Here is a 42,732-nt window from a genome sequence, read left to right as displayed (position 1 = left end):
ATGGCAGTGATATCGTCGCGAAAAAGGACCTGACCCTCACCGGTCAGAGCGTCAGTATCACCAGTGCGGAAAATCATCACACCACCCTGACGAAAACCGAACAAAAGCAAAGCGGCTTAACCGTGGCGCTGAGTGGCACGGCAGGCGGCGCCATTAACAGCGCGGTACAGACGGCCCGGACCGCACAGCAGACCGCCGACCCGCGCCTGAAAGCGTTGCAAAATACCCAGGCCGCGCTCAGCGGGGTTCAGGCTACCCAGGCGGTCCGACTGGCGGAAGCGCAGGGCAGTGACGAAAAAGGCAATAATAATCTGGCCGGGGTTCGCCTGTCCTACGGTCGCCAGTCTTCGCGTTCAGAACAGCAGCACCGCCAGACCACCCAACAGGGCAGCCACCTCACTGCCGGGGATAACCTCACCATAACCGCCAAAGGGGATGGCAAAGGCGCATCAGGACCGAACGGCGATATCCGCGTGCAGGGCAGCCAGTTACAGGCGGGTCAAGACCTGCAACTCAATGCCAGCCGAGACATCCAACTGAGTTCCAGCCAGAACACCGAACAGACTATCGGCAAAAACAGTAGCCACGGTAGCGCGTTGGGCGTGGGTGTCACCGCCGGCCCGGGCAGCACCGGCTTGACGGCGTCGGCCAATGTCAGTCGGGGCCGCGGCCATGAAAATGGCAACGGCATCAGTCACACGCACACCACATTAGAGGCGGGACAGACCGTTACCCTCAACAGTGGCCGGGATACCACGCTGCAGGGGGCGCAGGTCAGCGGCGAACAGCTGACCGCCGACGTGAAACGCCATCTGACATTAAGCAGTGAACAGGACCGCCAGCGCTATGACAGCCAGCAGCACAACGCCCGAGCCGGGGTCAATGCCACCGTGGGTCCGCAGCCGGACGGCACATTAAGCCTGAATGCCAGCCGCAGCAAACTGCACAGCAGTTATGACAGCGTGCAGGAGCAGACCGGGCTGTATGCCGGTCAAGGGGGCTATCAGGTGAATGTCGGCGACCACACCCAGCTGGACGGTGCGGTGATAGCCAGTGCCGCCGACAAAACCAAAAACACCCTCAACACCGGCACACTGGGCTTTAAAGATATTCAGAATCAGGCGGATTTTAAGGTTGAACAGCAGAGTGCGGGCATCAGCGTTGGCAAACCGACCACCAGTCAGCGGCTGAACAATCTGGCAGTCAATGCACTGAGCGGTTCCAATAACCAGGGCCATGACAGCACCACCACGCACGCCGCCGTCAGTGACGGCACCCTGATTATCCGGGATAAGGCGCATCAAACGCAGGATGTCGCGACCCTTAGCCGCGATACCGATAACGCTGCCAATGTCCTGAGTCCGATATTTGATAAGGAAAAGGAACAACAGCGGCTGAAACAGGCGCAACTGATGGGCGAGCTCAGCGCCCAGATGACCGAGATAGCCGGGACGGAAGGGAAAATTATCGCCACCCACGCGGCGAAAGCGAAGCTGGACCATCTCAGTGAACAGGATATTGAAGCTGCCAAAGCCACCCTGGCGAAAACGGGTCACGCCGACCCGAGCATGGAAGACATTAAAAGCCAAATCTACACCACCGCCTATCATCAGGCGCTGGCTGGCGGGGCTTCACCGTATCTGGCCGGGGTGATTAAGGAGATGACCACCGACCCGCAAACCCATCAGGTGGATATCGCCACCAACACGCTGGCCCACGCGATTTTAGGCGCGGTGGCGGCGGAAGTGAGCGGTAACAATGCCCTGTCGGGTGCCGCGGGGGCGGCTTCCGGTGAACTGGCGGCGCAGGTCCTGATAAAACAGCTTTACGGCGACGAGGCCAACGTCAGTGAATTAACGGAGGCGCAGAAACAGACTATCAGCACCCTTTCCACGCTGGCCGCGGGATTAGCCGGCGGCATTGCCGGTGACTCCACCGCCAGCGCCGTTACCGGGGCACAGGCGGGGAAGAATGCAGCGGATAATAATGCCCTAGCTGTACCAATGCCACCCCCACCGATAGCGGGTTCAAACACGGGTGAAGCCGTGAATGAAGCAAATCAGACAATAGCTTCAGCTTTGGACAAAAAATTGAAGGAAATGGGAGAGTCTATAGATAAAGCCACCCAATGTTCTTTTGGTCGGGTATGTTCGTCAGATTATATAGATGGTGAAAACCAACCAAATGTGGGAAAAAATCTGACAAATGAAGAAAAGGCTAAATATGGTGGAACCGGTTCTGGAACACCAGATGGTTGGGAACCGCAAGATGAGGAAAATGCACGTAACAATAGTGGGCTTCCATCTAGGGATAATCTTAATCAAGCTGCTTCAACCCCCAATCGTAATGGCTTGACGGACGCTGGGCGTGCATTACAAAAGCACGGGGGAAGGGAAGGTTCTGTGTATTCATATTCTAGCCAGAAAGCATCTGTTTTAAATAAGGAAGCTCAGACTATAGTTAGTGAAATACTAAGCAATCCAAATACCAAAATAGAATCTAGGTTTGTTTTTGAAAATAAACAGAGGATTGCTGTAGTTGAAGCAATTGCTCCTGATGGACGAGCGTTGCGATTTAATGCTGATGGTACAAAATTGATTGGATTCCGTGAGCCGCCCAGTAAATGACAGAGAGGAAGAGTATGTTGGAATATAGTGTAGGTAGTTCCGCTGGCCGAGATGATCTTTATGCTGAGCTATCTTTTAATAGGGTTCAGTGGGGGGAAATATCATTATCGGAGGACAAAAAATCAGTGAATATTATTATTTATCCTGACAATAATATTCTAGAGTTCAGGTGTGATGAATTTTTGCACATTATAGAAAAGGCAAAAGCTCACCTACTTAGTTTGGAACCATTATCTGAGTGACAAAAATCCCAGCCACTGGGCTGGGATTTTCTCCGCTGTTAGTTTGTTGTAGACAATAATCACCTAAGCGTTGACCAGAATCGTTCAAGAAGTGAGAAACTGGTTAATTGTCAGGGTGATAGCAGTTGCCGTGCGACTGTCAGGGATAAATATCGGCAGGAATATGACCAGGTTCAAGAGCGGATAGCAACGTGCTCAGGGGCTGACCAATGCGTTGCCGTAGCCAAAGAGCTGCGGGCATTGCAAGGTGACTACAGTGCTCGGATAAGTGAAATTCAGGAAAAAGCCAGAATGCAGGGGCTGGATTCCCTCACACCAGCGGAAGTACGGGAATGGGCTGATTTACGGGGTGCTATGTCGAATATTGACGCATCACGGAATTTAGTGCTCCATCGTGCCCAAGTCACTGGCGGCTCAGAAGAAACGACCCAGGAAATCGTGAAGATTATGGGGCAGACGGGAATTGCGGCGTCTGCGGGAGTGGCCGGAGGGATCAGTAAGGCTGGAGCAAAAGGAGTCAAGGGAAGTGCTGTACCAGTACCTAATCCAGTGACAGCGAATAATGGGTTAGTGTATAAATCAAATCCTAAACATACTCTTGGTGGTGATGGAAATCGCCGTAATGCGGGAATAGAACCAAAAGACTCATTGAAACTTTTTGAAAATTCAATTCCAAGCTCCAAAAATTATGGTAATAAAGAAGTTAGATTTGCTAAGGATGAAAAAGGTAATGTTCATCGGTTCGAAGGGACCAATGGGGAATATCACTGGAATGGAAGTACCGGTGATGTAAAAAATCCATTGAATAAAAATGACATTCCTAATGAAGTCAAAAAACAACTTGGTTTGTCCGGAAAATGGAGATAAAAATGATTTTTGGTGATCCATATCGTTTTGCAGTGTTAATACAACATCTTCCAGAATGGAGTGATGATACTTATAAAAATGGACTTTTCCATTTTTGTATTGATGGTTTTTTTTTCCCTGAAGAAATAAGGACATCTACCCTTTGGGTAGATATCTTTTCGTTGAAAGACAATACTAATGCTTTATTTTCTTTTCAGGAAAATAAAGCGTTGTTTGAAAAAGAAACTAAAGATGCTTTTAACTTTATGTTAGGAATGATTTCTCCAGAGTTGATAGGACAAGATGAGCCCGAGAATTTTGAGCAATCTTATCAATATCAAGCGTCAACAGAAAATATTAATGATGCTGGTTTTATTGTTTTTGCTGTTTCTTATGGTGATATGGTTAGGATACTTGGCGCTAAGTATAGTGAATTAAAACAAGACGAACATGGGAATAGTTTTTGGGAAACGATCACTAATCCTGATATCAGAGAGGCTATTCTTTATAAGAGTGAAGTTAATGAAATAATTTCAAAAGCATTCGAATATTATTCAACCATTTAACTCACAGCCTTTTAACAGCATCAAAGCAAAATGGCTTATTAGGCTCAAAAGTCGCGTCAGGGCGTTGTGGCACGGGCATCAAACCGTACTGGGAAAAATGGGTTGTAACTGACTGAACGCATGGGGAAAATCGGTGTTCGGCGGTCAACGTCGCAATGGAATGCGTTGTTACTGACAATAATGCCCTGAGTTTACCCAAAGGAATGATGGATTACGGTCGGTCAGCATCCAGTCTGGCTACCGCTATGCTAAATGAAGGTAAATCTCCTCAAGAGATTTCGGCAGCATTGTCAAAACATGCCAAAGGTGATCACCCGGAAGGACAAGATCCGGTAAGAGGATTGTGAGTCGCTTGGGGAGCAGGTGTTTCTGCTGTTGGAGGGACTATAGTTACCCCTATTCTTGGGGATGCATTCACTTGCTGCTGCGCTGCAACTTGAAATCTATTGGTTATAGTATTTAATGGATTTGTCAGCATGATTATTTAATGTCGGTATCAATGTTATGGTTGAATTTATTTGTAGAAAATTAAGCTACCTAATCAAATAATGGTTGAAATTAATATCGTATTTTTTAATTAATTGTATTGATATGATGATGTTGTTAAATGACTTCTAAAATTATTTATTCCAATTAATTGTTAATGATTTGCATGATTACCTTGTGTGATTTTATTTTAATGCTGTTAATGATTTATTCAGGGAAAATAAAATGGTAGAAATAATTTCATTTATAATCTGTTTGTTTCCTTCCTTTTTCTACCCTTGCCGGAAATCCATTAATTTAAATAGAATTAAATGTTTGTGTTAATCAAAGTTACTTACGATAATTTGAATTTAAACCTTTGGATTCTGGAAGGTAACTATCAGAAAAAGAATAGTTAGTGAGTAAATGATCTGAGTGGGTTAATAAGCAGAAACCGCAGTGTCTGAGGGGCTATCGGATCTTTTACAATGAAGTTGTTCACGAAGTCTTCAGGCATGAATGACATATAATAGCAAAATGTTATCTTAATCTTGTAGAAAAGTTATATCAGTACGATTTTTTATTAACAAAAATGAATATGATTATCAAGATAAGGCTGTTTAACTTACATGCAGTAGTTTTAAATCTATCTTTCCACATCCCCCATCCGACCAGTTAACTTATTTACTCTCTTATTAGCAACTCAGATCGGACAAACTCATGCCCGAGTTAATAAAAGAATTTCTTACTCCCAAATTATTAATTTTTTTATTTGATGTTATGGATCGCATTTTGGTGATGAAAAGCGGCGTTATTATGCGTTAGTAAGATCGCTTAACGATAGATGAAAATAAAGTCGTGGCCTATTTGGTCAGTATAATGATGAAACTTGTCATTTAATCTATCACTATGATTTATTTAGAGGTTTACTATGGGCAGTATTGGAAGTGTAAGTACATGGGATGAAGCGTTATTAATTGCGGCTATTCAATATCCTGTTCCTATACCCTTCATCCTTCAAGTTGCTGCTTTGTTGGCTGCACTCACTTACCCCAGTCACAGAGTTATCTATGATCCCGGGGATTCGCTCCCTTGCCGTCGTGATGCATCTTGAAATCTATTGAGTATATATACGATAATATTTTCAATTTTTAAACAACGATTCTGAAGCTGTGGTGAATCTTGGGAGGAAAGAACAACTTATACTTTAGTATTGATTGTAGTGGAGGGTAATTTTATTGTATATGCAGACGAGTATTAGCAAACTAAACGGTATAAAGCTTGAATCCTGTTTGCACCATCCGATAAATCATATCAAAGAATAACTCTCTTAGAATATGTTGCCTGATAATCAATACGGTATTGCATTAATGGTGATCTTAGCTATATTATACTAAATAATATATAATAAGGTTGATTTTAATTTGAAATTATTTCTTTACGAAGTTAAATGTAATTAACTTTCACATTAATCATAGGATTTTATTATTAAATAACATGTGGTGAAATTGATTCTAACCTAAACTTATATCTTTGAGTAATTAAATATACAAGATGTATTTGTAAATGTTTAATAAGTTGCTTTGGCAGGGGTTTTTTGTTCATTATTAGAATGATAATCTTTATTTTTGGAGCGTGATCGAAGTCAACTCATACCAATTAGTCGTCTATAAATCCTTTTTAAGTCATGGAATTAAACGCCAACTCATCATAGACATTGATATAAAAAACAGGGACGAAACAGAGTGCTTGTTTACGGTTCATAGAATGAATCATTTATTCCATTGTTAGGTGAATTATCACCACAGCATGGTTAATCAAGCGATTATTTACACTCAATGCCAGAGAGAAAGTATTGTCTGAGTATCTTGATTGATGCTTGGCAAGTCCGTCTTTATTCCTCCAAAGATAAAACGGGGAAAAGTAAAAGAAAGCACTTTGATGACTGTCGGGAAAGACAGTTTTCAAATATCTAACAGAATTGTTGAGGTTGTAAATGAAAGATAGCATTGCTAACGCGGGAAATGTCCTTAAAGTAGCACTCCCCTCTCAGACGTCAGAAAATATAATCAATAACGTAAATAATATTCCTACTTCATCACGTATCTGTGTCGTGGTGGGAGGAACAACTCTTGCAGTATTCTGTGCCGAGCAAATTCAATCGGCTGGGCATACAATACAAGCGGTGCTAACTGATGATGATGTTTTGCAAACCTGGGCTGTCCAGCAAGGAATCGTTTGTGTGGACTCTGTTGACGCATTACAACAGCAAATCATGCTACACCCTGTCGATTGGCTTTTCTCAATCGCTAGTCCGATCATTCTGCCTATGTCGTTGATTGAACAGATTCGCGGCGGCGCTTTTAACTATCACGATAGCCCCTTACCCCGCTATGCGGGTTGTCATGCCACTTCTTGGGCGTTGTTAGCGCAGGAGGCACATTATGCTATTTCCTGGCATTGCATTGAAGCGGGTGTGGATGCCTGCGATATTGCTGTGCAATGGCCGGTATCTATTGGGGAACACGATAGTGCATTTTCATTGAATCTAAAATGTTATCAGGCTGCTCAGGAAGGATTTATTAAATTGTTGCAGGATCTTGGTCAGGGCACGTTGGTGACCCATCCACAAGATCTCTCGCAACGGAGTTTTTATGCTCAGTCACATCGGCCTGATGGTGGGGGATATCTGTGTTGGGAGCAGCCGGGTGAAGTATTGTCAGCGTTGGTACGGGCTTTAGATTTTGGCGAGAATTATCTAAATCCACTGGGCTGTCCGAAAGTGTTGCTTAAGCAGGGCACCGTGCGAATTTCTTGGCTTGAACGGTTGAACTGTTGTTCTCAGGCGGCACCAGGTACGTTGATTGATGTAGAAGAGAACGCCTGGCAAGTCACGACGGGCAGTGGAGATGTGCGGATTGGTGGGTTTACCACTCTTGAAGGCAAATTATTATCTACTGGTGAACTGGCTGCTATATCAGAACTCAGTCCGGGTAAATCATTACCTTTGCTTTCTCCACAACAAGCACAGAATGTAAAAAATACTCTCCAGTCATTGGCACCCAGTGAATCATTCTGGTGTGAGCGTCTTGCCTCTTGGCAGCCATTCCAATTACCTTTCGAAATTGCCGGGGAGCAGGTAGAACCCAGATGGGCAATGAGTGTCTGGCAACCTCCGTTGCCGAAAAACAGTGAAACAGATCCATTGCCGATGTTGTTGCAGACATTCGCCATTTATCTGGCGCGTTTGACTCATCAGACCAAGTTCCAAATCGGTTGGTATGTGGATGAAGCAAAAGATGAACTGGGTTTATTGGCTGGTTTGTCACCAGTGGTTCCCATGGCGATTGAGGTAGCATTTGATAAGCCGTGGAGTGTAGTCGCTGACTGGATTAGTAACGAACTTACATGCTTAGCGCAACACCGTACATTTTGTTGTGACCTTCTTTCCCGTTCTCCTGCATTAAGTGTTATTCCAGCGTTAACAGCCTGCCAGCCATGGCGGATTGCTGTCTCGGTCATAAAGGATGACAGACAGTGGGAGAAGGATGTGTCAGGTGAACTTCTGACATTGCAGATTAATGCACAGGGTGGTTTTCGCTGGATCTACGATGCAACTCGTTTGCTCGTAGAAGATGTTCAGCGGATGAGTGAACATTTACAGGTGTTGGCATCAGCGGAAAAAGTAGGTGATGAAATACCAGTTTGGCAGCTTAATTTATTACCTGAGTCCGAACGCACACTACTGTTGGAAACCTGGAACGCCACTGAAACAATCTATCCTGACCAGCTGTGTATTCATCAGCTATTCGAACAACAGGTGGAGAAAACTCCGGCGGCCACCGCATTGATAGCAGGAGATAAGACCCTTAGCTATGCTGAACTCAATGCGGGTGTTAACCGACTGGCTCGTCAATTGATTGCTCTGGGGATTAGCCCGGGTGATCACATTGTAATCCTGTTAGAGCGTTCGATTGAACTGGTGGTAGCACAGTTGGCTATCCTCAAAGCGGGGGCCGTTTATGTTCCTATCGATCCTAGTGTGCCGGACGAGCGGAAAAACAGGTTGATAAACGATTGCTCAGCTCGGTTACTCATCACTGATGTACAGTCTGATATCCCGATTGGCCTGATTGTTCCGTTATTGTGTATTTCTGCGGAGGTAGATGCGTCCGGGGAAGATGAGACGGATTTCAATCTTGATTTACCTTGTCGCAGTTCAGACGCTGCTTATGTCATGTATACCTCTGGTTCGACGGGTACACCCAAAGGAGTCATCGTACCTCATCATGCGGTAATTCGGCTGGTTATTGATAATGGCTATGCAGAAATCGGGCAGGATGACCGGGTTGCTTTCACCGCTAACCCGGCTTTCGATGCCAGTACCTTTGAAATCTGGGCGCCTTTGCTTAATGGTGGAGCGTTGGTGGTGATTGATCATGCCACGTTGCTGACGCCGCAAGCGTTTATACAGGAGTTACAAGCTCATCACATCACGATTTTGTGGTTAACGATTGGGTTATTTAACCGATTGGTAGCTGAGTTGTCCTCGGTGCTTCCACAGATAAAAATGCTGATTTTCGGGGGGGATATTCCCGATCGGCATGTAATTGCTAAGGTTTTGGACAAAAATTCGCCTCAACAGTTATTGCAAGCCTATGGCCCGACGGAAGGAACGACGTTTACCACGATGTATCGTATCGCGTTGTTACCTCCGGGGATGGCGAAGGTTCCCATTGGCCGACCGATAGCCAATACGCGTGTTTACTTGCTGGATGATTATGGTCAGCCAGTGCCGTTGGGGGGTATCGGTGAGATTTATATTGGCGGTGATGGGGTGGCCAGCGGTTATCTCAATCGCCCGGAATTGACCGCTGAGCGCTTTCTGGTCGATCCATTTAGTCATAAGACGAATGCGCGTATGTATCGAACCGGGGATTTAGCGCGCTATTTGTCGGACGGTAATTTGGAATTCCTTGGCCGTAATGACCAGCAGGTTAAAATTCGGGGTTTCCGCATTGAACCGGGAGAAATCGAAGCTCGACTAACGGAATATTCTGCGATACGTGAGGCTGTTGTGCTGGTTCAGGATGATAGGCAGGATAAGCGGTTAGTTGCCTACGTGGTGGCAGACGCGGATGAGGAGTTGGTTAATAATCTGCATACCTACCTGAGTACAATTTTACCTGACTACATGGTGCCAGCGGCTTTTGTGCGTCTGGATGCCTTCCCGCTGACTCCTAATGGTAAGTTAGATCGCCGGGCGTTGCCTGCTCCGGGTGAGGAGGCTTTTGCTCGTCAGATTTATGCAGCACCGCAGGGGGAAATAGAAGCCACGTTGGCGACTATCTGGCGTGAATTGTTGGGTATTGAGCAGATTAGCCGACATGACAACTTTTTTGCGTTGGGTGGTCATTCTCTCTTTGCCTTACGGATGATTGAGCGTCTGCGTAACCTTGGGTTAACGTTGGTTGCCCGCGATTTATTCCGATATCCAGTATTGTCTGAGCTTGCTCATATGTTGGGGCAGCATCAGGCTATAGTAGTGGTACCGCCTAATGTGATTACATCGGCAACGACAGTATTGACGCCGGAGATGCTGCCACTGATTGATCTAACTCAGCTTGATATTGACCGTATCGTCGGACAGGTGCCGGGAGGGATCGCCAATATTCAGGATATCTATGCTCTGTCGCCGCTACAGGACGGTATTTTGTTCCACCATTTACTCACAAATGAAGGTGACCCGTATCTGTTGGCCTATATGATGGCCTTCAATGATCGGCCTTTGTTGGACCGTTATCTGGCAGTGGTTCAACAGGTGGTTGATCGTCACGATATTTTACGTACGGCTTTTCTCTGGGAAGGATTGTCAGTTCCGGCTCAGGTTGTTTGGCGTCAGGCACCTTTGTCAGTGACTGAGTTGATGCTGAATCCCGCTGATGGCCCAATTATTGACCAGTTAACCCAGCGTTTTGACTTACGTCAGCATCACCTCGATTTGGGCCAGGCACCGTTGTTGTGCTTTATAGTGACACAGGAAACGGATGGTCGCTGGATAGTATTGCAATTGCAGCATCATTTGACTGGCGACCATACCACGATGGAAATCATGAACCACGAAGTTCAGGCGTATTTTTCCGGGCAGGAGGGTAGTCTGCCTGCACCGGTACCTTTCCGCAATTTAGTGGCTCAAGCCCGATTGGGGGTAAGTCAGGAAGAGCATATCCGCTTCTTTACTGACATGCTGGCTGAGGTAGATGAACCGACGTTACCGTTTGGATTGGTGGAGGTCCATCGTGATGGTTCACAAGTCACCCAATTGCACCGAATGCTGACAGCCACGCTGAATGACCGCTTGCGCAATCAGGCGAGGCGTCTGGGCGTTAGTCTGGCTGCTTTGTGTCATTTGGCTTGGGCGCAGGTATTGTCGCGTACCAGCGGGCAGCAACAGGTGGTGTTTGGCACGGTATTGTTTGGGCGTATGCAGGCGGGTGATGGGGCTGATAGCGGGATGGGGCTGTTTATCAATACCTTGCCGTTGCGGTTGGATATTGATGACACTTCGGTACGGGACAGCGTACAGGCCGCACATACCCGATTAGCAGCATTGTTGGATCATGAACATGCATCGTTAGCGCTGGCTCAGCGTTGCAGTGGTGTACAGGGCGAAATGCCACTTTTTAGTTCCTTATTGAACTATCTGCATAACGATCAGCCGATGACGCCGGATAAGGTTGTGCCGGGTATTGAATTCCTTAGCGAAGAAGAACGTACTAACTATCCGTTTGTGCTGTCGGTAGAGGACGGTGGTTCCACTTTGGGGTTGATCGCCCAAGTGGTGCAGCCGTTTGATCCAGAACGGGTATGTGGTTATATGCAACAGGCATTAGAAAGCCTGGTGGAAGTGCTTGAACAGGCGCCAGAAACACCGGTACGCAGATTGAACATCTTGCCAGAAGCAGAGCAACAGCTGTTGCTGAAAATCTGGAACGCCACCGAGGCGCCGTATCCTGACCAGCTATGCATTCATCAGTTGTTTGAACAGCAGGTGGAGAAAACCCCAGAGGCCATAGCGCTGATAGCAGGAGATAAGACTTTCAGTTACGTGGAACTGAATGTTTGTGCGAATCGACTGGCTCGTCAACTGATTGAACAGGGCATCTTACCAGATGACCATGTGGCGATCTTATTAGAACGCTCTGTTGAGCTGGTGGTGGTACAACTGGCTATTCTCAAAGTTGGTGCCGTTTATGTTCCCGTCGATCCCAGAATGCCGGATAAGCGGAAAAATTGGCTGATAAACGATTGTTCAGCCAAATTGCTGCTCACTGATGAGCAGGCTGATATCCCAACTGGTCTTGCTGTGCCGTTATTTCATCTCTCCAGCGATCCCATTACGGACAGGGAAGAGGAGCGTTGCAATCTTGACTTACCCGGTTTCAGCGCCAAGTCAGCGTATATTATGTATACCTCCGGTTCGACCGGTACACCAAAAGGGGTGGTAGTGCCTCATCGTGCTGTGGTCCGACTGGTGATGAATAATGGCTATGCGGAAATCGGACAGGATGATCGGGTTGCCTTTACCGCGAATCCCGCTTTTGATGCCAGCACATTTGAAGTTTGGGCGCCGTTGCTCAACGGTGGAACATTGGTGGTTATCGACCATGCTACTTTACTGACGCCATCGGATTTTGTACGAGCTTTACAGGCTTATCGAATCACTATTCTGTGGATGAGTGTTGGCTTGCTTCACCGGTTGGTGGCGGAGTTGTCTCCGGTGCTTGCTCAGATCAAGATTTTGATTTTCGGCGGAGAGGTCCTCGATCCGCATGTGATCGCTCAGGTTTTGGACAAGAATCCGCCGCAACAATTATTACAAGCTTATGGCCCAAGTGAAGGCACCACCTTTACCACGATATATCCCATTACGGCGTTACCGCCGGGAGTAGCAAAGATCCCTATTGGCCGGCCAATTGCTAACACGCGCCTCTATCTGTTAGACGCGTATAGGCAACCGGTGCCACTAGGTGCGACCGGTGAGATTTATGTTGGCGGCAATGGGGTTGCCTGTGGTTACTTTAATCGCCCGGAATTGACCGCTGAACGCTTTCTGACAGATCCATTTAGTGATGTACCGAATGCACGCATGTATCGAACCGGGGATTTGGCCCGCTACCTGCCGGATGGCAATCTGGTGTTTGTTGGTCGTAATGACCAACAGGTTAAAATCCGGGGTTTTCGGATTGAACCGGGAGAAATCGAAGCGCGTTTGACCGAGCATCCGGCGGTGAGTGAAGCATTGGTATTAGCGGTAAGTGATGGACAAGATAAACGGCTGGTTGCTTATGTGGTGGCCGAGCCAGATGACGGGTTAGTGGTTGGTCTGCGTGAGCATTTAAGTACAATTTTACCTGACTATATGGTGCCAGCGGCTTTCGTGCGTCTGGATGCCTTTCCGCTCACACCTAACGACAAACGGGATCTCCGGGCGCTACCGGCTCCGGGGGAAGAGGATTTTGCCCGTCAGATCTATGAAGCGCCGCAAGGGGAAACTGAGATTGCTTTGGCGACTATCTGGCATGAATTGCTGGGAATTGGACAGATAAGTCGGCATGACAACTTTTTCGCACTGGGTGGTCATTCACTATTGGCTGTTCGGATGATGAACCGGATAGCCGCTTTAGGCATCAAACTGCCGTTGAGCACGTTATTTGAATTTCCTTCATTGTCAGCTTTTGCCGAGAAGATGAGTGTTCAGTTTGGTGAACCAGATAGCATATTACCCGCAATCATGCCGATATCCCGCGATAGCGAGTTACCTCTGTCATTTGCGCAACAGCGTTTGTGGTTCCTCGCCCAATTTGACGAGGTCAGTAATACCTATCATATCCCGGTAGCATTGAGTTTGCGTGGTCAGTTCGATATCGCTGCCTGGCAGCGCGCACTTAATCACCTATTTGCTCGTCATGAGGCTTTACGTTCCATATTTGTGACAGTTGATGGTCATCCCCAGATCGAACTGTTGCCGACGGAATTTGGCCTGCCGATGAAAAAATACGATCTGCGTAAAGTACCTGATGTGGAGAAACAACTTAAATATCTGCGCATGCAGGAGTCTGAAACACTGTTTAATCTCGCTCGTGGGCCGTTAATCCGCTCTGCTTTGATACAACTGGCTAACGATGATTACCTATTCCTGTTGACCCTGCATCATATTGTTTTCGATGGCTGGTCTGTCAGCATACTGATGCGTGAATTAAGTACTCTCTATACGGCTTTTCTGACCGGGCAACCTGATCCATTGCCTGCATTACCGATTCAGTACCCTGATTACGCCGCCTGGCAGCGTCAGTGGCTTTCGGCTGAGCGTATTCAGAACCAATCTGACTATTGGCGCACGATATTGGCTGATGTGCCGGTATTGTTGGATTTGCCAACTGACCGACCACGTCCTGTCCAGCAATCATTTGCGGGGAATTTATTGCCTGTCAATCTGGATGCCGAATTAACCCAATCCTTGAAGCGTTTGAGCGAGCAGCAGGGGGGCACATTGTTCATGACCTTGCTGTCAGCCTGGGCTACGGTCTTATCGCGTCTGTCAGGTCAGGAAGATCTGGTTATTGGTACACCAAGTGCGGGTCGCAGTCGCCAGGAAGTGGAATCGTTGATCGGCTTTTTTGTTAATACGTTGGCCTTACGTATCGATTTATCGGGTGCGCCAAATGTGGTTGAGTTGCTTGCTCGTGTGCGTCAGACAGCATTGGCAGCTCAGGAGCATCAGGATCTGCCATTTGAACAAGTGGTGGAAATAGTGCAACCGCCGCGCCGATTGGCGCATACACCCCTGTTTCAGGTGATGTTTGCCTGGCAGAACAATGAGAATCCAGATTGGAAACTGCCGGGGCTGGCAGTCTCACCTGCCGAGCAATGCCTTGATACCGCTAAGTTTGATCTTGAACTGAACTTGTCTGAGAAGGATGACAAGATTGTTGGTTATTTGAGTTATGCAACGGCCCTGTTTGATCAACAAACCATCGAGCGGCATTTGGGGTATCTGTACACGGTGCTGCAAGAGATGGTGACTAACCCTCAGCAATCAGTCGGGGAGATCGATATTCTGACGTCGGCGGAGCGCAGGTTGCTGTTGGAAATCTGGAATGCGACTAAAGCACCGTATCCTGACCAGTTGTGTATTCATCAGTTATTTGAACAACAGGCAGAGAAAACCCCGGTAGCGACAGCGCTGATAGCGGGAGATAAAATCCTCAGTTATGCGGAACTGAATGCTTATGCTAACCGATTGGCCCATCGACTGATTGAACTGCGGGTTTGCCCGGATGACCACGTGGCGATTATGTTAGAACGCTCGGTTGAATTGGTGGTGGCACAATTAGCCATTCTTAAAGCTGGTGCTGTTTATGTGCCGATAGATCCCAGCGTGCCGGACGAACGGAAAAACGGGTTGATAAACGATTGTTCAGCCAAATTGCTGCTCACTGATTTGCAGTTTGATATCCCGATTGACCTTGCGGTTCCGCTGTTTCGTCTCTCCAGTGAGATGGACACCATCAGGGAGAAAGCGTGTTTCAATCTCAATGTACCTTGTCTCAGTTCAGATTCAGCTTATGTCATGTATACCTCCGGTTCGACCGGCACACCGAAAGGCGTGGTGGTGCCTCATCGTGCGGTAATCAGGCTGGTTATTAATAACGGTTATGCCGCAATCGGGCTGGATGACAAGGTTGCTTTTACGGCGAACCCGGCTTTTGATGCCAGTACGTTTGAAGTCTGGGCGCCTTTGCTTAACGGTGGCACATTGGTGGTTATTGATCGCGCTACTTTGCTGACACCACAGGAATTTGTACAAGCGTTACAGGCTCATCAAATCACGATTCTGTGGCTGACTATTGGGTTGTTTAACCGGTTAGTGGCAAGGTTATCCCCCATTCTTCCGCAAATAAAAGTTCTGATTTTCGGGGGGGATATCCCCGATCCACATGTAATTGCTGGGGTTTTGGACAACAGCCCGCCACAGCAATTATTACAGGCTTACGGTCCGAGTGAAGGAACCACTTTTACGACGATGTACCGTATCGCAACATTACCATTGAGAACGGTGAGGGTCCCCATTGGCCGACCGATAGCGAATACTCGTGTTTATCTACTGAATGGTTATGGTCAACCGGTACCGTTGGGGGTGATCGGTGAGATTTATGTGGGGGGTGATGGGGTGGCTTGTGGTTACCTCAATCGGCCTGAACTGACGGCTGAACGCTTTCTGACAGATCCGTTTAGTGATCAACCAAATGCGCGGATGTATCGAACCGGGGATCTGGCCCGCTTCTTGCCTGACGGTAATCTGGAGTTCCTTGGCCGTAATGACCAACAGGTGAAAATTCGGGGTTTCCGCATTGAACCGGGGGAAATTGAAGCGCGGCTAATGGCATATCCTGTGGTACGGGAGGCCGCTGTACTGGCGTTGGGAGATGGGCAAGATAAGCGGTTGGTTGCCTATGTGGTGGCAGATGCGAATGACGAATTGGTTAATAATTTACGGACTTATTTAAGTGCAATTCTGCCTGAATATATGGTGCCAGCGGCTTTTGTGTGTCTGGATGCTTTTCCGTTGACCTCTAACGGTAAATTAGATCGTCAGGCATTACCGGCTCCGGGAGAGGACGCTTTTGCTCATCAGGTTTATGAAGCACCGCAAGGGGACACTGAGGTTGCTTTGGCCGCTATCTGGCGTGATTTGTTGGGAGTTGAGCAGATTAGCCGGCACGATAGTTTCTTCACGCTGGGAGGACATTCGTTGCTCGCTGTGCAGATGGTTGAGCGTTTGCGTAATCTGGGTTTAACGTTGGCAGTGCGTGATCTGTTTAAATCTCCAGTGCTGTCTGAACTTGCTCAAACGTTGGCACAATATCAGGCTGTGGTGGTGCCGCCTAATATCATTACATCGGTAACTGAGGCGTTGACGCCGGAGATGTTGCCGTTGATTGCGCTAACTCAGTCAGAGATTGATTACATCGTCGAGCAGGTGCCTGGCGGAATTAGCAATATTCAGGATATCTATGCTTTGTCGCCGTTGCAGGATGGTATTTTGTTCCATCATCTGCTGGCGAACGAAGGTGATCCGTATCTGTTAGCGAGTCAAATGGTTTTTGCTGACCGACCTTTGCTGGATCGTTATCTGGCGGCGGTTCAGCAGGTGGTTGATCGCCATGATATCTTGCGCACTGCCTTTATTTGGCAGGGATTATCTGTTCCGGCTCAGGTGGTTTGTCGTCAAGTTCAATTACCCGTGGCGGAACGGGTGCTGAACCTGGCTGACGGACCGATCTGCGAACAGTTAGCTCAATTGTTTGATCCACGCCAGCATCGTATCGATTTGAGTCAGGCTCCGCTGCTACGTTTTGTGATGGCGCAGGAGACTGATGGCCGTTGGGTGGTGTTGCAATTGTTGCATCACTTGATTGGCGATCATACTACGATGGAAGTCATGAACCGTGAGGTTCAGGCGTATCTTACCGGGCAGCAGAACAGGCTGCCGGTTCCGGTACCTTTCCGTCATTTGATTGCTCAGGTTCAATTGGGTGTCAATCAGGTTGAGCATACTTGTTTCTTTACCGACATGTTAGCGGAGGTGGAGGAACCGACGTTGCCGTTTGGGTTGATAGAGGTACACCATGGTGGTTCACAGGTAACACAATCGCATCGGATGCTGACGACTGACTTGAATGACCGTTTACGTGATCAGGCTCGGCGTCTGGGGGTAAGTTTAGCCACATTGTGCCATCTGGCTTGGGCGCAAGTGTTGTCTCGTACCAGCGGCCAGAAGAAAGTGGTGTTCGGCACGGTGCTATTTGGGCGTATGCAGGCGGGCGAAGGCGCTGACAGTGGCATGGGACTGTTTATTAATACCTTGCCGCTACGATTGGATATCGATGATACCCCGGTGCGGGACAGCATACAGGCGGTACATACCCGGTTGGCAGGGCTGTTAGAGCATGAACACGCCTCGCTGGCATTGGCTCAGCGTTGCAGTGGTGTGCAGGGTGGAACCCCGCTCTTTAGTACTCTGTTGAACTATCGGCATAATGCGCCGTTAGCAGCTTCGAATGAAATGATAAACGGTGTTGAGTTCCTTGGTGCGCAGGAGCGGACCAACTATCCATTTGTGCTGTCGGTGGAGGATTTTGGTGATGCGTTGGGACTGACAGCGCAAATCGTCCAGCCGTTTGATCCGGAACGCGTATGCGGCTATATGCAACAAGCACTGGAAAGTCTGGTACAGGCGCTTGAACAGACCCCGGAAAAACCCGTTCGGGCGCTGGAAATCTTGCCGGAAGCAGAGAGGAATTTACTGCTGAAAATCTGGAATACGACGGAAGTCGCTTATCCTGACCAGTTGTGTATCCATCAGTTATTTGAACAACAGGTGGATAAAACCCCGGATGCCGTCGCGTTGATAGCAGGAGATAAGGCGCTGTGTTATGCAGAGCTGAATGCCAGTGCTAACCGGCTGGCCCGTCAATTGGTAGCACAAGGGATTTGTCCGGGTGATCGCGTTGTAATCCTGTTAGAGCGTTCGATTGAACTGGTGGTGGCCCAGCTGGCTATTCTCAAGGTCGATGCTGTATACGTGCCGATAGATCCCAGCGTACCGGACGAGCGGAAAAACAGGTTGATAAACGATTGTTCAGCACGGTTACTGATCACTGATTTACCATTTGATATTCCGACTAATTTTGCAGTTCCTCTGTTCTGTCTTTCCAGTGAGATGGGAACAATCAGAGCGGAAGATCGCGCCAATCTTGATTTACCTTGTCATAGTTCAGATTCAGCTTATGTCATGTATACCTCCGGCTCGACCGGTACACCAAAAGGCGTGGTGGTGCCTCATCGTGCGGTGGTCAGATTGGTTATTAATAACGGCTATGTTGCAATCAGGCCGGATGACAAGGTTGCTTTCACCGCTAACCCGGCTTTTGATGCCAGTACCTTTGAAGTCTGGGCGCCTTTGCTTAATGGTGGGGCGCTGGTGGTAATTGACTATGCCACTTTGCTGACGCCGCAGGAGTTTGTACGGGTGTTACAGGTTCATCGAGTTACGATTCTGTGGCTGACTATCGGGTTATTTAACCGGCTGGTAGTAGAATTATCCTCGGTTCTCCCGCAGATAAAAGTCCTGATTTTCGGCGGAGATATCCCCGATCTGCATGTGATTGCTAAGGTTTTGGACAACAGCCCGCCGCAACAATTATTGCAGGCTTACGGTCCGAGTGAAGGAACCACTTTTACCACCATGTACCGTATTGCCGCGTTACCACAAGGAACGATGAGAGTGCCTATTGGCCGACCGATAGCCAATACGCGTGTTTACTTGCTGGATGATTATGGTCAGCCGGTGCCGTTGGGGGTGGTTGGTGAGATTTATGTTGGCGGAGATGGGGTGGCCTGCGGTTATCTCAATCGCCCGGAATTGACGGCTGAGCGTTTTCTAACAGATCCCTTTAGTGATGAACAGAATGGGCGGATGTATCGAACCGGGGATCTGGCTCGCTACCTGCCGGACGGTAATTTGGAATTCCTTGGCCGTAATGACCAACAGGTTAAAATTCGCGGTTTCCGCGTTGAACCGGGGGAAATCGAAGCCCGGTTAACGGAACATTTTGCGGTGCGTGAAGCCGCGGTGTTAGCTCTCGATGACGGACAGGAGAAGCGGCTGGTTGCCTATGTGGTGGCAGACGCGGATGACGGATTAGTTAATAGTTTGCGTACCCATCTGAGTATGATTTTGCCTGATTATATGATGCCGGTGGCTTTTGTGCGTTTGGATACATTTCCACTGACATCTGGCGGTAAACTGAACCGTCGGGCATTACCCGCGCCGGGAGAAGAAGCGTTTGCTCGTCAGGTTTATGCAGCGCCGCAAGGAGAGATGGAAACTACTTTGGCCGCTATTTGGCGCAAGTTATTGGGGGTTGAACAGATTAGCCGCCATGACAACTTTTTCGCACTGGGCGGTCATTCACTATTGGCTGTGCGGATGATCAATCGAATAGCCGCTTTAGGTATCGAATTGCCGCTGACCATGTTGTTTAAATCCCCTTCTTTAGCCGCCTTTGCTGAGGTGATGAGTAAGCGACTGACAGAACAAGGCAGTAAACTACCCGCCATTATGCCAATATCTCGTGAGGGTGAGTTGCCGCTGTCATTCGCGCAACAACGCTTGTGGTTCCTAGCTCAATTTAAGGGAGTCAGTGATACCTATCATATTCCCATAGCACTGCGTTTGCAGGGGCCGCTTGATATTGCTGTCTGGCAGCAGGTGCTTAATCGCCTGTTTGCTCGTCATGAAGCGTTACGTTCTGTATTCATCTCTGTTGATGGTCAGCCTCAAGTTAAACTGTTGTCAGTGGAATTTGGCTTGCCAATGAAAAAATACGATCTGCGTAAAGTGCCTGATGTGGATCAACAACTTGAACATTTGTGTATACAGGAAGCTGAGACGTCATTCGATTTGACCCGTGGCCCGTTGATCCGTGCCTGTCTGATACAACGGGCTGACAATGATTATGTATTCTTGTTGACCCAGCATCACATTATTTCAGACGGCTGGTCTGTTAGCGTGTTAATGCGTGAGCTGAATGCCCTCTATTCGGCTTTCTTGCTAGAGCAGCCCGATCCGTTGCCACCGTTGGCGATTCAATACCCTGATTATGCCGCGTGGCAACGTCAATGGCTTTCAGCTGAACGAGTCCAAATCCAATCTGATTATTGGCGTGCTGCGCTAGCTGACTCGCCGGTCCTATTAGATTTGCCAACTGATCGGCTACGTCCATCTCACCAGTCGTTTGTCGGACATGTATTGCCTGTTAATTTGGATGCAGAGTTAACGAAATCCCTTAAACATTTGAGTGAACGGCAGGGTGTCACTCTATTTATGACCCTGTTGTCAGCCTGGGCTATAGTCCTGTCGCGCTTGTCAGGTCAAGAAGATCTGGTTATCGGTACGCCGAGTGCGGGCCGTAGTCTCCAAGAGGTGGAATCGCTGATCGGTTTCTTTGTCAATACGTTAGCTTTACGTATTGATTTATCAGGTTCGCTGAACATTACCGAGTTACTTACGCGTGTGCGGCAAACCGCGCTGGCGGCACAGGAACACCAGGATTTGCCATTTGAACAGGTGGTAGAAATTGTGCAGCCACCGCGCCGATTGGCGCATACCCCGTTGTTTCAAGTGATGTTTGCCTGGCAGAACAATGAGAATATGGAATTGAGGCTACCGGGGTTGACCATCTCACCCGTTGATCACGCTTTTGATGTGGTTAAGTTTGATCTTGAGCTGAATCTGTCTGAGGTGGATGGCAGGATTGTGGGTTATCTGAATTATGCCACCGCATTGTTTGATCGGCAGACAATTGAACGACATACAGGTTATTTGTATACGATACTGCAAGAGATGGCCGCTAATCCTCAGCAGTTGGTTGGAAAAATCGATATTTTGGCGTCAGCGGAACGCAGGCTATTACTGGAAACTTGGAATGCCACAAATGCCTGGTATCCTGACCAATGGTGTATTCATCGGTTATTTGAACAACAAGTTGAAAAGCATCCTGATGCTATTGCGTTGGTGCATGAAGGTCAGCGTTTAAGTTATGCCGAATTAAATACCTGTGCTAACCGGCTGGCCCACCAGCTTATTACATTGGGTGTGGTACCGGATCAGCGAGTAGCGATTTGCGTAACACGCTCACCTGCAATGGTCATAGGGCTGTTGGCAATACTAAAAGCTGGCGGAGCCTATGTACCTCTGGACCCGGCTTATCCGGGTGAGCGTTTAATACATATTCTGACCGATGCCGCGCCAGCGATTTTGCTGGCGGATAGTGCTGGATGTGATGCGTTAGGCGAGAAAGCGTTAGCCGGATTAACTCTATTTGATCCGAATTCATTGCCTGACCAACCGGACAGCAATCCCTTGGTGTCTTCATTGACTTCCCGTCATCTGGCCTATGTGATTTATACCTCTGGCTCAACCGGCACACCGAAAGGGGTGATGATTGAACATCGTGGGTTAGTTAATCTTATTCAGGAAAAAATTGTTCAGTTTGATGTTCATTCAGGCAGCCGAATGTTGCAGTTCGCCTCGTTTGGTTTCGATGCCAGTGTTTGGGAAGTCATGATGGCGCTATGTGGTGGTGCCACTTTAGATATTCCTGCCGACATGGTTCGTCAGGAGCCACATCACCTTTGGCATTACCTAGAAGAGCAGGCGGTGACACATGCCTGTTTGACACCAGCTATGCTCCGGGAGGGGGCGGGTTTGCCGGTGATGACGATAAGACCGACATTAATATTGGGTGGTGAAGCACCCAGTGCAGCACTGCTTCAGGCTCTGAGTGGTCGGGTGAATCTGTTCAATGCTTATGGCCCGACGGAAATTACTGTTTGTGCGACTGTCTGGTCTTGCCCGCTAGACTATACCGATGAATGGGTGCCGATGGGTCGCCCGACGGCCAACACACGTGTTTATTTACTGGGTACCGACGGTCAGCCGGTGCCGCTGGGGGCGGTAGGTGAGCTGTATATTGGCGGTATTGGTGTAGCACGTGGCTATTTGAACCAACCAGAACTGACCACTGAACGTTTTCTCACGGACCCATTTAGCAATGACCCGAATGCGCGCATGTACCGAACCGGAGATTTGGCGCGTTACTTGCCGGATGGCAATCTGGTGTTTGTTGGCCGTAATGATCAGCAGGTTAAAATTAGGGGCTTCCGTATTGAGCCGGGGGAAATAGAAGCTCGGTTGATGGAGCACTCTGCGGTACGTGAAGCACTCGTGTTAGTTGCTGGTGACGGGCAAGACAAACGGTTGATTGCCTATGTGGTGGCGCAAGCGGATGACGGGTTAGTTAATAACTTGCGTCGCCACTTGAGCATAATTTTGCCTGACTATATGGTGCCGGCGGCTTTTGTGTGTCTGGATGCCTTTCCGCTGACGCCTAACGGCAAACTGGATCGCCGGGCGCTGCCGGTTCCGGCAGAGGAAGATTTTGCTCATCAGGTTTATGCCGCCCCGCAGGGGGAGACAGAAACTACACTGGCGGCTATCTGGCGCGAATTGCTGGGAATTGAACAGATCAGTCGGCATGATAGTTTCTTTGCGCTGGGGGGACATTCGTTGCTTGCTGTGCGGATGGTTGAGCGCTTGCGTACTCTTAGATTGACGCTGGCCGTGCGTGACTTGTTCCAATTTCCGGTGTTGTCTGAACTTGCCCAAACGCTGGGACAGTACCGGGTTGTGGTGGTACCGCCTAATGTTATGACACCGGCAGCGACTACATTGACACCAGAGATGTTGCCACTGATTGATCTGACTCAGGCGGAAATTGACCGTATCATCGGGCAAGTGCCGGGCGGGATGACCAATATTCAGGATATCTATGCTTTGTCACCGTTGCAGGATGGTATTTTGTTCCATCATCTACTGGCAAATAAAGGTGATCCGTATCTACTGGTCAGCCAAATGGCTTTTGCTGACCGGCCTTTATTGGATCGTTATCTGGCCGCGGTTCAACAGGTAGTTGATCGTCACGATATTTTGCGTACCGCTTTTATCTGGCAAGGGGTATCGGTTCCAGTTCAGGTGGTTTGGCGTCAAGCACCTTTATCCGTGACTGAATTGACCCTACACCCGGATGATGGTCCGGTTGGTGATCAATTGATGCGACGTTTTGATACACGCCAACATCGTATTGGCTTGGAACAGGCGCCATTGCTGCGCTTTGCGGTGGCACAGGAGCAGGATGGCCGCTGGATAGTGCTGCAATTACTGCACCATCTGATTGGTGACCATACAACATTGGGGGTGATGAACCGTGAAGTTCAGGCGTATCTTGCCGGACAAGGGGACAATTTGCCTGTTCCGGTTCCCTTCCGCAATCTGGTGGCTCAGGCACGATTGGGGGTAAGTCAGGAAGAGCATACCCGCTTCTTTACCGACATGTTGGCTGGAGTCAATGAGCCGACGTTACCATTCGGATTGACAGACGTGCATCATGATGGTTCGCAAGTCACAGAATCACACCAGATGCTGGCAGCTGAACTTAATGACCGCTTACGGGGTCAAGCCCGGCGTTTGAGTGTGAGTTTGGCTTCTTTGTGTCATCTTGCCTGGGCGCAGGTGTTGTCGCGTACCAGCGGACAACAGCAGGTGGTGTTCGGGACTGTCCTGTTTGGGCGTATGCAAGCGGGGGAAGGGGTTGATAATGGAATGGGATTGTTTATCAATACCCTGCCATTACGACTGGATGTAGATGATACTCCAGTACGAGATAGTGTACAGATAGTACATACCCGGCTGGCTGAGTTGCTGGAACATGAGCATGCATCTCTGGTGTTAGCTCAGCGTTGTAGTGGTGTGCCGGGTGGAACGCCACTCTTTAATACTCTGTTGAATTATCGACATAATGCCTCTTTGCAAACTTTGCATGAAACGATAAGTGGTATTGAACTCTTTGGTGGACAGGAGCGTACTAATTATCCGTTTGTCATGTCGGTGGAGGATTTTGGTGATGCACTGGGGCTGACGGCTCAAATTGTTCAGCCGTTTGATCCGAAACGTATATGCGGTTATATGCAACAAGCACTGGAAAGTTTGGTGCGAGCACTTGAACAGACCCCGGAAATATCGGTGCAGATGCCAGATATCCTGCCGGAGGCTGAACGCACGTTATTGCTGGGAACCTGGAATGCCACTGAAACAATCTATCCCGATCAGTTGTGTATTCATCAATTATTTGAACAACAGGTGGAGAAAACCCCGGAAGCCACGGCATTGATCGCAGGAGATAAAACCCTTAGCTATGCCGAACTGAATACTCAAGCTAACCGGCTAGCCCGTCAATTGATTGCACAGGGAATTTGCCCGAATGACCATGTTGCACTGCTGTTAGAGCGTTCGATTGAACTGGTGGTGGCACAGTTGGCGATTCTCAAAGTAGGTGCCGTTTATGTTCCTATTGATCCCGGAGCGCCGGATGAGCGGAAAAATTGGTTGATAAACGATTGTTCAGCCAAATTGTTGCTTACTGATGGGCGGGTTGATATTCCGATTAGCCTTACTGTTCCGTTATTTCGACTTACTGATCAGGCAGACACAAGCAGGGAAGAAGAAGGTTTCAATCTTGATTGGTCTGGTCACAGTTCAGACCCCGCTTATGTCATGTATACCTCCGGCTCGACCGGTATACCAAAAGGCGTGGTAGTGCCTCACCGCGCGGTGGTTCGGCTGGTCATTAACAATGGCTATGCGGAAATTAAGCAAGATGATCGGGTGTCCTTTACCGCTAACCCGGCTTTCGATGCCAGCACCTTTGAAGTCTGGGCGCCTTTGCTCAACGGTGGGGCGCTGGTGGTGATTGATCATGCCACTTTGTTAACGCCGCAGGCGTTGGTACGGGTGTTACAGGATCATCGAGTCACGATTCTGTGGCTAACTGTCGGATTATTTAATCGGCTGGTTGTAGAGTTGTCACCGGTTCTTCCGCAGATAAAAATTCTGATTTTCGGGGGAGATATCCCCGCTCTGCATGTGATTGCTGAGGTTTTGGACAACAGTCCGCCACAACGATTATTGCAGACTTATGGTCCGAGTGAAGGAACTACCTTTACTACCATGTACCGTATTGCCGCGTTACCACCGGGGGCGACAAGGGTCTCCATTGGCCGACCGATAGCCAATACGCGTGTTTACTTGCTGGATGATGATGGTCAGCCGGTGCCGTTAGGGGTGGCTGGTGAGATTTATGTTGGCGGTGATGGGGTTGCTTGTGGTTACCTCAATCGCCCGGAATTGACCGCTGAACGCTTTTTGACAGATCCGTTTAGTGATGTACCGAACGCGCGTATGTACCGAACCGGGGATCTGGCTCGCTACCTGCCAGATGGTAATTTGGAATTCCTTGGCCGGAATGACCAGCAGGTTAAAATTCGCGGTTTCCGCGTTGAACCGGGAGAAATTGAAGCCCGGTTAACGGAGCATTTTGCGGTGCGTGAGGCGGCTGTGCTGGCGTTGAGTGATGGACAGGATAAGCGGTTGGTTGCTTATGTGGTGGCAGACACAGAGGACGGGCTGGTTAATAGTCTGCGTACCTATCTGAGCACAATTTTACCTGACTACATGGTGCCGACAGCCTTTGTGCGTCTGGATGCCTTCCCGCTGACCACTAATGGTAAGTTAGATCGCCGGGCGTTACCTGCTCCGGGTAAAGAGGCTTTTGCCCGTCAGATTTATGAAGCTCCGCAGGGAGAAATAGAAACCACATTGGCGGTTATCTGGCGTGAGTTATTGGGTATTGAGCGGATTAGCCGACATGACAACTTCTTTACGTTGGGAGGACATTCATTACTTGCCATGCGGATGGTAAACCTTGCCGCAGGTTATGATTTGGTATGTACATTGAATGATTTGTTTCAATTTCCGGTTCTGATGGAACTGGCAGCAAAAATGACCTCAGATTGGCTGTCTCAGCCACGGAGTCATGCCATACCTGTGCGACCTGACGGAATCGGGTTACCGTTGTTCTTTGTTCCCAGTGGGATGGGTGATTATTCCTATGTTTTTGGGCTGGCCCAGCATATTCAATCAGGCTATCCAATTTACGCGCTGCCTTGGCCGTCTATCAGTGAAGGACCCATGTCAACGATAGAGCAGCAGGTGACAAGAATGATCATCTTTATGAAGGCCATTCAACCGGCAGGCCCGTACCGAATATGTGGTTACTCTTCTGGCGGTATATTGGCTTATGCCATTGCTCAGCAACTTTTGAATGCCGGTGAGACGATCAATTTTCTGGGGCTAATTGATACGCCTGCGCCTCACTATTCCAGGAAACAGATAATACCGCCTAAGCTTCAGTTCTTTATTGAATTGGTAAGGCACTTAGGGGAAGAACACATTGAAGAGATTGCCGCATTGTACCAAAGAATCGACGAACTGAGTTTGGTGCAATTTATTGCCGCGGCGCAGGAACTGGCGTTATACCCGTTAAATCTGAGTCCTAATTTGATCGCGAAGCGTTGGGAACAGATAGAAAATTATGCACAAATCGTCAGGGATTATGAACCGCAAGTATTAACGGTAACTCTTCATCAGTTCTATGCAATGGAACCTTCTCCACTCGTTCCTTTGGTTACGGATGACAACCCACGGCCTTTAAGTATGGAGCCGTCATTAGGTTGGGCGCAGATAGTACCGGCTCCTTTGCTGCGGCTAATTCCTATTTCGGGTAACCATTTTAGTTTGCTGGAAGATAGCGAGGATAAAGTCGTTTTAATTCGAGCTTTAAATATGGCACTGACAATCAGTTGTGACGGAGAGGTTCAGTGATGATTTAATTGAGGCTAATGATCCTGTGTTTGTTTCATAATCCGGTATATACCCGTTATCTTTCAAGTTGCCTCTTTGTTGGCTGCACTCACTCACCCCGGTCACAGAGTTCTCTATGACATAGTTATCTCTGCTCCCGGGGATTCGCTCCCTTGCCGTCGCGATCCATCTTGAAATCCATAGGGTATAAATGGCTTATGCCGGATTTTTTCTATGTATTCATTATCTTACCTAATTTCTTCAGGTAGATTACCATTATAAATTTCTTTATGTAATTATCTCAAAATAATATTGTTTCTTAAGTATTAATTGCCGTTAGTAATAAGTGTAATTAATATTTTCATAAAGAGATAATAAATAATTGGTCATAATTTGTAAAACGTTATATCTTAGTTTTAATTCGTTATATTCTTCGTTAAACATTGTTTTTGAATTTTTATTTTATTCGATTTATTTATTTAAACGTGTTTATAGATACATCAGATTAATATTTTTCTGAGTTTAATGTTGTCGTTGTTGTGCATTATTTATTAATAATTTGTTCTGTCGGCTCTTTTTCTCTGGAAGGCGCAGTGGGTTTGTATTGTGCGTGAAATAGGATATTCAACATTGTCCGTCGGATACAGTTTTAACTTTGATATCAAACTAAGGGATTGCTTATGGGTAAATCATCAAACAGGAGTGCAGAATATTTTTTTACCGGGAATTATTTCGCTGATGATGATGATAATGACATTGATGCTATTGGATTTGGTGGTTACATTTATGCCCGCGGAGGGAATGACTATATTACGTTGGGTTCGATAGCGGCTAAGGTATATACCGGTACAGGTAATGACACAGTGGTTAGTGGTGCCGCGTATTTAGAAATCGAGGATTCTACGGGTAATTTGACCGTAAAAGGAGGGGCAGGTTACGCTGATATTGATAAAAGAGGTGATGGTGATGTTTTATTTTCTGGCGTTGCAGGTGGCGCTTCCCTGAATCACACAGGTAACCACGGTGAGCTGGATTTTGCTGGTGCGGCTGTTTATAACGAAATGATCCGTAAAGGTCTGACTGGTGACGTAAGCTTTAAAGGTGCTGGTGGCTACAATAAATTATGGCATGAAATTAATCAGGGTAATTTGTACTTTGATGGCGCAGGAGCAGGTAACCAAATCGATCACACCTGGTATGACCGTTACAGTGGAAGCAATGGAGATGTAACGTTTAATGGTGCTGGTGCTGCAAATAGCATCAGCTCGCGGATTGAAAGCGGTAATATTAATTTCACTGGCGCAGGAGCAGATAATCACATTATACGCAAAGGTAAAGAAGGTGATATTACTTTGCGCGGTGCTGGAGCATCTAACCGGATTAAGCGTATTCGCCAAAAAGAAGATATCTACGTACGGACTCGCGGTGATATTACTTTTGAAGGTATTGGCGGTTATAACAAAATTTATTCTGATATTGGGCACGGCAATATTAGCTTCTCCGGTATCGGTGCTTACAACGAAATATTAAGAATAGGCGCAAATGACCGCCCTCGCGGTGAATCACTGGAATATGCTAAAGCTGGTGAGATCGTCTTAACGACAGCGACGATGGGAGGAAGTTGGATTCAGGAGTCCCAGCCAGTGACAGGCATTAAATCAACGATTGAGCCTGATACTTATCTCTTTGCGTTTGTTGACGAAATATATACCAAGATCAGCAAAGTGCATCTTTTTAACGATCCTGAAACCGGTAATCTCAATTATTACTCTACCTCTTGGTATAAAGAAGGCGATCACCTTAAAGATCTTGCTTCAACGGATATATCTTCAGCTAATGGATTTATCGATATAAACATTAATGGTGCCTACCGTCTTTCCAATTTAATTGTTGAGCACCGTCAGCCTATTACTATTTGTTGTTGTGTGGTTGGGGAGAGTTTATCTGAAAACGAGTGGGTTGTTTATGCTGGCGGAACGACGGTTAAAGTAGAAGATATCATGCTCCTTAATGCAAAAATGGGGGGACGATCGATCTTTTACAATAGTCAAAAAGTTGATGTTTCCGCAGTGAAATCGAATCGTCAGCCGAATACTTATGTGTATGCCAAATATCTGGAATCATACACCAAGGTAGTCGTCGTTGAGCTAGAAAACGATCCAATTACGCAGGAACTCAAATACTTTGCTAGCGCGTGGTTCAAAGCAGGCGATCATACCAGTAATCTGGCTGATGAAGATATTTCATTTGCAAACGGTTATCTCTCTATGAGTGCGGGTGGCTACATGTTGAGCCAGCTTCAATATAGCCATAATACAACGGTACGTCGTGCCTTTGATCGGTTAGCACATACCGAAGAATATAGCCAGCAAGAGCTTGTGAACTCATTAACCAACAATGGTGATAGTTCCGGTAACATCCAGTTTAACGGCGTGGGTGGTGGAAACGTTATTAACTCTAGTGTTACCCGTGGCAATGTCGATTTTGCAGGCGGCGGTGCTGCTAACGTTATTGTAAAAAGTGGTGAAGAGGGCGATTTAACATTCCGTGGTGCTGGTTTAGCAAACGTTATCGTTAACCAAAGTCAGCATGGAGAAATGGATGTTAACGCTGGCGGTGCAGCAAATGTTCTTGTACGAGTCGGTGATGGCCGCTATCTGGCCCATCTTCTGGCGGTTGGTAATATCTCGATTCATAAAGGCAATGGCAACAGCCAAGTGATGATGTTGGGTGGTTATAATACGCACACGCATATTGGTAATGGTAGAGCGAACTGGTCAGGTGCTGGCGGTTTTAATCTCATGGTCCAAAAGGGTAACGGTAATGTGTCCTCGGTGCTGGTGGGCGGTGCTAATGTGCTGACTAAGCTTGGTGCAGGTGATTTGGTTTCTGGCATGTTAGGGGGGGGCAACATTATTACTCATATTAGTAGTGATGTTGAAATGTCCAATACCAAGGCAATTGCGTTAGGTGGCGCTAATATTCTTACCAGGAAAGGGTGGGGAGATGTGTTAGCTGTGATGGGGGGTGGCGCAAACGTTCTAACCCATATCGGTAACGGCAATACGACGGGCGTTATGCTGGGTGGTGCCAATATTCTGACCAAAATAGGAAACGGCGATACGATTGGTACCATACTGGGTATCGGTAACGTGCTGACTCATGTTGGTGACGGTCAGACGCTGGGGGTGATGGGTGCGGCAGGCAATATCTTCACTAAAGTTGGGGAGGGTAGCGCGATTGCCGCTATGATCGGCGCGGGCAACCTCTTTACCCATGTTGGCAAGGGTGATGCGTGGGCGTTGATGGGCGGCGCAATAAACCTCTTTACCAAAGTGGGTGACGGTAATGCACTGGCGCTGATGCTAGCTGTCGGCAATGTGTTTACCCATATTGGTGACGGCACGAGCGTTGCTCTGATGTTAGCAAAAGGTAATATCGCGACCAAAGTGGGTAGCGGTATGACGCTATCGGCAATGATAGGTGAGGCTAATATCTTTACCCACGTGGGGGATGGCAATACTTTTGCTGCCATGATCGGAGGTGCCAATGTGCTGACCAAAGTCGGTAATGACCTGACCGCGGCCTTAATGATGGGTAAAGCTAATATCTATTCGCATATAGGTGATGGTACCAGTATTGGCTTGTTCGCCGGTGAACTGAACGTGATGACCAAAGTCGGTGACGGTACAACGCTGGCGGCAATGTTTGGCAAAGCCAACATTATGACCCATGCAGGCAATGGCTTAACCGGTGTTTTAGCACTGGGTGAAGCGAATATTGTTACTAAAGTGGGTAATGATTTTATGGGAGTTGTTGCCACAGCGAAAGCTAACATCATCACGCATGTGGGTGACTCGGTAACCGCTGGCGTACTGCTTGGCAAAGGCAATATTCTGACCAAAGTGGGAGACGGTACCACGGTTGGCCTGCTTATTTCCGATGTGGGTAACATCATGACTCATATTGGTGATGGTACTACGGTCGGTTTTGCCAAAGGTAAAGCCAATATTATTACCAAAGTTGGAGGCGGCACTGGGATTAATGCTGTCTGGGGAGAGGCTAATATCCTGACACAAGTGGGAAATGGCGACCGTTACAACTTCGCGAAAGGTAAAGCGAACATTATTACCAAAGTGGGGGATAAACAGGAAGTTACGGTTGTTCAGGGGGATATCAATATTATCACTCATGCGGGTAGCGGTGATGATTATACTGGGGTCTGGGGCGAGGCGAATGTTATCACTAAAGTGGGAGAAGGCCGCAATGTGGTGCTTGCTAAAGGTAAAGCCAACATCGTCACCCAAGTGGGGAAGGGAGACAGTTTTAATGCCTTATGGAGCGAAAGCAATACCATCACCAAAGTCGGTGATGGTGTACAGGTTATTGCAGCAAAAGGGAAAGCTAACATCACGACAACGGTAGGTAACGGCTTAAGTGTGACCGCAACGCAGGGTGATCTTAATGTGAATACCAAAGTGGGTAATGGTGTTTCAGTTAATGTGGCGTGGGGGAAATATAACGTCAATACCAAAGTTGGGGATGGTCTTAATGTTGCAGTTATGAAAGGCAAAGGTAATGCCAATATCCATATTGGTGATGGTTTGGGTATCAATGCTTCTTATGCACACAATAACGTGGCGATTAAGATTGGTAACGGCGATTTCTACAGCCTTGCAGTTGCAGAAAGTAGTACCGAAAGTAATAAACTCGTTGCCTTCTTTGAAAATATCAAACAGACGGCATTAGGTGTAGGTGGCAGCCAGGCGATCAACTATCTGATTCAGGGGAATGAGGCTAACACATCTGGCACCCATAAGGGGCGAGGTGCGATTAATGTAGCTGAAGTCTCTGCGATTGATGGTTTTAAAATAGGGGAAATTGCCCCGATAAGTTCGGATTTAAACCGTCGCTTGAGTGGTTCTGTGACAGAGATAGCAACGCCTGATCTTGATAAGATTCATCGTTCATTAGATATTAATGAAAATTTTGGTTCAGGCCAGGAATCCAATCTGATCATCAATGGTAATTTTGAACAAGGTAATCATGGCTGGTTAGTAACCAATGGTATGGAAGCAAATCACTCAGCGAGTGTTTACGGTCTGGATAATGTAGGTCATGGAGATCGAGTCAGTGAACTTGATGCGGATAAAAACACGGCTATTTATCAGGACCTGCGAAACTTGTTTGCAGGAGAAGTGATTGTACTGAGCTTTGATTTTGCCAATCGTTCCAAGGCTTTTCTCACCAGCAATGGTATGGAGGTTTTTTGGAACGGTAAATCTGTATTCTCAACGTCTGGAGATGTCACTCAATGGCAAAATAAAACACTGGAGTTGACAGCAAAAACGGGTAGTAACCGAATTGAGTTTAAAGGTACCGGTTTGAGTGATGGGATAGGCTATATTGTGGATAATATCGTTGCAAAATTTAAGAATTCCCGACAAGCCAATGCTGTTACCGAACAAGCGAAACAGGATAAAGCGGCGCAAGGTGCGTTAAACGATAAAGAAAAAGCCGAAAAAGATCACCGTCTTCTGGAGCAAGAAAAAGATAAACAACTGGCAGCGATTGCAGAAACACAATCTCAACTTGAATCAACAGATCAGACGGTGTTAAACACCAATGGGCAAATGCAGTGTGATGCAGTGAAAGAAGAATCACAGGCCGTCACTAACGAACTTATCTCAATGACTCAAGGTCTGGATGCGCTCAATGGCTATGCGAATTACCACGGCGAATCAGGTGACCAGTGGCGTGATCAATTTGCTAGCGAATTATTAGGCAGTGTGCAGGATAAATTGAATCACACTAAACATATTGCACAGGAAAAATTAGTTCATGCTCAACAGATTATTACGGATAACCAACAACAAGTAAAAGAAGCGGTTGCGAAATCAGAGGTCGGCGTAGCACAAAGTGAGCAACATCGTGTCAGCGTGAAGCAAGATATTGCAGAGGTTCAGGAAAAAGCAGCGTTAAGAAAAGCAGAGGCGTTGTTGCAGCAACAGCAGGCAGAAAAAGCGGCAAATGACGCCAATATCGTCTATCAAGATGCAGAAAATCGGGGCAAACGTGACATTACACTGGCTGAGAATACAGTGGCTCAGGTACAAACCGATGCAAAAGGGGCAAAGCAGAATGAGCATACAAAACCACAGCGTGTAGGTGCATCTGGTAGTAGTTTATCTGGCAAGGCTTATGAATCGACGGAGATAGTAGAAACTGGCAGCCATGTTAACGCTGAATCTGTCATACATGCCGATGGACGATTCAGTACAAGATTGACAGAAGAAGATCTGGACGAGCTGAAAGAGGCGAAAGGTGCCATCAACCGATTGCAAATTAATGCCAATTTCCGCTATTCGATGAACGATCAATTCTCAGTAGAGAAAAACCGTAAAAATTTATCGACGGATACACCAATCGACAAGAAAGAAAAAACATTACTTGCAATATCGGCATCTGATAAACAAATCGCTAATTCTCAAAATCGTGATGTTATCAAGGGAGATGTGTTACAAAAAATTGACAACAAAATCTTTGACTTTATGGCACGTGGGAAAGAGCTGAAGGCTTCTTCATTCCATTTCAGTCAGGGTGATAACCTGCTGGAGAAACTTGATAAGATTATTCCAGAAATTGGCAGTGTACTCTTGACGGACGGAGATAAAGTTAAGTCAAAATCATTGCGTAAGGGATTATGTTTTGCCCTATCTGCCCGTTATCTGATAGAAGAACGGGTACATGGCTCAGGGGGGGGTAAAGCTTATATGATGTGGTTGAAGGATGCTGTTAAAGCTTACAACGACACATCAGTTAATAAGAAAACCGATATTAACTCCATTGAATCTTCTTTGCTGGTTCAATATCGTCGCCAAAATATCGGCCCACTGATTGAAGATTTATTGTCGATGCAGTACAGCCAATCGATGGATAGCTCTACGGTTGCTGCGTATCACAAAGCCAACGCCGCTTATGGCGGAAAATTAAAAGCCAATGGGCTGACCGGGCCGAATATCCACGCTGCATTGAATTATGAAGCAGAAGGCTATGAATCTGTCATGGATAAGTTGCGCAATGTAAGAAAATCAACTTACATGACATTTATGTCTGAAGATCATGCCATGTCGGTTGTGGTGGATAAAAATAGCACTCAAATGGTTTGGTCATTCTACGATCCTAACTATGGTGCCAAATCGTTTGCTAATTATCATGATTTCTACCGTTTTATGGACTCTTTCCATAACGGGTACCTTAAAACGTACTTCACGGGTTACAAATTCCAGGCGAGTGAAAAACCAGACCAAAGTTTCTATGTTCAATTCAATAAATTTGAAAAGGGAACCATTGCGAGATATGACGGTGTTTGGAAACAGGCGCGTGAGGGCGAACAAGGTTACATACTGCGCGCTCTGAAAGAGCAGGGCAAGATCTTTACCTTGGGTTCAGATGCTACTGGACGCGTGGTTGATTACGGTGAGCGTGAGATAACGTTGGAAGTCACAACGAAGCAAGGTAAGAAAAGTAAGAAAATCCTAGTCGAAGTTGAGAACAATAATTTTAAACAAGCTGCTGGTTTCGTGCAGTCGAATATCAACAAAATACTGACTTATCCGGCAGCAAACAAACTGATACTAAAAGCGTCGGCTGACGGTGACATGATATTCCCCGGATTGGAAAAACTGGCATCAAATGACAGTGTTAAAAACAAAAATGTCGAAAATTGGGAACGTGTTGCTATCACATCCCAAACTGATAATCGTGAAACACGTTTCACTGGTCAGGTTATTATTCAGTTGGAGGATGACCCGGTAGTTGCTAAAGCTGCCGCTAATTTGGCGGGTAAACATCCTGATTCTAGCGTGGTTGTACAGCTCGATTCCAATGGTAAATACCAGGTGGTTTATGGAAACCCGTCCAAATTATCAGGCGTATTACGTTGGCAGATTGTGGGTCATGGTCGTGACGGATCAGCACACAATAACACTCGCCTGAGTGGTTACAGTGCCGATGAACTGGCAGTAAAACTAAAACAGTTCAGTCAGGATCTTAAGCGGGCCGGTAAACCTATCCATATCAGCATTGTGGGTTGTTCTTTGATCAGTGATGACAAACGGGACGGTTTTGCCCGTCGTTTTATCGTCGCTATGGATAAACAAGGTATTCGCAGTGATGTTTCCGCTCGCCGTAGCGAAGTGGCGGTTGATATCAGTGGTCGTAAATTTACCCGTGACCAAAATAACCAATGGGTCAATAACCTGCCTGATAACAAAATCGTATTCAAATGGAATAAACAGAGTGAACTGACAACCAACACAGAAAGGGTTATTCGCGGTGTTGATGAAAGTGATATCACTCTTTCTAAGGTAGGTTACACATCCGCTGATGCCATGGCTAAAGGGGCGGTTGCGGATCACCATCGTACTTTTACAGCACCTAAAAAACGTACAAAGAATATTGAGATTAACGCAAACGATAAACTGAATCGCTCGCTCAGTTACACTGGCAATATTCAGATAAACGTAGGGGAAGGTGAGTTTACTGCGCTCAATTGGGGAACATCGAATGTAGGCGTTAAAGTGGGAAGTGGTGGTTTTAAATCACTGGCCTTCGGTGACAACAATGTGATGGTTCACATTGGTCATGGTGATAGCAAACACAGCTTCGATATTGACGGTTACCAGGCATTTGAGGGAGCACAGATGTTTATCGGTAACCGTAACGTCAGTTTCAACCGGGGGCGAAGTAATGATCTGATCGTCATGATGGATAAATCCATTCCAACGCCACCACTGGTCAATCCATTTGATGGTGCGATTCGTGTTACTGGTGTACTGCAATCGATAGCCCGTTCTGGTGAAGAATGGAACTGGTTGGTGGCGCAAGATCAGCAGTGGACGTTATCTGGTGCGGAGAAGTTTGTGCAGGATATGTCTGGTTTAGACCAAACCAGCAGTGTGGACTACAAGACACTGGTTAATCTGGATTCACAACATGAACGAAGCAGTCGTGGTTTGAAGAGTGACGCGGAAGCAGCGTTGAACAAGAGATACTACCAATGGCTAAGTGGTAATAGTACTGATACAGGCAAAATGAGCCGCGCAAATAAATTCCGCCAGGCCAATCAGAAGCTGGCTTTCAACTTTGCTGTTGGCGGACGTGGGGCAGATATCCAGGTGACAACCGGTAACTGGAACTTAATGTTCGGTGACAATATCCAGTCAATTCTGGATACCAACTTGGGTTCACTGTTTGGTCTGATGAGCCAGCAATTCACGACAACCGGGCTGGTAAAGACCACCTTCACCTATAACCCGCAGGACTTGCCGCGTCAGCTTAAAAACAAATTACTTGGTCGGTTGGCGGGTGTCAGTGCGGATACCACCTTATCGGATATCTTTGGAGTGGATTACACCGCAGAGGGGCAAATTGTTTCCCGTACAGGCGAGCCTGTTGATGGAGAGGCTATTCTGCGAAAGATGCTGGAAGTGATAGGAGAATTTAGTGGTGACCAACTGAAAGCCTTCACTAACCCAGAAAAATTACTTAATGGTTTGCGAGCTGGCATCGATATGGGGACAGAGGGTGTCAGGTCATTTGCGGAAAGTCATGGTCTGATGGAGAAAACGCCTGATGAAACCCCGGTACAGGGATCTCCGGTTGTTATTAACAACAGAGCGGATGCTCAGGCTAGCGACGAATCAGAGCGTAAATTTGGCTTTAATTCACTGAATTTACCTAACCTGTTTGCGACGATGTTCAGTCAAGATAAGCAAACAGAAATGCAGTCATTAATGGCTAACTTAAAAGAAAACTTAACGGCAGATCTGCTTAACATGGAGCAAAAAACCTTTGATTTCCTGTGTAACAGCGGTCATCTGCAAGGGGATAGTGACATCCATATATCGCTGGGGAACTACAACTTCAACTGGGGTGGTGACGGTAAAGATCTCAGCGCTTATCTGGGTGATAACAACAACTTCTGGGGTGGTCGTGGTGATGATGTTTATTACTCGATGGGTACCTCCAACATCTTTACGGGCGGCGAAGGGAATGACATGGGCGTCCTGATGGGGCGTGAAAACTGGATGTTTGGTGGCAATGGTGATGATACCGCCGTGGTAGCCGGACGTATTAACCAAGTCTTTATGGGAGAAGGTAATGATCAAGCTTTTGTCTTTGGTGAAGGTGGTTTTATTGATGCGGGTAACGGGCAGGATTACGTTGTTGCTTCCGGTAACTATAACAGGGTAGATACCGGGGCCGGTCGGGACTATACGGTGATCATCGGCAATAACAACTGGGTTGATTTAGGTAAAAGCAATGACAGTGCCAGAGTGTTTGGCAACGATAACCGAATCGATGGCAGCACGGGTAACGATGGGATCAAACTAATGGGCTACCATGCGGTGATTAATGGTGGAGAAGGTGATGATCACCTGATAGCCGCTGCGATTTCGAAGTTCAGCCAATTTGACGGTGGTGATGGTCAGGATTTGTTAGTGCTGGGCGGTTATCAGAACCGCTTCCAGGGTGGGGCAGGCGTAGACAGTTTTATGGTCAGTGGCGAAGTGATTGATAGTCGGGTTAGTGATATCAACGCAGAAGATATCATTCTGTTACACAATGTTGACTGGAAAAACCTGTGGTTCCAACGCAGCGGATATGATCTGGTGCTATCGGTGAATCGTCATCCCAGGGACAAAACCGCTCAAGGCGTATTTGAATCAGTGGGAGCAGTCACCTTTGATGATTACTTTAATGGTCATCGAGCCAAATTGGTGAGGCAGATGGGGGATAAAGACAAATCAGGTGAGAGAGAATTTACTGCACTTTCTGACAATGCCGTTGATTCATTGATTCAGGCAATGAGTAGTTTTTCTCCGACAGCGGGTGATAATGGTTTTATTGCGAGTTTGGACAGTAAAGCAAAAATCGCCATAGCGACCGCGTGGACTGATGCAGCGATTGGCAAAGGGAAATTTGCTTAATAACGTGAAGGTAATGGTCGGCTGTCTGGTGCTCATTCCTGACAGTGAAGCCACGCAACAGCAGCATCAGCAGTACCAGCGGCAACAGGCTCAACTGCGGGTGCTGATAACCGGTTTTATGGGTTAAGGGGAGAGGATGAGATGACGATAGTGGTTGAACATTTACAGGACATTAACCTTAACCACACCGAAGCATTGGCCCTAAGCGGCTGAACTGGGCGGAGATACGGGCCTGTGCCGTGAATGACGAGGAAGCGTATCAGATCAAAGATGCGATCGCTAAGCTTCAATCTGCTCTGGCTTACCGTGGGTATTGGCCAAGATAGATCATAAGAAGGCCGGAAGATAATAAAGATCTTCCGGTTTCAAATTTTATTTATTACGTATTAAATCAATTTCCCTTTATATCAAGTAAATAATTAAGTTTTGGTTTCCATATGTTTTCCCATTTACTTTCTATATCTATTGAATAATTCTTTATATGGTAATAATCATTCTCATCATGATGAGATAAAAAGCATTGTTCAACACAGCTAATAATCCATTCCAATAATTGTTTAATTTCAAGATCATTATTATAACTCAAGAAAAACTCAGAAATTTCAATAAATTCCGTCATCAAATTCGGGCAAAAAATGGATTCTTCAAATAATGAGTAACAAAATGTTCCCTCAATTAAATCATCCTTATTTTCTAGAAGACGAAGTTTAATATTCTCATTCATATCAGCAACCTGGCCCTTTTCTTTTTGCTGCTTTAATTGATTTTTTCTCATTATAGGAGCCATCTAAATTGAACACTCCTTTGGACTTATCCAATGATGAAAATGTCTCGTAGTGATCTTTGTGAAGATTATCTAAATAAAAATAATCATTTTTCTTAAAAGCTACGCCTTCAACTTTTACTTTGTTTGTAAATTTATAAATTTCAGCCCCTTGAAATTTCTTTCCAGTTGTTTGGGCCGCATCACCAACGATTTCAAGAAAACTCCATCCCCAAGGATCGATCCATGTCATCGGATTGGGGGCATACGTGTATAGGTTTATGCCCCCATTCAGCCCGATCGGGTCTTAGGGACTATCCCGACGCCATCATACGGTTGAGCGGACCTTTCCCCCTGATTTAGCAGCCTTTTTCTTCGCCGGCTTTTCCCATCCTGTTAAAGAGCATGCCAACTGGCCCCGACGAGCACTTTGCTGATTTTAGCTCGCTTTTTCCCCGATGTCAGCGCCGGGGCAGCTTGCCTGCGCCGCTGATGCGGGCTGGCGAGGCCCGCAGGTAAAGCCGCCGGTGAAGTGACACCAAAAAGTTGGGCGACTGTCTGGTGCTCATTCCTGACAGTGAAGCCCCGCAACAACAGCATCAGCAGTACCCGCGCCAGCAAGACCAGCTTAGCGAAATTAAGCTGAGAATGCGGGAACTGATAGGCGATTATAAAGTACGCTGATATATACGGGTATTAGCCACGGTAAGAACAAGAAAGCCGGAAGAATACGTATATCTTCCGGCTTTCTTTTTTATAAACACTGAGTGGATTATTTTCACTCATTTGTCTAAACGGTTATTTCAAAAAAATTATGCCGTTTGTACAAAGAAGATACCTTCTATTCCATTTTCTGTACTTTTAATAAACAAATAACCAATAGCATCAGATAACCCTAATGCATCTTGAAAAGGTTTAGGGAAATCTGCCGAATATATCTGACATACAAAGTGATAGCTATTTCCGATGTCACCAATATCATCTAATCCATTTGGCACATTATTTGAAAATAGCGAAATCATTGGATATTCATCGTCACCCATTTCCATATCTAAAAAATTAACACTTCTTTCTGGTATGAATTTATCGTTGTTTTCCAATGAATCATTGGTTAAAGAATATGAAACGAACGTAAATCCTGACTGAATAAGCTTTAGTTCTTGCTCATCACCAAAATAGGTTATGTTATCAAGGAAGTAATCATCATCAGAATAAGTTGAAAAAACAGATAAATATCCAGATGTTGGCAATACTCCTTGAGAGATTCTAGAAGATAACTTCTCGCAATCTATAGAAAAAAGATGAAGTAGTTTTTCACCATCTGGGTTTACAGGCCACTGTGATACATATCCTCTTTTCCCACCAAGAATAAAACCAGAGTCATTATTCGAAGTTTCTTCTACAACAATTCGCGTAAGACTATACATGCAATATTTCTCCTATTTACAAGTACCAGCATTTTTAGCCTTGTTTGATAACCCGTTAAAGAATTTTCTAGCTTGGTTTCTTAACTGTTTTACTCTGCTAGCAGGAACACCAGATTTTCTTAACCCACCAGAGGTTATATCTAGTTCTCTTTTCGGTGTTGATGCAAACTCATTTTTCCCGAGGCCTTGACTTGCCCTAATTTGATTCTCATGCCAATGTGCACTACCAACACCACGTGTATCTTTTTGTGGGCCACGAGTGTGGTGATCTAAATCTAAAGCAATAGATGGATTTCCTGATAATCGGCTATTACCTGCAAGTCCCTGCTCACGTAAATATTCATGTCTTAACAATTCATGCGCTTGCAATTTATCACCAACGTGAGTTGGTCCATTCAATTCACCATATGTTCCCAATTCGAATAACTTTGCAAGCCCAAGCGGGTCGATCCAAGTCATCGGATTGGGCGCATAAGTGTATAGGTTTATACCCCCATTCAGCCCAATAGGATCTTAGGGACTATCCCGACGCCATCATACGGTTGAGCGGACCTTTCCCCCTGATTTAGCCGCCTTTTTCTCCACCGTTTTTTCCGGCCCTACTAAAAAACACTCCAACTGGCCCCGACGAGCACTTTACCGATTTTAGCTCGCTTTTTCCCCCGATGTCAGCGCCGGGGCAGCTTGCCTGCGCCGCTGATGCGGGCTGGCGAGGCCCGCAGGTAAAGCCGCCGGTGAAGTGACCCCAAAAAGTTGGGCGACTGTCTGGTGCTCATTCCTAACAGCGACGACGCCCGCCACATAAGGCAACAAGTATCAGCTCCAGCAAAACCAGCTCAGTGAAATTAAACTGAGGATATGCGAACTGATTGGCGACTACAGTACAAGATAGTAATTAAAAGGAAATTGCTCAAATATTTATATATGATTTTTCTTTCAGTTATGAAACTCGACCTAGTAAAAATACCTTAGCCACTTTTTTAGGTCCTTCATATATATTAAAATATTCATTTGTTTCCATACGCTCGTTAGGAGCATTTTCCATAAGAAAACGAACAGTTCCTTCACTTACATATTCATTGTCTTTCTTTTCCGTTGATTTGAATTCAAAGACAACGCTCCAAGCGTTATTTTGCCAATTAATATCTTCAGGAAATCTTGATACCGCAAAATAACGGCCAGCAGGAGGGGGATTTTTTCTTCCGCCATTTTGTTCAGATATCCATTCAACTTTGATCTGATACATCGTTTAGCACCTTTTAGCTTGAACTCTTTTACTCCACGATACTTTAACTCTCGGATCATTTAACTGTTCCAATTGAGCATATCTAGCTGGGCCAATTCCATCTAATTTTGGATCGAAGTGCATGTTTTTAGCTATGTCGTCTGGAACGTTTATTTGCACAACCTGGAATGAACTTCCTCCATGTCCCATTTTATTACCCCAAGTAACAGCATCCCCATAGGATTGTGCAAACCATTTACCTTCCATAGTACCGTGTCCCACAGCCCATTTTCCTGTTCCCTTCAATTGGTTATATTCATCAAGGTGCATCCCTCTGTATAACATCATCAATCCAAGAGGGTCGATCCACAACAGCGGATTCGGCGCATAAGTGTATAGGTTTATGCCCCCTGTCAACCCCAGAGGATCTTAGGGACTATCCCGACGCCATCATACGATTGAGCGGACCTTTCCCCCTGATTTAGCAGCCTTTTTCTTCGCCGGCTTTTCCCATCCTGTTAAAGAGCATGCCAACTGGCCCCGACGAGCACTTTGCTGATTTTAGCTCGCTTTTTCCCCGATGTCAGCGCCGGGGTAGCTTGCCTGCGCCGCTGATGCGGGCTGGCGAGGCCCGCAGGTAAAGCCGCCGGTGAAGTGACCCCAAAAAGTTGGGCGACTGTCTGGTGCTCATTCCTGACAGTGAAGCCACGCAACAACAGCATCAGCAGTACCAGCGGCAACAGGCCCAGCTGCGGGAGATAAAGCAGCAGATGCGGGTGCTGATAACTGGTTTTGTGGGTTAAGAGGAGAGCATGAGATGACGATAGCCATTGAACATTTACAGGACATTCAGTTAACCCACATTGAAGCGCTGGCCCTGGCCCAACTGGTTAAGCGGCTGTGCTGGGCGGAGATACGGGCCTGTGCGGTGAATGACGAGGAAGCGTATCAGATCAAAGATGCGATCGCTGAGCTTCAATCTGCTCTGGCTTACCGTGGCTATGCACCTCGGTAAATCATGAATAAGGCCGGAAGATCACGGGGATCTTTCCGGCTTTTTTACTACTAGGTAGTGTCCCTTAATTATATAATCTCCGGCAAAAGAGTCGAATACAGCCTAATTTCACCATCGACAGATAGTTTCGTGCTGTTTTTTCATAGCGTGTTGCAATACGTCGATTACCTTTCAAAAA

At 46.7% G+C, this 42,732-nt stretch carries 18 protein-coding genes and 2 pseudogenes; 10 read left to right on the top strand and 10 right to left on the bottom strand.

What is annotated here, in order from left to right; all coding sequences use genetic code 11:
- The 9 genes from EAE89_RS18595 to EAE89_RS24445 form a co-directional block, all read left to right on the top strand.
- Nucleotides 1-2,627, top strand: a 2,627-nt coding sequence (locus EAE89_RS18595) for a hemagglutinin repeat-containing protein (RefSeq protein WP_214086387.1), incomplete at its 5' end; no start/stop codon positions are given.
- A gap of 482 nt (nt 2,628-3,109) precedes the next feature.
- On the top strand, nt 3,110-3,736 hold the full coding sequence (locus EAE89_RS18590; protein ID WP_244866615.1) for a hemolysin/hemagglutinin-like protein HecA precursor: 627 nt from the start codon (nt 3,110-3,112) through the stop codon (nt 3,734-3,736).
- A 2-nt stretch (nt 3,737-3,738) separates the two neighbouring features.
- Nucleotides 3,739-4,281: an immunity 42 family protein gene (locus tag EAE89_RS18585; RefSeq protein ID WP_214086386.1), complete on the top strand. Its 543-nt coding sequence runs from the start codon at nt 3,739-3,741 to the stop codon at nt 4,279-4,281.
- Between the two features lie 155 nt (nt 4,282-4,436).
- Entirely contained in the window at nt 4,437-4,628 is a 192-nt protein-coding gene (locus tag EAE89_RS18580) for a hypothetical protein (RefSeq protein WP_244866613.1), read from the top strand.
- Nucleotides 4,629-5,677: 1,049 nt separating this feature from the next.
- Entirely contained in the window at nt 5,678-5,860 is a 183-nt protein-coding gene (locus tag EAE89_RS18575) for a hypothetical protein (protein ID WP_214086390.1), read from the top strand.
- 882 nt (nt 5,861-6,742) lie between these two features.
- Complete coding sequence (locus EAE89_RS18570) at nt 6,743-27,151, top strand: non-ribosomal peptide synthase/polyketide synthase (protein WP_214086385.1); 20,409 nt, start codon at nt 6,743-6,745, stop codon at nt 27,149-27,151.
- A 659-nt stretch (nt 27,152-27,810) separates the two neighbouring features.
- On the top strand, nt 27,811-38,124 hold the full coding sequence (gene rtxA, locus EAE89_RS18565; RefSeq protein WP_214086384.1) for an MARTX multifunctional-autoprocessing repeats-in-toxin holotoxin RtxA: 10,314 nt from the start codon (nt 27,811-27,813) through the stop codon (nt 38,122-38,124).
- 4 nt (nt 38,125-38,128) lie between these two features.
- On the top strand, nt 38,129-38,251 hold the full coding sequence (locus EAE89_RS24040; RefSeq protein WP_268794975.1) for a hypothetical protein: 123 nt from the start codon (nt 38,129-38,131) through the stop codon (nt 38,249-38,251).
- A gap of 112 nt (nt 38,252-38,363) precedes the next feature.
- The gene (locus EAE89_RS24445) at nt 38,364-38,450 is read left to right on the top strand and encodes a DUF7706 family protein (protein ID WP_420806676.1); all 87 of its coding nucleotides are present in this window, start codon (nt 38,364-38,366) and stop codon (nt 38,448-38,450) included.
- Between the two features lie 65 nt (nt 38,451-38,515).
- Here the strand turns inward: EAE89_RS24445 and EAE89_RS18560 are convergent, their stop codons facing one another.
- From EAE89_RS18560 to EAE89_RS18525, 9 genes and pseudogenes are all read right to left on the bottom strand, one after another.
- Nucleotides 38,516-38,911 (bottom strand): hypothetical protein, encoded by a 396-nt coding sequence (locus EAE89_RS18560; protein ID WP_235525478.1) that lies wholly within the window; start codon nt 38,909-38,911, stop codon nt 38,516-38,518.
- Nucleotides 38,850-39,140: a hypothetical protein gene (locus EAE89_RS24440; protein ID WP_023046497.1), complete on the bottom strand. Its 291-nt coding sequence runs from the start codon at nt 39,138-39,140 to the stop codon at nt 38,850-38,852. The genes EAE89_RS18560 and EAE89_RS24440 overlap by 62 nt, the downstream gene beginning before the upstream one ends.
- A 143-nt stretch (nt 39,141-39,283) precedes the next feature.
- Nucleotides 39,284-39,478, bottom strand: coding sequence for a hypothetical protein (locus EAE89_RS18550; protein WP_214086383.1), 195 nt, complete (start codon nt 39,476-39,478; stop codon nt 39,284-39,286).
- A 221-nt stretch (nt 39,479-39,699) separates the two neighbouring features.
- The gene (locus EAE89_RS18545) at nt 39,700-40,314 is read right to left on the bottom strand and encodes a YwqG family protein (RefSeq protein ID WP_214086382.1); all 615 of its coding nucleotides are present in this window, start codon (nt 40,312-40,314) and stop codon (nt 39,700-39,702) included.
- Nucleotides 40,315-40,326: 12 nt separating this feature from the next.
- A complete protein-coding gene (locus EAE89_RS18540; RefSeq protein ID WP_422615519.1) occupies nt 40,327-40,764 on the bottom strand; it encodes a hypothetical protein in 438 nt (145 codons plus the stop codon).
- A pseudogene (locus tag EAE89_RS24435) lies at nt 40,741-40,827 on the bottom strand (RHS repeat-associated core domain-containing protein); the annotation flags it as partial. The gene EAE89_RS18540 and the pseudogene EAE89_RS24435, both read right to left, overlap by 24 nt.
- Before the next feature lie 427 nt (nt 40,828-41,254).
- Nucleotides 41,255-41,560, bottom strand: coding sequence for a hypothetical protein (locus tag EAE89_RS18535; RefSeq protein WP_214086381.1), 306 nt, complete (start codon nt 41,558-41,560; stop codon nt 41,255-41,257).
- A gap of 3 nt (nt 41,561-41,563) precedes the next feature.
- A complete protein-coding gene (locus EAE89_RS18530; protein WP_214086380.1) occupies nt 41,564-41,884 on the bottom strand; it encodes a hypothetical protein in 321 nt (106 codons plus the stop codon).
- Between the two features lie 173 nt (nt 41,885-42,057).
- Nucleotides 42,058-42,255, bottom strand: a complete 198-nt coding sequence (locus tag EAE89_RS18525) for a hypothetical protein (RefSeq protein ID WP_214086379.1) — start codon at nt 42,253-42,255, stop codon at nt 42,058-42,060.
- Between the two features lie 101 nt (nt 42,256-42,356).
- Between EAE89_RS18525 and EAE89_RS18520 the strand changes: the two genes are divergently transcribed.
- A complete protein-coding gene (locus EAE89_RS18520; protein ID WP_149617304.1) occupies nt 42,357-42,554 on the top strand; it encodes a DUF7706 family protein in 198 nt (65 codons plus the stop codon).
- A 64-nt stretch (nt 42,555-42,618) separates the two neighbouring features.
- Here the strand turns inward: EAE89_RS18520 and EAE89_RS18515 are convergent.
- A pseudogene (locus tag EAE89_RS18515) lies at nt 42,619-42,732 on the bottom strand (IS5/IS1182 family transposase); the annotation flags it as partial.

It is taken from the genome of Photorhabdus heterorhabditis, assembly GCF_018448905.1.
Classification (GTDB): Bacteria; Pseudomonadota; Gammaproteobacteria; order Enterobacterales; family Enterobacteriaceae; genus Photorhabdus; species Photorhabdus heterorhabditis.
The sequence above is the reverse complement of the archived record's forward strand: the minus strand, read 5'-3'. Positions and strand labels throughout refer to the sequence as shown.

Bases quoted from the DNA above. Each gene is read 5' to 3' on its own strand.
- EAE89_RS24440 (WP_023046497.1), bottom strand. From the start codon at position 39,140: ATGACATGGATCGATCCTTGGGGATGGAGTTTTCTTGAAATCGTTGGT.
- EAE89_RS18560 (WP_235525478.1), bottom strand. From the start codon at position 38,911: ATGGCTCCTATAATGAGAAAAAATCAATTAAAGCAGCAAAAAGAAAAG.
- rtxA (WP_214086384.1), top strand. From the start codon at position 27,811: ATGGGTAAATCATCAAACAGGAGTGCAGAATATTTTTTTACCGGGAAT.
- EAE89_RS18545 (WP_214086382.1), bottom strand. From the start codon at position 40,314: ATGTATAGTCTTACGCGAATTGTTGTAGAAGAAACTTCGAATAATGAC.
- EAE89_RS18530 (WP_214086380.1), bottom strand. From the start codon at position 41,884: ATGTTATACAGAGGGATGCACCTTGATGAATATAACCAATTGAAGGGA.
- EAE89_RS18535 (WP_214086381.1), bottom strand. From the start codon at position 41,560: ATGTATCAGATCAAAGTTGAATGGATATCTGAACAAAATGGCGGAAGA.
- EAE89_RS18520 (WP_149617304.1), top strand. From the start codon at position 42,357: ATGACGATAGCCATTGAACATTTACAGGACATTCAGTTAACCCACATT.
- EAE89_RS18580 (WP_244866613.1), top strand. From the start codon at position 4,437: ATGGAATGCGTTGTTACTGACAATAATGCCCTGAGTTTACCCAAAGGA.
- EAE89_RS18575 (WP_214086390.1), top strand. From the start codon at position 5,678: ATGGGCAGTATTGGAAGTGTAAGTACATGGGATGAAGCGTTATTAATT.
- EAE89_RS18570 (WP_214086385.1), top strand. From the start codon at position 6,743: ATGAAAGATAGCATTGCTAACGCGGGAAATGTCCTTAAAGTAGCACTC.
- EAE89_RS18585 (WP_214086386.1), top strand. From the start codon at position 3,739: ATGATTTTTGGTGATCCATATCGTTTTGCAGTGTTAATACAACATCTT.